Genomic DNA, 57,671 nt, shown 5'->3' with positions numbered 1-57,671 from the left:
TGAAGTATAATAATGACTTTTTTAATATTTTTAGTCGTGAAATTAGAAATGCAACGGGGCAAATTATTCAACCCGGTATAAGTGTTAAGTTTAATACTGACATTAATTTCTTTAAATATGGAGCTTTTGGACAAGTTTCAAGGAAGTTTTTCAACGAAAAACTCAGTCTTTCTGCTGGAATCAGAACCGACATGAACTCGTTTACTGTTGATGGAGGAAAACCGCTCGAAACACTTAGTCCACGAACCTCATTAAGTTATCAATTTGCTGATAAATGGAGAGTAAATGTCTCGGCCGGGCGTTATTTTAAAGTGCCAATCTACACCGTTTTGGGTTATCAAAATGACAACCAGTTTACGAATAAAGCCAATAAATACATTCAGTCAGACCACTTAGTAGCTGGTTTAGAGTTTATTCCAACTCCACAAACTAGAATAACGGTAGAAGCTTTTAATAAAAAGTATAGAAACTATCCAGTTACCGTAAGTAGAGGAATTTCATTGGCTAATGAAGGAGGCGATTTCGGTGCTATCGGCAATGAGCAAGTAGTATCAATTGGTAAAGGCCGAAGCTACGGTGTTGAATTCTTTTTCCAACAAAAATTAACCAAAAATTTCTTTGGGGTATTAAGTTATACGCTTTTTAGAAGCGAATTTTCGGGAGCCGATGGGAAACTAATCTCATCAGCTTGGGATACCCGCCATATACTTTCGGCTCAACTTGGACGTAAATTTAAACATGGCTGGGAAATGGGCTTGAAATGGCTTTCGCAAGGGGGAGCACCATATACGCCATTTGATTTGGCAGCTTCACAAGCAAATTATTCATTAGTTGGTCGTGGTACACTTGATTATACAAGATTAAATCAAGGGAGATTGGGTAATTTTAAAAGATTTGATTTTAGGGTTGATAAAAAATGGAATTTTAGAAAAACCACGTTCGACCTTTATTTAGATGTGCAAAATGCTTTATTATTCAAGACTCCAGCATTTCCACAATATACTTTTGCTCGAAATGCTGATAATACTGGTTTTCAGACAACTGATGGCCTGCCACTACGAAGAGATGGTGCAAATGCTGTTCCGTTGATTTTAGATAATAACGATGTATCAGTAACTCCATCTTTAGGATTTGTTTGGGAGTTTTAAGAAGTAATTTACATCAAAAAAGCCTCATTATTATCTGATAATGAGGCTTTTCTTTTTGTAAAAACTAAATATTATATCATTTCAAAACCACAGTAAGGCACTAATGCTTTTGGTATTTTGATACCTTCTGGTGTTTGAGAATTTTCTAAAATTGATGCCAAAATACGTGGTAATGCTAAGGCCGAACCGTTGAGTGTGTGCAAAAGTTGAGTTTTACCATCTACTTTATAACGAAGTTTCAAACGATTAGCTTGATATGATTCAAAGTTTGAAACTGAACTTACTTCTAACCAGCGTTTTTGAGCCGCAGAATATACTTCAAAATCATAAGTCAAAGCTGAAGTAAAGCCCATATCGCCACCACATAGGCGAAGAATACGGTAAGGTAATTCTAATTTTTCAAGCAATGATTTTACGTGTTCTACCATCTCATCTAGAGCTTGATATGATTCTTCAGGCTTGCGAACTTGTACGATTTCAACTTTATCGAATTGGTGCAAACGATTCAAACCACGCACGTGAGCCCCCCAGCTTCCTGCTTCACGACGGAAACAAGGCGTGTAAGCCACATTTTTAATTGGTAACTCCGCATCTGATAAAATAACATCGCGGTAAATATTTGTTACTGGAACTTCCGCCGTAGGAATCAAATACAAATCATCTACAGTTGCATGGTACATTTGTCCTTCTTTGTCAGGCAACTGACCAGTTCCGAAACCAGAATCTTTATTAATTAAAATTGGTGGTTGAATTTCGAAATACCCCGCTGCTAATGCTTCATCTAAAAAGAAGTTAATCATAGCTCGTTGGATTCTTGCTCCTTTTCCTTTATAAACTGGAAATCCCGCTCCTGTGATTTTATTTCCTAAATCAAAATCAATTATGTCGTATTTCTTAATGAGTTCCCAGTGTGGTAAAGCATCTTCGTGCAAAGTAGGTATTTCTCCAGCTTGAAAGACATTGAGGTTTTCTTCTGGTGTACGGCCGTCTGGTACACTTGCGTGTGGTAAGTTCGGAATCGTAACCATGATGTCATAAAGCTCCGCTTCCGAATTTTTCAAATCTTCCTCCAAACCTTTAGATTTTATCTTCAATTCGGCTGTTTCTGCTTTCGCAGCTTCGGCTTCTTCTTTTTTTCCAGCTTTCATCAAGCCGCCAATTTCTTTGGCAAGGGCATTGGCTCTCGCTAAAGTTGCATCGAGCTCAGCTTGTGTTTCACGACGTTTCTGGTCGATGGCTAAAACAGCTTCAACAGTCTCATCGGCATTTTTAAAATACTTACGTTTGAGGCTATCAATGGTAGCTTGTTTGTTTTCTTTAATAAAATTGAGTTGTAGCATTGCTATTATATTTTTTGAGAAGAGGTTTTGATGCCTCTTCTCGTTGATTTTGCATTAATTATTGATGAAGTAATGGCACTAATAACAATTAATCAAACTTAAACAACCCTTCGTTGAGTGCGTTCAAGGCTGCATTTTTATCTTTTGTATCAACTAAAAGTGAGATATTATGCTCTGAAGCTCCGTAAGAAATCATTCTAATCGGAATATCACGCATGGCTTCCATAACTTTTAGAGCAATACCTGCTTTATCAGCTTTGAAATTACCCACGATACAAATGATTGATTGATTGCGGTCATGCTCTTCTAAATCGGCAAATTGACCTAAAACTGCCGTAATTTTATCTAAATTATCAGCATTATCAATCGTTACGGCTATCGAAACCTCCGAAGTAGTTATCATATCTACTGGAGTTTTGTAGTTTTCGAATACTTCAAATACTCTTCTCATAAAGCCATAAGCATTCAGCATACGAGTTGAGTGAATGTAAATTGCTGTAATGCCATCTTTGGCGGCAATAGCCTTAATCTCAGAGTCGGTAGTTTTATCGGCGATAAGTGTACCGTATGCGTTTGGCTCCATTGTATTTTTCAAGCGAACAGGAACACTACGCATTTTTGCTGGTGTGATTGTACTTGGGTGAAGGATTTTTGCTCCAAAGTATGCCAGTTCTGCCGCTTCTTCAAATGTAAGCTCACGTACTGGGAAAGTACGCTTCACAATACGTGGGTCGTTGTTGTGCATGCCGTCGATGTCAGTCCAGATTTGGATTTCTTCCGAACGAATTGCACCACCAATTAATGAAGCTGTATAATCTGAGCCCCCACGTTTGAGGTTATCTACTTCACCACGTGGATTGCGGCAGATAAAACCTTGCGTGATAAATATTTGTGTATTTGGAAGTTGCCCAAGCATTGCTGTAAGTTTTTCTTCAGTAAAACTTAAAACAGGCTCGTTATCAGCATCAATCAACATGAAATCTAAAGCTGGAAGCAAAGCCGAGTTTACACCTTCTTCTTGTAAATATGCCTCAAACATTTGCGTAGAAAGCAATTCACCTTCTGCAACGATTTCCTTTTCTTGTTTGAGAGAGAATGGTTTAATATTCACCAACGAACGAATAAAGTTAAATTCTTTTTCGATGATGTTTTTACCTTTGGTATAACCTTCTTCGGTTTTGTATAATTCCTTAATAAAAGACTCATAATGAGCATATAGTGCATCAATTTTCTCGATAGCATCTGCATCATTGTTTGCCTTAAGCGACTCGCCAATAGCAATTAGAGCGTTGGTCGTACCCGAAAGAGCTGACAATACTACGATTTTACGTCCACTATCTTCAGTAATTAAATTACGAATAGAGTGCATACGCTCGGGCTTACCTACTGAAGTCCCGCCAAATTTCCAAACTTGCATTTTTTAAATTTAATTTTAAATGAATAAGACGGAACTCCGCCCGTTTAAAAAAGTGAATTGTTTAGCTTGTTGATTATCAGTATTTTTATTTGAGTATTTGCAATGATAATTTTTTATTAAACAAGAGCCAACATTTTGATGGCAGTTATGGCTGCTTCATCGCCCTTATTGCCATGAATACCACCTGCTCGGTCGAGTGCTTGCTGTTGATTATTAGGCGTTAATACCCCAAAAATCACGGGTTTATTATATTTCAGAGAAACGTTAGTCAAACCTTGAGCAACTGCATGATTGATGTAATCATTGTGCTTGGTTTCTCCTTGAATTACACAACCAATAGCAATTATGGCATCAATATCTGCTTTTTGGGCATAAACCTGCGAACCAAAACTTAGTTCATAACTACCGGGCACATTTGCTCTTACGATATTTTCTGGTTTTACACCATTTTCGATGAGTGTTTTATAGGCCCCATCAAAAAGTGCTTCGGTAACTTCAGCATTCCATTCGGCTACAACAATAGCAAATTTCTTCTGACTAACATCGGGTAAATTCGAGGTACTGAACTCGCTTAAATTTTTATTAGCTGACGACATAGTTTTTCTAGATAAATTAAAAAAAAGGGATAAACCTCGTTCGGCTTATCCCTTTGATTATATTTTTTATTGCATAACCAAGTATTACTCGCCGACAGTGCCTTCGAGTTTGGATTTATATTTCTTGGCGTTACCAATTTCAATTGATTCAGGATAATTTGTGATAATATCACTGTAAACCTCTAATGCTTCTTTGTTATTTTTAGCAACTTCATAAGCATTAGCCAATTTCATTAAGTAAATTGGAGTGAAAGTTTTGTTTGGCTTATAATCAGCTGCTTTTTTGTAGTAAGAGATTGCGTCATCTACGCTTTTCTTTTCCATATAAGCATCACCAATCAATGCGTATGATCTTGCTTGTACAAGAAGGTCATCTGAGCTAAAGTCTTTCAAATGCTCAATTGCTTCATCGTATTTACCTTGTTTTACTAATGCTACACCAGCATAAAAGTTAGCTAATTTACCTGCTTTTGTAGAACCATAGTTATCAGCAATTGCCAAAAGACCTTCATTACCGCCTGTACCGTTCAAAGCTTGTTTTAATGAATCTGCTTCGAATGCATATACAGCATTAAACATGGCTGCTTGAGCTTCGTCATCTTGAGAATTTGTGTAATAATTATATCCTACTACACCTAAAACAACCGCTAAAATACCACCACCAATGATAGTTAATAGTTTTTGATTGTTCTTCAAAAAGCCTTCTGCTTTGTTAAATTCTTGTTGTAGAGCTTCTGGGCTTTCAATAATTTCAAGACCTGATTTTTCTTTTTTTGCCATTTTAGATAGTGCGACTACCGCTTTAATTTATCGTTTCGACTTGATTAAGTAATGATAATCAAGTTTTAATTTCAAAAAATATTTGTAAAAATCTATATCAGACTTTTTTCGGACTGCAAAGTTATGAAATTGATTTTGAACTTCTATCAATAGTTTGATAAAAATTATGCTAAATAAACCTTTTTTATTGAAAAATATATAGTTAAAGGGCGTTTTTAAGTTGTACGTAATCTTTACCAATGAAAAGATTACTGATTTACATTGAAAAAACTTTCGATTGAAATTGTAAAAAGGAGCATATTCAGAAAAAGAAAAGGCGTTGGAGAAACCCAACGCCTTTATTATATCTATTTAAATGATTTAGCCACTACTCAATCAAAACAGCTTTACCATTTACCACATCATCTTCTACGTTTTTGTATTTCACATCACGTTTTACTGTACCATCTTTATATTGCACGCTCACACGTTGGTTTCGGTCAGCTATTTTTATATTGCGTAACGGTGTTGTTTTGCTTGCTCCATCGCCACCATCTTCATCGCTCGATTTATTCGTTTGAAGTTTTGGCGTTTCTACCTTTGGTGGTGTCATTTGTTGGAAACGAAGCTCAACCACGTTAGCTTTCATTAAGAAGCTTACAGTATCAGTATTTACTTTGTTTAAGAAGTTTTTGAATAACTCAACTGCTTCAAATTTGTAAATCAACAAAGGATCTTTTTGTTCGTAAGAGGCATTTTGAACCGATTGTTTCAAATCATCCATATCACGAAGATGCTCTTTCCATTCTTGGTCAATTACACTCAACGAAATATGTTTTTCGATTTCTTTAATCAATTCACGGCCATCGCTTTCTACGGCAGATTTAAGATTACAATACAAACCAATATTTTGGTTGCCATCGCCAACAATCGCAATAAATGGTTCATCAATTAGTGCACGACGGTCTTGAAGTACATTTGAAAGTACTGGAACCATATTTTTACGAATTTCATCGTTTTTAGCTTTGTAGGCTTTCTCAGCTTGTAAATATAGTCTTTCCACCAATTTCGGATTTCCCTTTGAAAACTCATTGCGTGCAATTTCTGGCTGAATAGCCAACTTTTGCATACAACGCAGTTCAAATTCATCGTAATTACCTTCGGCATTCATTACGATGTCATTACAAGTATCATAAAGAATATTGGCAATATCGAGTGAAAGACGGTCGCCGAAAAGGGCATTTTTACGACGTTTATAAATGGTATCACGTTGGATATTCATTACATCATCGTATTCAATCAAACGCTTACGAGTTCCGAAGTTATTCTCTTCTACTTTCCTCTGAGCTCTTTCAATGGAGCTTGTAATCATAGAGTGCTGAATTACCTCGCCTTCTTCCATGCCCATGCGATCCATAACAGACGCGATGCGGTCAGAGCCGAATAAACGCATCAATTGGTCTTCAAGCGAAACAAAGAATTGAGAAGTACCCGGGTCTCCTTGACGACCTGCACGACCACGTAACTGACGGTCAACGCGACGTGAATCGTGGCGTTCTGTACCGATAATTGCCAAACCTCCCGCCGCTTTACTTTCGGCAGTAAGCTTAATATCAGTACCACGACCAGCCATGTTGGTAGCAATCGTTACCGTTCCTGGCTTTCCCGCTTCTGCAACAATATCGGCTTCACGAGCGTGTTGCTTGGCGTTCAATACTTGGTGTGGAATCTTACGAAGTGTAAGCATACGGCTCAAAATCTCTGAGTTTTCAACCGATGTTGTACCCACTAAGACTGGACGACCAATATTTACTAACTCTACGATTTCTTCTACAACTGCATTATATTTCTCGCGTACGGTTTTATAAACTTTATCTTCTTGGTCCTTTCTTACAACCGCACGGTTTGTAGGAATCGAAACCACGTCTAATTTATAAATTTTCCAGAATTCACCTGCTTCTGTTTCTGCAGTACCCGTCATACCCGCTAATTTGTGGTACATACGGAAATAGTTTTGAAGCGTAATTGTTGCGTAAGTTTGAGTTGAATCCTCAACTTTTACATTTTCTTTCGCTTCTACTGCTTGGTGTAAACCATCTGACCAGCGACGACCATCCATGATACGACCCGTCTGCTCATCAACAATCATTACTTTATTATCAATCACCACATACTCTACATCTTTTTCAAATAAAGTATAAGCTTTTAATAATTGATTGACAGCGTGAATACGTTCGGCTTTGGTAGAATAATCACGAATAATTTCGTCTTTTTTCAAGATTTTCTCCTGTTCATTCAAGTCTGATTTGGCAATAGCAGCTAAGTCAACACCTAAATCTGGCATTACGAAGAAATTATGGTCTTCACTTTCACCAGTCAAGAAATCAATTCCTTTATCTGTCAACTCAATTGAGTTATTTTTTTCATCAATAGTAAAATAAAGAGGAGCATCTGCTTCTGGCATTAACTTTTGGTTTTCTGCCAAGTAAATTGCTTCTGTTTCTTGAAGAATAGCTTTAATACCTGCTTCCGATAAATACTTAATCAATGGTTTATTTTTGGGTAAACCTCTAAATGCACGGAAAAGAGCTAAGCCACCCTCTTTTTTATTGCCCGCACCAATTAATTTTTTAGCTTCGATTAAATAAGCGTTAGTAAGTACTTTTTGTGCTTCGACCACCCTCTGGATACGTGGTTTCAAAGATAAGAACAATTCTTCGTCACCAGTACGAGCCATTGGCCCACTGATAATCAATGGCGTACGGGCATCATCAATCAAAACTGAGTCAACCTCATCGACCATTGCGTAGTGGTGCTCGCGTTGTACGAGTTCTTCTGGGTCGTTTACCATGTTATCACGTAGGTAATCAAAACCAAACTCGTTGTTTGTACCGTAGCAAATGTCAGCACGATAAGCCGCACGGCGTGCCGCTGAGTTTGCTGGATATTTATCAATGCATTCGCAAGTAATGCCATTAAACTCAAAAATTGGCCCCATCCATTCAGAGTCACGACGAGCCAAGTAGTCGTTTACAGTAACCACGTGAACACCTTTTCCAGCTAAAGCATTTAAGAATGCTGGGAAAGTAGCTACTAATGTTTTACCTTCACCTGTTGCCATTTCGGCAATTTTTCCTTTATGTAAAGCTGCACCTCCAATAATCTGAACATCGTAATGCACCATGTTCCAAGTCATTAGGTTACCAGCGGCTACCCATTGGTTTTTCCAGATGGCTTTATCGCCTTCGATAGTGATGTGCGATTTACGCATAGCTAATTCACGGTCGAGGTGCGAAGCTGTAACCACAATTTCAGAACTTTCGGAGAATCTTCTGGCTGTTTCTTTAACAATCGCAAATGCTTTTGGCAGAATTTCTAATAAAACAACTTCTAACTCTTTATTTCTATCAAGTTTTAAAGCATCTATTTTTTTGAAGTTTGCTTCTTTAGCATCAACCGACATATCAGGGTTTTTCTCGATATTTTCGTTGATGGCTTTTATTTGCTCATCAATGTGTGAAAGTTTCTGAGCGATGTAATCTTGAAGTTCTTTTGTTTTTGCTCTGAATTCATCATTCGAAAGGTTTGCTAATTTTGCGAACTCTTCGTTAGTGAGCTTTACATAGGGCTGTAACTCTTTGTTATCTTTGTCAGATTTAGTACCGAAAATCTGCGTGATTCCTTTTGTTAAAAAATTAAGCATTTTATATTTCTTGTTCGTTAATTCTCGAAATTATGAAGTTTAGTTTTATCAAATATGTAGCCAAAACTTAAAAACTGACAGGTTGACAGAAATTTATAGCCTGATTATCAATAATTTATTTTTTTAAACTACAAATTTAACCTTTTATGGCAGTTTTATAACAAAATTTCTGGCGGAATATTGTTGAAAGGCGATTTTATAAACCCAAACGGCTATTAGGTTGAGAATCAAAAGCTTGTAAAAATTAAACCCATGCTTCTTGAATAGAAGCATGGGTTTTTGAATATTCCTTTTAAAAACCGATTGGCTTTAATTTTAAACCAGTGGTTTCGTCTAATCCAAAAATGAGGTTTAAATTTTGTACTGCTTGCCCCGATGCACCCTTTGTTAGGTTATCAATGATACTCGTAATGAGTAAATTATCATCGTGTTTTTCGAGATGTAAAATACACTTATTGGTATTTACAACTTGCTTTAAATCTATTTCGTTAGCCTCGCTTAAGTGTGTAAAAGGATGCGATGCATAATAGTTTTTATAAAGTTCTTTGGCCTCTTCGATTGTTCCGGCAAATTTGGTGTAAACATTAGCCATGATACCACGACTAAAGTTTCCGCGGTAAGGAATGAAGTTTACAGCTTTGCCAAAATTGGGTTGAAGGGTTTTAAGACTTTGATTGATTTCCTTTAAATGTTGGTGCGTGAAAGCCTTATAAATAGAAATATTATTATTTCTCCAACTAAAATGGGTGGTTGCCGAAAGCGATTGTCCCGCTCCAGTACTACCTGTCACGGCACTTACATGCACATCTTCACTCAATAAACCAGCACTAGCCAATGGTAAAAGTGCTAATTCGATACTCGTGGCAAAACAACCAGGGTTGGCAATACGATTAGCGGTTTTGATTAAATCTTTTTGTAATTCTGGTAAACCATAGATAAAACCATTACTTTGGTCACGGAAATCAGTGCTTAGGTCAATGATTTTCACGTGGTCAGGAACACTATTTTCGGCCAAGAACTTTTTCGATTCGTTGTGCCCCGAACATAAGAAAATAGCTTGAACTTCTTCGAAAGGCATTTGGTCGGTGAAAAGTATGTCTGTTTCGCCAATTAAATCGGTATGAGTAGCATAAATGGGTTTTCCTGCTTGACTCTTCGAGTTAACGAAGCCAATATTTACTGCTGGGTGATTAAGTAAAATACGGAGCAATTCGCCACCTGTGTAGCCAGCTCCACCAATAATACCGATGTTTATTTTCATTTGCATAAAAGCCTCAAATCAAAGAGGATTAATTTAAGGCATTAAAAAGTTAATAATTACATGCTTATTTTCGTTTAGAGCATATCTTTACGAAAAAACTATTTCTAAAAAAATATTGTATTTTAAAGTACAACAACATTTTTGAAGAATCTGTCACAAAATTAAGCAACCTCTCAGAGAAAACTCATATTTTTGAGGAAATTTCAAACCCAATTATACATGACTCTTTTAGAAATTCCGTGGAATGTAAATCCGATTATAGCAAAACTGGGCAGTTTTGAATTACGCTGGTATGGACTTTTGTTTGCTTCGGGCTTTTTGTTGGGCTACCAAATTATGCTCAATGTTTTCAGAAAAGAACACAAATCAGAAAAAGATCTCGATACACTTTTATTTGTGATGATTATCGCAACGGTTATCGGTGCGAGGTTCGGACATTACTTTTTTTATGAATTTGATAGTTTTCTAAAAAATCCGGGCGAATTTCTGATTGATATGATTACGCCACCGTATCAAGGTTTGGCAAGTCATGGAGCCTTAGTGGGTATCATTACCGCATTGGTTATCTACGCTCGCAGCCACAAAGACCAACCATTTTTGTGGGTGGCCGACCGCATTGTAATTACGGTAGCCTTAGCTGGATTTTTTATTCGTATGGGAAATTTGATGAATCACGAGATAGTTGGCAAGGCCACTAATGTACCTTGGGCTTTCAGGTTTAATGCTTTTAGTCAAACACCAACTGGCGATTTAATCATGACCCCTGAGCCTTTTGCACGCCACCCTGCTCAGCTTTACGAAGCATTATCTTGCTTGATACTTTTTGTCATTCTTTATAGCATTTGGAATAAGTTTAAGGAAAAAACACCTCGTGGACTTTTGCTCGGAATTTTCTTGATTTGGGTATTTGGGCTTCGTTTTTGCTATGAGTTTTTGAAAGAAAATCAAGAAGCTTTTGAAGATAAAATGGCATTAAATATGGGTCAGATTCTGAGTATTCCTGCGGTTTTGCTCGGAATTGGTGTTTTGATTTATACTTTCAAAAATAAACAAAACCAAGAAGCAGCATAATTTGCTGAGTGGTTCGTAAAAAATTCGAGGCGATTCAATTTGAACCGCCTCGAATTTTTTATTTATTAATTAGTGGCTACTTCCATTAATTGCCTTACATTATTAATTACATCAGTATTTGGTGGAATATCGAGTCCTTGTCCAATTACTTGATAACCCGTAAGCAAAATATTTATATCTGAAAAAGTCTCTCCTAGCTTATTTACATATTGCTGTATTTCATCTTGTCCCGGTGTAGAGGTAATAACAGTAAATAAATAATCGGGCTTATGATGGTCACAAATAAATTGTAGTTCAGAAAATGGTAAGCTTTGCCCCAAATAAATTACCTTATTATTTCTTGCTCTTAGCACAAAATTGGCAAATAAGAGTGGAATTTCGTGGAACTCGCCTTCTGGTGTAAATAATACGTATTTCTTAGAATTTGCGTCTGGTTTAATGACTTGGCCATCAATTGCCACGATAATTTTCTGACGAATCAGATTCGTAATAAAATGCTCTTGTGCGGGGCCAATAGAACCAGTCACCCACAAAGTACCGATTCGAGTAAGGAATGGATAAATGATGTTAACCATTGTATTCTCGAAACCAAATTGCAAAATATTTGTAGCAATGATTTTTTCGAAACGCTCCTCATCCAAATCAATCATGGCAATGGTAAGAGCATGAATCTGGTCGGGATAATTGAGTTGTTTATCCGAAATAGCCAATACCTCTTTCGAGAGTTCTTCTAAACTAAGTTTAGCAATTTCCGAAATCTTGTAGTCGTGGTCTTTGAGCAATGCAATATTCAGAACCAATTTCAAATCACTATCATCGTAAGTACGGATATTGGTATCAGTTCTTTTTGGATTAATGATATTGTACCGCTGTTCCCATATACGCAAAGTATGGGCTTTGATACCAGATAGTTGTTCTAAATCTTTAATGGAATAATTACTCATTTCTTGACTTTATTGAAAAGTTTAGTTTAGCTCCGCATAGTGTATCAAATAACACGTTCATAGTCGCTTTTCATTTACAAAGCAAAGTAAAGGTTTAACAGAATGTTTGTATTTATGTTTCGAGAAAAATCATTTTTTTTATAAAATTCTTAAAATATTTCGAAAAAAAGTTTGTTTATGAAAAAAAAGGCATTTTGAACAAGTAAAATGAACCGCGGAAAAACTATTATTTTAAGTTTTAGAATAGCAAATTTGTGAAAATAATGCTTAGAGAACATTCTGAAATTTATACAGTAATACATAGCTCCTTATCTTGGCTTTTTTGAAAGAAGGTGCTGTTTCTTATTTTTTATTATGTATTTTCAGATATTTCTGATAGGCCATTGCTACTAAAGCCGTTGTATAGGCATCGGAAGTAAAGTAAAGAATATTGCGTACAACTGTCCCTCCCGAAAAGAACACACCTCCCTTCCAATAGTTTTGGTTGGTTTCCATTTTCTTTTGAGTATCAATATATTTAACTGCTCGATTAATTGTTTCCTGTGAAACTTCAAGCCCTGACTCTTTCAAATAAAGCATAGATAACAGAGCATAAGTGGTAGATTGTAATATATCTCTTTTGTTTACGTGCTTCCAGCTTTGATAGCTTCCATCAGGATTTTGTGTTTGATTCAAATGATTTAAAAGCAACTGAGCAGAAGATTTTAAGGCGGTGTCGCCCGCTGCCAAGGCTCGACTAATAGCAAAATGGAAATGATAACGATTAGGATAATAAATACCCATTCGATTCCAGTGACCACGTTTGGTATGCTTTGCTATAAGTTTGTGTGCTGCTTCGTGACCTTTGCTCTGATTTAGCGTACCTTTTTTTGTTAAATAGGTAAGTACATTGGCATTTACTACCACATCAACATCATTGGTTCCCCATGGAATGTAAGGAATATAGGGGTGTGGATAACAGACACTAAAAGGCAAGAAAAAAACCAAATTGTGTAATACAGTTTTATGGAAACGCCAATTTTCAAAGGTTGATTCTTGGGCAAGCCAAGTCATATACGCTCCCGATTTTTTAAAACCATGATAGAGATAATTATACCAATGCCTGTTTTGCCTATTTTGGTCAAGATAACGGTCAAAAATGCTATGCTTAATGGTTTGATTGCTATCTTTTCCGAAAATCTTTTGGTGATACCAAATTGCTAAATTTCCCAAAGCAGTATCATCGGCATCGTTGGCCACATTCGCTGCATTATTGATAAAACGTTCTCCTAATATAAAGTTTGTTGGTCGTCTGACCAATGGTATAGGATTAGGCTCTTTCCCCCAGCTTAAATCGCGGCGTGGGGGGAGTTTTTTCCAAAAATTGAATTGTAAACCAATGGGAGTGGGGGTGGCGTAACTTAAAACTTCGGGATATACTTTTGCTAACATGGGCAAAATCTGTTTTTGCGTGGTGTCAGCTAAGTACATTTCGGCCAAAATATTATGTATGCCCGCCATTGTGAAGCAATTAGAGTCTCGGTATTGGTTCTTTACGCCCAAGAAGAAAAAGAATCCTTTCATTTGCATAAAGGCCTCCCATTCGCCAGCGTATTGTTTACCTTCGATGGTTTGTGTGGTTTGGTGTTGAGTTAAGTAGTTGAGGCTGCGTTCTATATCTTTTCGAAGCGAATCGGGCGAGGGTTGCTGCGAAAAAGCTGAGATTTTTATTAAAAGAAGTAGAAATAGAGCGTATCTCATGGATTTTATAAAAAAATAGCCTCCCAAAAAGAGGCTATTATATGCTTTATTTTTAGAAAATTAGCTTACCATATTGTGGTAAACATTTTGTACGTCATCGTCTTCTTCGAGTTTTTCGATAAGCTTTTCAATATCTGCCGCTTGCTCATCGGTTAATTGTTTGGTGTCAGTTGGAATTCTTTCGAAATCGGCATGAAGTAGTTCAAAACCTTTCTCTTCGAAATATTTTTGTAAAGCCCCAAATGCCGTAAACTCACCGTAAATATTGATTTGATTAGCTTCTTCGTCTAAGAAAACTTCTTCAGCACCAAAATCAATCAATTCAAGTTCTAATTCTTCGATGTCAGTTTTACCATCATTGGCAATTTTGAAAACCGATTTACGGTCAAAAATGAAATCTAACATGCCAGAAGTTCCTAAACTACCTCCACATTTCGAGAAATAGCTACGAACATTGGCAACTGTACGATTCGTATTATCAGTAGTACATTCTACTAAAATTGCTACTCCGTGCTGGCCATATCCTTCATATACTACCTCTTTGTAATCTTCTTGGTCTTTAGAAGAAGCACGTTTGATTGCATTCTCAACGTTTGCCTTTGGCATATTGGCTGCCTTGGCGTTTTGCATAATCGCACGTAAGCGTGAGTTACTATTTGGGTCTGGTCCACCTGATTTTACTGCAATCGCAATGTCTTTACCAATCCTTGTAAAAGTTTTTGCCATTTGCCCCCAACGCTTCATTTTGCGGGCTTTTCTAAATTCAAACGCTCTTCCCATTTTTTATATGAAAAATCTAATATTTTGTATGTCTTAATTTTGCTGCGAAATTATGAAATTTTATGTAAAAACACACAAATATATTTTAATCAACCGTCTTCGGCTTACAGTTAATAGTTGGCAGTTTTCAATGTAATGAATACTAACGAGAAATTTTTCAATAAAATAAATGCCACTTATGCTCAATTATTTAGTTCGATAAGGCAAATGCTTGGCAATTTGATTCATCAGACTCGAAGTGAGTTGATGAGGTGTGTCCATTCGATTGTTCGGTCGATTACTAAGTTCGGTCGCCCAAACCATTTCGCCACTCTGAGCATCGAAAAGTTTAATATCAGTTGCTACGCCATCGTCAAAGCGAGCATTATTCATTGCCCACGGAGACATAACCATATTTCTATCAGTTGGTCTGCTGATTTTTACCGTCAATTCGCCAAAAATCACGGCGTCAACTTCTAATAATCTTGCTAAATCGGCTTTATTTTGATAACGTATATCTTCTAAACGAATACCGCTGTCGGCGAGTAATTTATTTGTACGGTTAAAATCTTGAATGGCAATTTCATAGCGACCCTTTTCTACTTGTTTGGCGATATTGATAAATAAGTCTTTTTGTGCATCAAGGCTTGCTTCTTGGTCTCGTTTATCGTATTGGCGACGAGTACGAGTATCGTTTTTTTGCTTTGAATAGGCTAGAGGATTCTGAAATTCTACACCAAAAGGTAGAATTGCGATTTTCTTGTGCCTATTTTTTACATTGGCGAAATTTTCAGAAACAAAATCTTTTGAAGAGACACAGCTAGATAAAATCATGGTGATTATTCCGAGTGCAAAAATGCTTTTATTTATGCTGAACGTTTTCATTTTTAAAATTGGTTTTATGGTTAAAAGAAGTCTTCGCTTCAAGCGAAGGCTTCCTTAGTTACATAATGAGATTTAGTAACCATAAGTTGTATAAACATAAAAAATAATTGACAAACACCATTGCACCGAAAAATCATACATATTGATATGGATGCTTTTTTTGCCTCGGTTGAGCAGCGTGATTTTGCTGACTTAAGAGGCAAGCCTGTAGCCGTAGGCGGAAGTAGCGAGCGAGGCGTGGTAGCAGCTGCCAGTTATGAAGCCAGAAAGTTTGGTGTACGTTCGGCCATGTCTTCACGAATTGCGAAGCAAAAATGTCCTAATCTGATTTTTGTTAGACCAAGGTTTGAAGTGTATAAGCAAGTTTCGAGGGAAATCAGAGAAATATTTTTGGAATATACGCCTTTGGTAGAGCCTCTTTCACTCGATGAGGCGTATTTGGATGTAACTGAGAATCTGAAAGGAATTGCCACTGCTACTGAAATTGCACAAGAAATTAAAGTTCGAATCAAGGAGAAAACAACACTTACGGCTTCGGCAGGGGTTTCGGTAAATAAGTTTTTAGCCAAAATTGCCTCCGATTACCGCAAACCCGATGGATTATTTGTTATCAAGCCATCGCAAGCAGAAGCATTTGTTGAAAAACTTGATATTGTAAAGTTTCATGGAATTGGTAGGGTAACTGCCGAGAAAATGCACAAAATGGGCATTTTTACAGGAAAGGAATTACGAGAAAAAAGCTTAGAATTTTTGGTGAATAATTTTGGGAAAGTTGGGCGATATTACCATGATATTGCTCGGGGAATTGACAACCGTTCTGTAAACCCCGATAGTATCAGAAAATCGGTTGGAGTAGAAAATACATTCGACCGTGATTTGACCGAACCCGATGACCTTTATCACGAACTTGATGATATCATCGAGCAGCTTTGGCGAAGAATGCAACGTGCCAATGCCTTCGGAAAAAGTATTACCCTAAAAATAAAATTTGCCGATTTTGGTAACATTACTCGCAGCCGAACTACCCATTTACCAGTTTTTGAGAAAGATTTTTTAGCTAAAGTTTCCTACGAAATGCTTAATAATTTGTTTCCATTGCCTAAAGGAGTGAGATTAATGGGGGTTTCTTTCTCAAATCTCGAATTTGCAGATGAGATGATTGGTCGCCAGCTCACATTAAGTTTCTAAAAAAATAGGAAGTTCTTAATACTTCCCATTTAATTCCCAGTTATAATCCATATATGAGATTTTGGCATCTTTGTTTGCCTTTGTTTTGGCGTATTTATTCGCCCAATCGATTACTGACATTTTATCTTTAAAATCGCCACCGTACCAGTTGAAAATATTTGAAAGTTTGGCTTCTTTGGCTGAAACTTGATTTTTATAAGAATCATTCAAGAAGTCAAAACCTTGGTCGTCGAGTTGTTGGTTTAATTTAGAAGCAATAAAAGCCTCATTTCGCAACGGTGGACAAGATTTTGCGGCACAAACCAAGGCAAAATGAATACGAGGCTCATCAAAATCCTTACGAATAATACCATGCTCGATATTATTTAAATCCAGTTTTTTTCCGCCAATATTAATAAACTTAATATCCCAAGGAGTATTCACAAACGGAATCTTTACCTTGCTGCCAATATCTTTGATGCTCTTGATTTTTTCATCGGTGTGGTCGAGAATCAATTGTACAGTAAACGCATTGTAGGCATTTATCCAATAAGCCAACTTCTCTTCTTTGCTCCAGCGTTCGTTTGGGGCATTATTTTCTAGCAAAGATAGGTACTTTCTTAGCTCTGCTTGGTCTTTCTTAAAACCACCGTAATTCACGAAGCCCTTTGCATCAACGTATTTTTTCAATAGGCCATTCCAAATTTCATGACTAATTGGGTCGGCCGTTGAAGTAGGAGCATTTACAGCAAAACAGCTGCTTACCGCCAAGAGTATAATTACTAATAAGCTCGTGATTTTCATTTTCTGTATCATTTTTTCTTTCAGTATCTCAAACCTTTTATTCATATACGTTTTAGAAGAACAAAAAGTTTGATTAAAACTATACTCGCAAGAAAATCTTATAATGATACATGGCTCTAAGGAATGCCCACTTGATGGCAATAACGGCAAGAGCAATGATTACCTCGTGATAATTTTCGCCAACCAACTGAGCTAACCAACGGAAAAGTCCATTAGCTGCATAATACCAGTTTATTACAAGGCCAGACATATAAATCAAAATTGAGTTTAGTCCGATGATGGTAAAGAAAAACGCCCAACGTTGGTATTGAAGCACATCAATGATAAAATAAAACAAAGAAAGCAGTAAAAGGCTACATCCACCAGCATAAAGCATAAACGAACTTGTCCATAGGTTTTTATTTATCGGGAAAACGATTCCCCAACTCCCACCAATAATCAAACAAACCAAACCTGATATTGCTAAAGTAGCTGCTTTCTGTGTGGGTGTTTTAGTAGTTACATTCTTCAAGTAATTTCCTGCAAAAATTCCCAATAAACCTGTACCTATGGCAGGAATAGTTGAGAAAAGCCCTTCAGGGTCATGAATTTTTAAGTGTAATCGGCCCGGTACCAACATTCTGTCAACCCAAGATGCAAAATTGCCTTGAATTGTCAAATCACCCGCAACAAAACCCGGTGCAGCATTAAATTTCATGATTAAATAATAACCAATCAGTAAACCCGAAAACCACACATATTGCCAACGTTGACTTGCATAAACATAAATAATACAAGCAAACATATAGGCTAAACCAATACGCCCCAAAACACTCGGGAACCGTATTTGTGAGAGTTCTTTTATTTGTAAACCATTATTGTAGATGACGCCAAGTAAAACTAATATTAGTCCACGTTTGATGATTCGGCGTAGTATTGCTTGTTTATCAATACCTTTTTCTATTTCTCGGCCTACCGAATAAGGGGTAGATACACCAGAAATGAATAAAAATAATGGGAAAATGAGGTCATAAAATCGGAAGCCATTCCATGCAACGTGCGAAAGTTGAGTGGCTATCCAAATGGCTGCCGGATGGTGAGTAGCTTCGCTAAGAGCGTGAAAAAAATCTTCTCCGCCCATAATCCAAAACATATCAAAACCACGAAGGGCATCGAGTGAATAAAGTCTTTGTGTAGAACTTGAAGAGCTCATTTTAGGTCGATTAGGGTGATTTTCAAATATACTGAATTTCGATTATGATTCGAAAAGATTTTTGCGTTTTTCAGTTCTTCAAAAAATAATTTTATATCTATGCGTAGAATGTCGAACAAAAATGAGCAAACTTGGTAATACATGTACTTTTGTAACATTAATTTCTAAGCGAATTTGCATAGAATCATTATGATGAATTTCACAATCATGACAGCATTAAAAATACAAACGATAAACAATTCAGATATTGAGGTTTTTTCAGAAGTAGCAACCCGTGCTTATTTCGACCACTACAAACATTTGTGGTTTGACCATGGTCAATGGTATGCCCAAAGGTGTTTTAATACCCAACAATTAAGCGATGAAATGGCTGATGATAAAAATCTATTTTTCTTCGCTATTGTCAATGAAATACCCGTGGGTTTTCTTAAGCTTCGCCCACAAAATCAATTAGCCGACCAAAAGGGTGTAGGCTTTGAAATTGAGCGGATTTATCTAACAAATGAAGCAACAGGACAAGGCATTGGTAGAAAACTCATGGATTTTGCCATTGAAATGGCTCGCCAGCAGCAAAAAGACTATGTTTGGTTGAAGGCGATGGATAGTAGCCAAAATGCAATCAGATTTTATGAAAGCTTAGGTTTTGAAATATGCGGAACTTCTCGACTAACTTTTGAGCAAATGAAAGAAGAATATAAGGGAATGGTGACGATGAAGAAAAACTTGAATTAAAATGAGTCTAATTTTCCTCAAAGGAACTTAATATTGGTAGAAATATATGCTATAATCTCCTCAAAAGCCCCAACGGGTCAAAATATTTCGACCCGTTGGGGCTTTTGAGGCAAGGAAGTCACGGAGTATTTTATGTAATATTAACCCTAACTCACGTTAGATTAAGCTAACAAAGCTTTCACTGTAGCCGAGATTATTTTACCATCGGCAAGGCCAGCCAATTCTTTAGTTGCTACACCCATTACTTTACCCATATCAGAAGGGGCAGAAGCTCCAACACGAGTGATAATTTCTTGTAATTTTGCTTTTAATTCCTCTTCTGAGAGTTGTTTCGGCAAAAATTCTTCAATTACTGCCAATTCAGCTAATTCTTTTTCAAGTAAATCAGCACGATTTTGTTGACGATAGATTTCAGAAGAATCTTTTCTTTGTTTGGCAGCTTTGGTAAGTAATTTCATTTCTTCATCAGCCGTCAATTCTCCAGATTTTCCTTCTTTTGTTTCTTCCAAAAGAATCAATTTTTTTATATCACGAAGAGCTTCTAATCTTACCTTTTCACGAGCCAACATCGCAGCTTTTATTTGTCCGTCGATTTCTGTTTTTAAAGACATTTTTTTAATATTTAATTTTAATGAAAATCGGTGTTTACTTTTTATTTATTTCGTTGATGAATTTTAGCGTACCTTTAACTAAAATCGTATAAATTTTTGGTTCAAGGTCTTAAAAATGTGGTTATAGCTTATTTGTAAAACAATCGAATTGAATTAATCGTTTCTCAAACACACGGAGAGGCTGGAAAAATCAGACATGAGCATTATTTTGGTAAAAGTAGGGAACTGATTTTAGCTACAAATTAGTTATTTCTTTACCACAGTCAGCAAAGTTCCGAGCAATAATTTGGCAAAAGTAAGGGAAAATCCTTACTATTACCAAAAAATCAAACTTGTAAAGGTAATAGATAGGTAAAATGAGGCTTTACTAATTACTCATTTTAATACCTAAAATCGGGGTTGCTACTCGTTTGGAAAATTATGATTTTAAAGAAACAGATTAAAGAGCAGTATGACAAAACTATCAGTCAATATAAATAAAATAGCAACTTTGCGAAACTCTCGGGGTGGAAACCAACCGAATGTGGTGCAGGTTGCGATTGATTGCGAAAAATTTGGAGCGGAAGGGATTACGGTTCACCCTCGCCCCGACGAACGCCACATCAGATACCAAGATGTATATGATTTAAAAGAAGTAATTACGACCGAATTTAATATTGAAGGAAATCCTACCGAAAAGAAATTTGTTGAGCTAGTTTTAGCCAACAAACCCACCCAAGTGACTCTCGTTCCTGACGCCCTCAATGCGATTACTTCAAATGCGGGCTGGGACACAATTACTCACAGAGAACGCTTAAAAGATTTAGTTGCTACTTTTAAAAGTGCGGGTTGTCGAGTGTCGATTTTCGTTGATCCTATCGAAAAAATGGTTGAAGGAGCCGCCGAAACAGGTACCGACCGCATTGAACTTTATACCGAAAGCTATGCTCACCATTATTCTAAAAATCGTGAGGAAGCGGTAAGAGATTATGTGAAGGCAGCACAAATGGCGGCAAATGTAGGTTTAGGTGTGAATGGTGGACATGATTTGAGTCTTGAGAACTTACGTTATTTTAAAGAAAGTATTCCGAATCTATTGGAAGTATCAATCGGGCATGCCTTGATTTGCGATGCACTTTATTTTGGTTTAGAGAATACAATCCAACTTTATCTGCGTGAATTAGAATAATAATATAATGACAAAACCTATCACTGTAGAGCAGTTTCTTGAAAAGTCGAAAACTTTGCCAATTATTGATGTGCGTTCGCCGGGAGAGTTTGAGCGTGGACACATCGTTGAGGCTGTCAATATTCCACTTTTCGAAAATCACGAGCGAGCAGAGGTAGGTACTCGCTACAAGAAAGTTGGCAAAGAATCTGCTTTTTTATTAGGGCTTGATATTGTCGGACCAAAGTTATCGGGTTTTGTAAAAAAGTCGAGAAAAGTTGCTCCAAATGGCGAAGTTTTAGTCCACTGCTGGCGTGGCGGTATGCGAAGTGGAAGTTTTGCTACTTTACTGGCTTCGGCAGGTATGCAAGTATATACTCTCATTGGTGGCTATAAAAGATATCGTACTTACGCACTCGAAAAATTAAGCCAGCCTTTTGACCTCATTGTTTTAGGCGGAAAAACAGGAAGTGGGAAAACTGAAATTTTATACGAATTAGCTAAAAAAGGTGAACAAATCATAGATTTAGAGGGCTTAGCACATCATAAAGGCTCTTCTTTTGGAATGATTGGACAAAAGCCCCAACCTACCACCGAACAGTTTGAGAATGAGCTTTTTACTCACGTGAGCCAGTTAGACCCTTCTCGTCGTATTTGGATTGAAGATGAAAGTCGAAACATTGGTTGTTGTAATGTGCCAGACCCTCTTTGGCAGCTTATGCGTACGAGCAGAGTGGCTTTTATAGATGTTTCGAAAGAAATTAGAATTAAGCGATTAGTTCAAGAATATGCTCAGTTTTCTACTAATGATTTAAAAGCTGCTACCGACCGAATATTGAAACATTTAGGAGGACAAAACCATAAGGCTGCGGTTGATGCCCTCGAAAAGAGTGATTTTGAGCTTGGGGTTGATATTGCTCTAAACTATTACGACAAAACATATCTTCATGGCCTTTCGAAGCGAGAGCCTTCAAAGGTGACTACTATTTCTATCACCGAAAATAACCCATCAGTTGCTGCTCAGCTACTTATAGATAGTTTTTAACATATTTTAAGACTTTTTAACGAGTAATGTAAGCATATAACCTCTATGTTTGTATAACATTTGGTTTATCCGTATGCCATTTAACCATTATTTAACAATATATAAACAGTAAAATTATGAAAGCTATATTTTCACTTATGAAGAAAAGCACAGTTTTGATGTTATGTGCCGCACCCATTATTTCATTTGCACAGGAGAAAAAAGAGAAGATTCGTGTCCGTATCGAACAAGAAGTTGAAGGAAAAACAACCATTAGCGAAAAAGTATTTAATGGCTCGGGTTTATCGAGTAGCCAAAAAGAGGAAATGATTGAGAAATTTAAAGATTCGGTTTTGGCACTTAACAAAGGTAAAGCACAAGGGGTAAAGATTGAAGTAGACAATAATTCAAACTCAAATATCAATATCGAAAGAAATGACGGTAAACGTATTGAGCGACGTTATGAGTTTAAAGGAGAAGGCAATGGCAATGAAGATATTGTAATCAGAAGAGAAGTAGGACCTAAAGTGAGAGTTTATAAGAAAAGTGGTAAAGGAGAAGGTGAGATTTTTGATAGTGAAGAGTTTTCACATGAACTACATGGAAATATGGAAAGTTTGAAAGAAACCATGAAAGATATGGGCAAAGATTTGAAATTTGAGTTCCGTACTATTCCTGATAATATCATGATGTTCGATAGAAATATTAGCTCAGGAAGTAAAACAATTCGTGGTGTAGAAGTTTATCCAAATAACCCTAAGACCGAAATTTTAAATGTTCGTTTCAACGCCCCTCAAAAAGGTGATGTAAGTATTAAGGTTTTAGATATCAAAGGTAATGTAGTTGCTAAGGAAGAAATCAAAGATTTTACAGGCGAATACGTTGGACAAATAAATATTGGTAAGCAAAAAAGCGGAATAGTTTTCGTGATGATTACGCAAGGTGAAGATGGAAATGTTAAACGTGTAGTTTTACCATCGAATGAAAAATAATTTTTTTGTTTTAAATTAGAAAAAGAAACGACGGCATGGTTCAAAACCATGCCGTCGTTATATATAAACAGTGATACTTACTTACTTGCTTCTTCAACCCAATGTGTCATTTCATTGACAATTGCGTCATTTGAGCCTAAATAACCTGTACTTTTGAATTTGATTTTACCTTCTTTATCAATACAGAATTTTGCTGGAATTCCATTCACTCCATAGCTACCAGCCACATCTCCACCAATATCTAGAATCACCGGGAACGAAGTGTAGCCACGTTGTTTAACAAAATTAGCAACTGTAGATTTCCATTGTTCTGTGCTTACACGCTCATACGTATTCACAAACAAGAACTTCACATTTGGATTATCTTTGAATTTATCCATCGACATTTTCATGCCTGGAAACGACATAATACAAGGACCGCACCAAGTTGCCCAAAAATCAAGTACGACTACTTTGCCTCTTAAATCAGAAAGCTTTACGGTTTTTCCATCTAAATCAACCAATGAGAAATCGGGAGCATCTGCACCAACAGAGCCAGCACTTCTACGCTTTACATCTTGAATAAAAAGTTTGGCGAAGAAATGGTTTTTGCCTTCTTTTTCTAATTGATTTGCGGCATTAGCAAAAATTTCAAAATCTTTTTCAGGATTCAAGAAATTGTTGATAGCAATTAAGCCAGCCAATGAAGTCCCTAATTCAGTAATAATTGGCTTGATGGTGGCATTATATTTATCTTCTTCTGCTTGATATTTGAATTGAATATCTTTCTTCTTTTTCTCATCTTTTTTCTGAGTCGCTACATCAAACTGGTTTTGTAAATCCATCTGAATCTGACGAAACTTCTGTGATTCACTCACTACCTGATTAAATTTAGCCATGGTAGGTGAACCATCTACTGAAAAAGTGCCAGGTTTATCGGGCGTATTGAAGCCATCCGCTACAATGTTTAGGGTTTCGCCACCATCTAAAATTAAACCAATAATTTGTTGATTGGCAATGTTTAGCTGATAGATACCCGGTTCGGTCATTTTTCCTTTAAATGAAAAACTATTATCAGGAGAAACTGCAACCGAGTCAATTTTCAAAGCAATATTTCGGTCGTTCATTCTTTCTAAATAAACCTTACCACTTACAACTGATTTTATCTTGCCACTAATGCTATAAGTACTTTCGGTACCAGTAGGCTTATTAGCTTGAGGTTGCGACTGGCAAGCCATTCCGCTGATAATCAAGCACGTAGCGATGATGATGTTTTTCATGAATATAATAATTATATAGTTTTTCATTGATTTATTGTAGGGCTTTCATCAATAATTCATTGGTGCGTTTTGGGTCAGCTGAACCTTTTGATTTCTTCATTACTTCGCCTACAAACATACCCAATAAGCCTTTTTTACCACTTTTATACTCTTTTACTTTAGCTTCATTGGCTGCTAGAACTTCGTTGATTAACGCTTGAAGTGTGTCAGTATTGCTTTCTTGAATCAAATTATTGCTTTCTGCTAAAGCTAATGCTGAAGCCGTTGGGTTTTCGAGCATCAGGGGGAAAAGCTTTTGAGCGGCTGCCGAACTACTAATCTTATTGGCATCTACCAAAGCGATAATTTCCGCTAACTGACTTGGCTTGAGGCTAAATTCAGTAATTTCTATGCCAGTTTCGTTTAGGTATCCTCTGATTGTAGAGGTAAGCCAATTCGATATTGCTTTGTAGTTTTCTGAGTATTTACAAGCTTCTACAAAGTAATCAGCCATTTCCTTGCTATCTGTAATCGTCACGGCATGTTCTTCAAGAATACCAAATTCTTTCGTGAATTTCTCAAATAATTCACTCGGAAGGGCTGGCATTTTTGATTGAATATCGTTCATCCATTCATCCGAGATTCGAATTGGTGCCAAATCGGGCTCTGGGAAATAACGATAATCGTTCATGGTTTCTTTTACACGCATGCTGTAGGTTTGACCTTTATCAGCATCGAACATACGTGTTTCTTGAATAATTTTCCCACCCGACTCTAATAATGCTACTTGGCGTTTATACTCGTATTCGGCGGCGTGTTGAAGATTACGAATCGAATTCATATTCTTAATCTCAACTTTTGTTCCAAATTCTGTTGTACCTTCTTCACGAATCGAAATGTTCAAATCAGCACGCATCGAACCTTCTTCCATATTACCATCGCAGATACCTAAATAACGAACTATCTTACGAATTTCGTTCAGATAAGCACCTGCTTCTTCGGGGCTACGCATACAAGGCTCCGAAACAATTTCCACGAGGGGCGTTCCGGCACGGTTATAATCAAGTAGCGTGAAGGTATCGCTTCCATCGTGAACCGATTTTCCTGCATCTTCTTCAAGATGAATATGGTGAAGTTCTAAGGCTTTTTCTTTGAAAGTTTTGCCGTCTTTTAGACGAATTTTAATTGCACCACCTTTGCAAATCGGATATTTATCTTGAGATACCTGATAACCTTTCGGAAGATCTGGGTAGAAATAATTTTTACGGTCGAAGTAGTTATTTCGGTTGATTTCACAGCCACACGCTAATCCCATTTTTATGGCGTATTCGACGGCTTTCTTATTCAATTTTGGTAAGACACCAGGGTGTCCGAGCGTAATTACACTAATATTAGTATTGGGTTCGCTACCAAACTTATTGGTATCTGAAGCAAATATCTTACTCTCTGTTGCAAGTTGGCAGTGTACTTCTAGGCCAATGACAATTTCGTATTTCATGAAGGATTTTTATCTATGGAATGGCAAATAAATGCCATTTAGAAAACTGTATTCTTTATAATGTACAAATTTATGGTTTTTAGTCGAAAAAACTGTAGGACAGGTTTGTAACCTGTCAATAATTTTGGAAATAAACACATTTTACACATTTGACAGCTTGAAAACTTGCCAATAATATCTTTGGGAATAAATATTTTCTACGTACTTGACAGGTTCCAAACCTGTCCTACATGTGCTTGTCAACTATTTCTTCTACGCGTTTTTTGATAGCATGAGTGACAGACTCTTTGGCAACAATAAAGATGGTAAAGATTAGTGCATAAATGCCAAATATAATAAGAAAACCTAACCATGAACTGTGGAGAAGGTAATTGAGGCCGAGTGCAAGTAAGATACTCAAAAAGATAAGCACGACGATACCTAATATAAAAGTCATGAGGGCATAAGCAGCTTTGACTACTATGCCCTCAATTTTATCTTGAACGTTGAGTTTGGTCAATTCAAACTTTGCTTCGATGAGTTTAATAAGATTTTCTTTTAACTCACCAATTTTCAAAAAATCAGACATCTCGTTTTAGTTATTAGTATTTTGTTATTGGGAAATTAGTCTAATTTTAGTGAATATTAAAAATAAATTCAAAAATTGACCAATTAAAATGGTTAAACTTGATGGTTGAGCGAAGTCGAGACCAACGAGTTTAACCATTTTATTAAAGAATCAAAACTAAAACTTATTCCTCTTCACCGCCGAAGCGTCCGCCGCCTATGAGGTTTCCAAAGAAAAGCGTATTCAAAAACAATTTGTTTGTGCCGTACCAAAATGCTCTAAAATTAGGGTTTTCTGATAATGCAATTACTTTACCCGAACCCACATTTAATGTAATTGCCGCAGGTGAGTTTTTGATTAGTTTTTCGTTTTTCGGATGAACATAACCAGCCAATAGAGGATTCGCCGTAAATACCATTGGTGTATTATAAGGGTTTTTGGTGTCTTCCATGAAGATATTATTATCTTTAAAAAGAGCCAATTTGCCTTGTTGATATCCAAAACAGAGTGGGTGTGTAGGGTCTATTTTAGCTTCAAAGATAGTTCCTGCCGTTTCTAAAGCTCCCGTATATTTTTCTTGGAGGTTATACGGGCGTTTTTCGCCATTACCATTATTGTCTGGTTTTTCTTTAATAGTGATATTAGCTATTTTTTTAGCAGAAACCCACTCAACAGCATCAGTCATGGCTACCAAAACACCACCACCTTGTACAAAACGTTTAATTTTTTCGTCTGAAAGTGCGTTGTAATTTCCACCAGCCAATACGATATGCGTGTATTTCTCTAAGCCAGTACGATTAGCTGTTTCGATATCAGCAATTGTTAAAGGAATATTGATGCGTTGGTCGAGTAAGTGCCAAATTTCACCAGCATCCGTTGATTGTACACCAGCACCACCTAACATTAATACTTTAGGTAATCGCACTTTGCGGAATTTCTCACTACCGAAATCAATACCTTGCGGTGTAAGACCTGTCGGAACAGCGTAGAAATCTACACCATCACGTTCGGCAAGTGTTTGTAGAAGTGCCGATGGGTCAGAGCCATTACTGAAAATTTGAATCGTTCCGTAATCGAACGAACGCTCTTTGCCTTCTACAACTGCCGAAAGAGGTTCGGTTGCTACTTTCAAATTATAACCTTTCTTCAATAATTCGTATGCAGCACGCGGAGCATAATAGCTGTTCCATTCGAAAAGATATGCATACGAGCTTTTTCCGTAGACTTTTCCTTTCGGAAATTCATTCTTTTCTACTTTTTCTCCTAATGAAATCGCAGTTTTTGCTTCAGCAGTTGGCACATTCATACAATATTGAAGCGACCATGCCGAAATATCATAGAATAAACTATCTTCAAATTTCGTACGCTTCTCAAACATCGACTTAATCAAGCGATGTTGTGGTTGATTCATTGGTACAGCGAATGAGTTTCCTTTGCCAAACGTAATACCATCTTGGGTTTCGTCTTTTGCTAAATGATAGACATCAATCTGATTTCGTTTAAGCATATTAACCATCTCCCAAGTTTTTACAGCATCATTTCCTCCACCAAAAACGTAGGCTTTTACAGCATCAGTAGAAGCTTCTTTGTAGAAGTTTCTCATGTGTTCGAGCAATTCTACTCGCATTTCGCGTGCTGCACGAAGCGTTGAAAACGTAGCCGTAACTTGATTACGAACAGTAAATGGGAAGCTCAAAACACCATTGGCAGTTTCCTGTAAATGTCCACGAGAAGAAGCCTGTTCAAACAAAATACCAACCGAACCATTTACATCGGGTAGAGTAGAGCCCTTTCCGTAGTAGAAATCATCGTAGTTTTCTTGCGTGTAGTACGCGGAACCAATTTTGTCGAGTCCAGCAGCTTGAAATTTGCCAAATTTAATAGTCAAATCAATATTTTTCTTTGGCGTAAGTGGGTGCGTACGTGCAGGAATACCGGGTTGGAAGAAAAACGTTGAAGCCGAACCCATTTCGTGGTGGTCGGTCAGAATATTAGGTCTCCAATCATAAAATTTAGTTAAACGGCCCTTACTTTCAGGCATTTGTTGGTAAAGCCAGTCACGATTAAGGTCGAACCAATAGTGATTTGAGCGTCCTCCTGGCCATGTTTCACTAAATTCACGGCTGTTGATATCACTCACTAAATTGGTACTACGATTAATATTAACCCAAGTGGCAAAACGATTTCCACCATCAGCATTTATAACAGGGTCGATAAGAATTACTGCCTCATTGAGCAGAGAATCAACACTTGCTCCTTGTGCAGCGGCTAAATAGTATGCCGACATTAGGTTTGAGTTTGTTCCACTGGCTTCATTGCCGTGTACTGAATAGCCCATCCAAACCACGATTGGCATTTTTTGAATGTCTAAACTACCAGATTGAGCAGGATTAACCAATTTTTGGTGCTCGGCCTTAATTTGGTCGATACGTGCATGATTCTCAGGCGAAGTAACAGTGATTAGGATTAACTCACGGTTTTCGAAAGTACGAGCGTAAGATTCAATTTTAAAGCGGTTGGTTAATCGAGCCAACTCTTTCATGTAGCTTACTGTTTCGTAAGGCGTTACGTGTTGTTCGCCCACCTGATAACCCAAGAATTTTTGTGGTGTTGGAATTTTTGGGTCATAGCTAACATTTTGAGGTAAATAATAGCTATCAGCAACCTGACTAAAGGCTTGATTGACAAGTAATAGAGCGAATAATAGGTAGAGAATATAATTTTTTTTCATGTCGAGAAGTTTATATATTTCAAACAAAGAAATGTAGAAAAACCAATAAAACAAAAAAGCCTCTGACGTAGAGGCTTTTTTTATAGACAAATGAAAATTAGTACTTAGGAAAAATAATGGTTTAGCTTAAAATTTCCATCTTACAAATGCTTCCATGGCTTCATATTCGGCCAAACCGAGCTTATTGTAAAGTTGGGCTGTTCCACTGTTACGTTCTTCAGCACGTTGCCAGAATTCACGGGCATCAGTTCCTTGGAATACCACACCATCTTTTTGAGATTGGTGTTTGAAGATACCCATACGTTTTTGCAATACTTGGTCAGGCGACATCGGAACGGCCATTTCAATTTCGTGGATATCCCACTCAGCCCAAGCTCCACGGTACAACCAAACCCAACAATCTTTCATGAAATTTTTGTGTTTGAGTTGCTCGATGGCTGCAAAGATGGCATCTAAACAAACTTTGTGTGTGCCATGTGGGTCAGCTAAATCGCCAGCGGCATATACTTGGTGTGGTTTGATTGATTCAATCAAATCAGCTACAATCGCAATATCTTCTGCACCTAAAGGTTTTTTCTCAATACGGCCTGTTTCGTAGAATGGCATATCCATGAAGTGAACATTTTCTTCCGGAATTCCAACGAAACGACAAGTTGCTTTCGCTTCACCTCTACGAATTAAGCCTTTTACATATCTTACCGCATCGGTGTCAACATCACTATCTTTTTTGTTTTTCAAGAATTCTTTCGCATCAGCAAAAAGCTTCTGCGTTTCTTTATTATCAATGCCAAATTTTTCGTTGAAATCAACTACGAAATCAATAAAACGGATGGCTTCATCATCGGCTACGGCAATATTACCCGAAGTTTGATAACCGATGTGCACATCATGCCCTTGGTCAACTAAACGTTGGAAAGTTCCTCCCATTGAAATAATATCATCATCTGGGTGTGGACTAAAGATAATGACACGTTTTTGTACGGGCAATGCTCTCTCTGGGCGATTTGTATCATCGGCATTTGGTTTTCCACCCGGCCAACCAGAAATACTGTGTTGTAATTGGTTGAAAACATCAATGTTTAGGTCATAAGCTTGTCCATGACGGGCCAATAAATCGCTTAGGCCGTTATCGTTATAATCTTTGTTAGTAAGTTTTAAGATTGGTTTACCAAGCGATAAGGCTAAATTGGTTACTGCTTTTTTTACCATCTTGCTTGACCACTCCACATCTTCAACGAGCCATGGTGTTTTCATACGAGTAAGCTCATGGGCAGCACGCTCGTCAATGACAAACATTGCATTAGGATGTGTTTGCAGATAAGAAGCAGGTATAGTTTCGGTTACACGTCCTTCAACGGCTTCGGCAATAACAGGTGCTTTTCTTTCGCCCCAAGCTAATAGAACGACTCTTTTAGCACTCAAAATCTTCGAAACGCCCATGGTAATGGCTTTCTTCGGTACTTTTACTAAACTACCCCCGAAGTCAGATGCGGCCGCTACACGAGTAGAGTGGTCGAGCATCATCAAGCGAGTACGTGAGTTTACTAAAGAACCTGGTTCATTAAAGCCGATGTGTCCGTTGGCTCCGATACCTAATAATTGAAAATCTAATCCACCAACAGCATCAATTTTTCTTTCGTATTCTTCACTAAAGTCTTTTACTTTACTGAGTGGTACAGTACCGTCTGGAATGAAATAATTTTCTTTTGGAATATCTACATGGTCAAAAAGTTGCTCTTTCATGAATCGCACGTAGCTCTGCAAAGAATCAGGCTCCATGGGGTAATATTCGTCTAAGTTAAACGAGATTACATTTTTGAAGCTCAAACCTTCTTCACGGTGCATACGAATGAGTTCAGCATAAACTGATTTTGGCGAAGAACCTGTTGCCAAACCTAACACACAGCTGCGGTTTTGGCGTTGACGCTCTCTGATTAGGTCGGCAATTTCAACAGCCACAGCTTTTGAGGCCTCTTTTGAGTCTTTGAAAATTTTGGTCGGAATCTTCTCGTAAGCAATAGGGTCAGTTGTAATAATCTGTTGCTCCATTATTGGTCGTAGTTTTAGGTTTGGTTCGCTAAAATAAATTATTTCACAAAGGTAAAAATTATTTATTTCCGAACATCATATTTTAGGCTGAAAGATATAAAAATTTATTATAATTTAATTTATTAAAAAATATTTTTTTAATTGTGCACAATAAATTTTCGAAACAATAATGGCGAAGATACACAAAAAGCGTATCAAGTCAAGATAAAATAATGCTTTTAGTCTTGATTTGATACGCTTTGCTTATTTTAAAAGAATTGTCTGAAAGGGTTTATGCAAAAACCTCTTCGAGCTGTTCTTTTTTCGGAAAATCGGGTGTAACTAATTCTGCTTCTGGCTTATAGATATAAGGCATTGGGAAACCTCTTTCTTGGAAAGTAGGCTCAGCCATATTGTTATAACGAAGTTGAATAGACCAACGGATATTTCTAGTAATATTATCACCTGAGCGGTGTACTAAGAATGCCGAGAAAACCAATAAATCGCCTACTTCAAATTGTGTTTGTACGTAGTCTTCTTCTGGAATAGCTTCTTGAATACTACCTAAATAGCCAGAAGTATCTGCTTTCAAAAGGCCATCTTTGTGGCTGGCTGGTACGATTTGCAAAGCACCTAAATCTGCTGCACAATCAACCATTGGAAACCACATAACCACACTATCTAGTGAGCCTTGACCTGTACGCCAGTCTTGGTGTGCACCTAATTTCCAGTGGCTACCACCTTTTGATAAATAACGGCTATTAAATTGCATGGCTGGACGAACTCCGATGCTAGGGAATTCATAGCCTAAATCTTTCAGAACATTGATAATCTTAGGGTCTGTGCCTAAGTGGTGCAACGAAATAAGATGTTGGGCTTGTTTTCCAGTATTTACAAAAGTATTGAAATCGGCTTCAAATAAATCGAACATCGCTTGTTCGAAAGTATCACGGTCATTAATATCTACTTTTTTACCCAAAACACGTTCAATTTGCAATGCAAAAAGGCTGCGAGCTTCAGTATAAATTCTGTTGATTTCCTCTTTTGAAAAGAAATTCTTGATAATGATATAACCGTCTTTATTGAATTGTTCTCTCATGATAAATATTGCTTTTTGGTGCTACAAAATTAGCCTTTGATGTTTTCTCGAAAGAATGACATCGGTCAGCTATTTGCATTTATTTTTCTAAAACAGCATAGCCAAAACCAGCCGCTCCGAAACCATTACCATTGTATAACAAATATTTCTTGCCATTATGTTCATAGCAATGAGCATAATTTATCATTTGGTAGTCGAAATCTGCTGGGTTTTCAGATTTATGAATGCCTACCAAGTCATCTTTTCGTTCCCACTTAAATCCATCTACTGATTCAGCATAGCCCAAACGGTAGCTTTGATTACGGTCTGTACGGTAGTCACGGGTATGGCGATAAGAATAATACATTTTGAAAATACCATCTTCGTGGAAAACGCTCGGGCGACCTACCGCATGCAAGAAATCATCGAAAGGAAGTGCTACATCTCCTGTAGATTTCCAGTTAATACCATCATCAGAAATAGCCACTCTACAATCATAGAATGGTTCGGGGTATCCATGAATGTATTCACATTTTTGACCAGAAATATGCCACATCATCCATTGACCATTGACATACATGACTGAAGGTTGTGCTGCCCAAATTGGGTTATGAATAGAACGGTCCATGATTGGGCCACGGAACATTTTTTTGAAATTTAGGCCACCGTCAGTACTTACGGCTAAGCCCATTGAAAGGCGATACGAGTTGTGCGTACGATTCCAACCTGTGTAATACAGCCAAATATCTCCGTTGGCTTGTGGAACAAACCATGAAGGCATGGCTCCTGTTTCATCATATTCGCCGGGGCCACCTAAATCCAATACAAAATTATCGTGGATATAAAGAATTTTGCTTGGGTCATTGTAATCTACATCAATGAAAGTTGGGCGTGAGTAGCCACTATCATCTCTTGAAGAAAAATAAACTCTCAGAAAGTCTTCATGTTTATAGGCGTATGGCACTTGTGCATGCGAACGACTATGCGATAAGCTACCATCTGGTTTATAAACTAGGCCTTTCTTTTGCCAAATGCCTCTAGTATTTACCAATTCATTACTATTTATATTACTCATATTTTTTACTGTGTTGTTTGCTTAAAACTCCCAATAAGATGCGAGCCATCACTTATTCTTACGATTGCGTTCAGCTCTGATTTTCCAGTTATCCTTGAAGTCTTTTCCTGGAATTTGAAGGTTTACATTTACCTTTGGAGCCTTTTTGGTTTTGCGGAAATCAAGTACATAATAGCCATTTCCGAAAATCCATTGGAGTTTTACATCTTTGATATTTTTAGGTAAATCTTGAAGCGGAACTTGGTCGGCAAACATTGGGTTGGCATCCATCAAGATTTGATAAGTTTTTTGGTCACGTAGCCATGCACCAACGCTTTCATCACCTACTACGATTCGTCCGCCAACTTTTACAACACGGTTAAATTCTTCGAAAGCTTTGGCTCTTTCTGAAAAAGTATTGATACCACCAAAATGAAAAAGGGCATCGAAAGTGTTATCTTCAAATGGTAAATACGAACCATTACCAATAAAATAATCAATGGTTACATCTTTTTTATCGGCGAATTTTTCTTTCGCATGGCTTAGCATGGCTGGCGATAAATCTGATAAAACAGCATGACCACCAGGCGTAACTTTATCAATGATATAAGCTGAATCTTTTCCTGTACCTGCACCAACCTCAAGTACTTTCATGCCGGGTTTCAACTTTAGGAGGCTAATCATTTGTTTACGAGTAGCTGCTTCATTAGCGTAAAGTGATTCGAATACCCACGAAACACCACGGTCATAGCGAGCATGAGCATCATTATAAGCTACTTGTTCTTTGCGGTCTTGTTCGAAAAGTTCGCGAGGGTAAACTAAATCAACGATGTCGTTAACATCGTAGCTTACGGGTTCTTCGGTTGAAGTATTATTGAGTGTCTTGCCATCGGCCGATAAAACAAGTTTTGTATGTGTTTTTGGGCAAATCAGTTGGTCAAAAAATTGATTCATTATCTAATGTTTTTCTTAAATGAGAAGTATTTTTTTGAAAAGATTTAACAAGTTTACGAAGTCGTGCCTGAAAAACGTTGTTCGGAATCTATCAAGAATAAGGTAATTATAAATTAATATCTTTGCTCGAAACCTCAGCTTTTACGGCAGGATTTCCCTTCCAAATGCTCCAAGGTTCGGTTTTTGTTTTTGTAAGATTCGCACCCATGGCAATTAATGTGCCTTCGCCAAGTGTACAACCATCTCTAATAGTAGCATTTACACCAAAAAACGAATATTCACCTACCACACATCGGCCCGAAAGTACAACGTGTGACGTAAAGTAAACGTGGTCTTTAATTTCGCCGTGGTGGCCAATGTGGTTGCCACTCCAAAGCACTACATTGTTGCCAATTTTCACGAATGGTTGAATGGTATTATCTTCTAAAATGAAGCAATTTTCTCCAATTTGGTCAGTTAATACTGTTGCTTTCGAGCTGATATATGAAATAAAAGAATATCCTTTCTCTTTAGCTTCGGCATAAACTTTTGCACGAATTTGATTCATTTTTCGTTCGCTCAAAGGAGCAAAAAATTTGTATTCGGTAGGCGGGTAAAGTGTTGTTACGTCTTCAAATGGTACGATTGGTAAACCACAGAAAGTATCTTCTTTGATATATTCTTTATTGACCGTAAACGCCACAATTTCATGTTCTGAATCGTTTGTAAGGTAATAGTGTGCCAATTCTGCCACCAATTCTGTACCGAAAACTATAACTTTTGCCATATTTTGAGGTTTTTATACTAATTCAAATTTATTTAAGTGTTCGTTGATTTCTTCTACCGAGCAAAACATCAATAAATCAATTATCGAAAGCCAGGGCACAAATTCATTTTTGAATTGAGTGTATTGAATGGCATTCGATTTGATAAAATTAAGTAAGATTTTGTTATCCGCAAAAAGTTGTTTGTCGTAGATAGCCATCCCACCAATCGGGTTGATGTAGTGGTTGGCGTTTTCTTGTTTGCAGATATCCAAAATTCGATTTTGGGCTTTTAGCTCTTGATTTTGGTAAATGACCGAGCTTTCTATAATTTCTGTCTCTATTTTTAAATACTTGCAAGTTTCTTTCAAGCTATTTACGGCTAATGCGGAAATATTCTCGGCAGGGGAATTAAAAACTTGTTCTATCAAACCAAAAGCCTCTTTATAAAACGGAGCTTTTTTATAAGATTGTTCAAGGGTTTTGAAAAATTTCTTACTCCAAGCTGCTAAATTGTCAATTTCAATTTCTCTGATGAGTTTATTCTGACTGGCTCCAATGAGCGGAATCGTAAACATTGAGGCTTTTCCGTTCATCAGAATATTATTTCTGTTTATCCAACCCTTGTTGATAAATGCCACATCATCATAAATAACAAATTTATCTACTCGCTTGATAAGCTGGAAATAACCAATATAAGGGAAAACATAAGGCTGCATGATTCCCAATACACGTTTAGGCTCGTTTTCTATCTTTAGTATCTCTTCCATCATTATTACAATCCTTTAGCGATTGGGGGTTAATTTTCTCAAGAAAAACTCACTATCGTGTACAGGCATATTAGGCTTACTTTTGATAGCGTTGAGTTGTATGTCTCCCTCTTGAAACGGAATGACACCTTTCGAATAAAATAGATACTGTGCTTCAGCAGGAATTGGCTTTACAGCACTTCTAAATGGATGAATTGGAATAAGCTTTCGCTTAAAATCTTCTCCCCAAAGTGGATATTCAAAATCTTCGTGTTCTTGCTGAGTTCCGAGAGCAACGATGGCATCTTTAGGTACTATTTCATCAAATTTATGGTAGGCTTCATAGATATTTGGGCGAGCAACTAAGAGCTGCTCTAAGCGAGTCATATTAAATATATTCTTTTCAGCAAAAATAGGGTGTATGCGTATATAAAGTATGGTTGGAATGGCCGAAACTACTATCAATAAACTAACGATTTTTAGATAAATATCTTTGATAAAAAGTTTACGTTTTTGCCAAGAAATGAAAACAATACTTAATAAGGGCATACACCATACAGCCATATTTAGGAAATAACGAGCCTTGATGGGGTCGTAGGGGGCAGAATAGCTGAGTGATAGAAAGTGTAAAATGGCGGCAAGTATCAATATTAGAAAACTATTTTCTGCCATTGAAAGCTTTTTAGGATTTCTAATTAATTGCCATACTAAAAACAATATAATTGGTAGAATCAGTGCAAAGCCAATGACTCCCCAAAATGGGCGTTCTAAATAAAAACGGACTGGGTGTTCGAACGAAAAGTATGAAACAACCGTAAATCTGTTACCTTCGAGTGGTAATGGACTTAAAAGTTTATTAGGTAATACTCTAAATTTTTCATTGATTTTCTTACCCGTTGGCGAGCTACGAAAGCCATCAAGGTTTAGGAAATCGGAAGAATAACGAGCAATATTGAGTAAAAAATTGTCGACTTTATCTTCGCCAGAATAATGCTCAATACCGTGCCAGTTCATTACCATTTCGGGAGCAGAAAGGCTTCCTAAACTAAACTTTTTAGCTTCTTTAATATTTCCAATATAGCCAGTTGGTAAAGCATAAATACCTACTGCTAAAACAAATGCTATTACGAATAACTTAATGTGTGTATAAAACTCTTTCTTTAGAAGAACCGTATGAAATGCCACAGCTACTGCCGCAGGAGCAATAAGTAAGAACGTAACTTTGTGGCCTATCCAAATTCCCGCCACGAGTGCAATAAGGCCAAGATTAAGGCGGGTAGGAGAGGCTTTAAAGGCAAACATAAAGTAAGTAAGAGAACCTAAATAAGCCGAAAGGACAATATCAGTTTCGGTGGTTGTTGCCTGCACTAAAGCTGTTGGTAAAAGTCCTGAAACTAAGAATACAAAAACCGAAGCCGTTTTATTGTTTGTAATTTTTAGGCTAATTCCGTAAGCCGAAATGGAAAACATCCAGTAGCTTAAATAATGAATAATTTTAAAGCCTTGTTCGCCCAATAGATGATAAAAAAACATCTGTAAAGTAGGCAAAGAGTTCGGGTAATAATCAATAGTCCAAGTTGTACCTTGCATTCGGTTCATGTTTCCGTTTTGCAAGTAATAAGCACATTTTACCAAATGTCCTGTCATACTATCCCATTCGTTGGGGTAGGAGAATAAGAAAATAATTAGATTAAGAACAGTTACTATAAAAAGGCCAATGGATAAAATAGATAGTATAACTTTCCCTGTTGAACCTTGTTGGTACCACAAGTTTGATAGTTCTTTTGGTAAGTTTATAAGGCTTCTTTTGAGTGAAAAAGATTGCCTATTAGTAAGTTTTTGGAAAATAAAATACAATATAATTGCAAAAACATTAACGCTAATGCCCCAAAAAACTGCTTGCCCTATTTGGTTGAATTCAGAAAGTAGGTAGCCTGTTGGGATGATACACGAAACTAATCCTAAAAAGAATTTTATAGCATAATCGCTGAGATTTTCAGAGATATACGTAGTATTTCGGTGAATTTGCCAGAAAAAGCCAAGAAATAAAAGTATGAAAAGTAGATGCATTGAGTCAAAAAAAGGCTTTCAAGATGCAAAGATAGTGAAAGCCATTTTAAAAGACATATTTTATGCAAAACTATATCAAAAACTCAAAAAGTTCTGGTTTGTCGTTGATATATTCAAATTGCACATTGTTGGCATTCATTCGCTCGATAAGCGGTTGAAAATCAGACTGTTGTTTGAGCTCGATTCCTACTAATGCAGGCCCTCGTTCACGAGCTGTCTTTTTAGAGTACTCAAAAAATACAATATTGTCGGTAGGGCTTAATACATCGTTTAAAAATGTTTTAAAAGCCCCCGCACGTTGTGGAAAACGAATGATAAAATAATGCTTGAGGCCTTCGTAGAGTAGTGAGCGTTCTTTGATTTCTTCCGTGCGTGTAATATCATTATTACCTCCACCGATAATACAAACGACGTTTTTCCCTTTAATCTCGTCTTTAATAAAATCTAAAGCCGCTACCGATAATGCCCCCGCAGGTTCAGCTACAATGGCTTCTTCGTTGTAGAGTTGTAAGATAGCTGAGCAAACCTTTCCTTCAGGGATTAATAGAATTTCATGATTGAGGTTTTCTCTACAAACTTGAAAGGTTAAATCACCTGCTCGTTTGACAGCCGCCCCATCAACAAACTTATCAATTTCCTCCAGTGTCACAACTTCACCCAATTCGATAGCTGTTTTCATAGTGGGCGAACCTAACGGTTCTACCGCTACGAGTTTGGTTTTGGGTGAAAGCTGCTTAAAGACCGTAGAAACCCCAGAAGCTAATCCACCACCACCGATGGCAAAAATAAGGTAATCAATCTTAAAGTTGGCATCTTTGAATATTTCCAGCCCAACTGTGCCTTGTCCCTCCATTACTTGCAAATCATCAAAAGGATGTACAAAAGTGGCGTTTTGTTCTTCACAATATTTTTTGGCGGCATAATAGGCATCATCATAAGTATCTCCCACCAATTCAATTTTCACGAATTCCTTGCCAAACATCCCTACTTGTTTTATTTTTTGAGCAGGTGTGGTAGTTGGCATAAAGATAGTGCCATTTACCTGCATTTTTCGGCAAGCATAAGCAAGCCCTTGAGCATGATTACCAGCACTTGCACATACAACGCCCTTAGAAAGTTGGTCTTTGGGTAATGTGGCCATTTTATTGTAAGCTCCTCTTATTTTATAAGAGCGGACAACCTGTAAATCTTCTCGTTTAAGATGAATATTGGCACCATAATGCTCAGATAAGTTTAAATTATGCATCAATGGTGTGTGGGTGGCCACACCTTGTAGGCGTTCGGCGGCAAGATAGATATTATCTAAATCTGGGAAGGTCAGTTCAGATTTTGTTTTTGTTGATGCCATAGTTAAATAATTTGCTGATGTTTCACAAACAAATTCAAATATATAAAAAGCACAGAGATTTTGCCTCTGTGCTTCTTCTGTTATATTAAAGAAAGACTTCGCTCAAAGCGAAATCTTCCTCGTAGGAATTAGTTTCTTTCTGGACGTAAGCTACGAACAGTTTTACCTGCTTGCCACATTTCAGATTCACGAAGTTCTGCTAATTCTACCTCTAATTTCTCACGGTAATCAGGTTGTGAGTTACGCTCGATAGATTGAGCAGCTTCTTTTTGTGTTTTTACGCTATTGTAAAGCTTTTTGAAAACTGGCTTAGTAGCATCATGGAAAGGTTTCCACCAGTCTAACGCACCACGTTGAGCAGTTGTAGAACAGTTTGCGTACATCCAATCCATACCGTTTTCAGCAACTAAAGGCATCAACGATTGTGTTAATTCTTCAACTGTTTCGTTGAAAGCTTCTGATGGAGAGTGACCATTTTCACGCAATACTTCATATTGAGCAGCGAAAATACCTTGGATAGCACCCATCAAAGTACCACGCTCACCTGTAAGGTCAGATGTTACTTCGCGGTAGAAATCAGTTTCGAATAAGTAGCCCGAACCTACACCGATACCCATTGCAATTGCTTTTTCGCGAGCTTGTCCTGTAGCATCTTGATAAACAGCAAATGAAGAGTTAAGACCTTTTCCTTCAACGAACAAACGACGAAGAGAAGTACCTGAACCTTTAGGAGCAACCAAGATAACGTCAACATTTTTCGGAGGTTTGATACCAGTTTTTTTGCTGTAAGTGATACCGAATCCGTGAGAGAAATATAAAGTTTTACCTTTTTTAAGGTATTGTTTCACTGTTGGCCATAAGGCAATTTGAGCTGCATCAGATAAAAGGAAACAAATAATTGTACCTTTTTGTAATGCGTCTTCGATGCTGAAAAGAGTTTTTCCTGGAACCCAACCGTCAGCAACAGCTTTATCATAAGTTTTACCAGGTCGTTGGCCAACGATTACGTTGAAACCATTGTCACGCATGTTCATAGCTTGACCAGGGCCTTGTACACCATAGCCAATCACAGCGATTGTTTGACCTTTCAAAAACTCTCTTGCTTTTTCGAGTGGGTACTCTTCGCGGGTTACAACTTCCTCTTCAACACCGCCGAAATTTAATTTTGCCATTTTTATTGATTTGTTTTTGGTTTAATGCGACTAAATAAAAATATGTTGATTACAAATAATACTCCCATTCGGTGATTTCTTCTGGAAGATATTCGATTAATCCTTTTGGAGTTTTGCCTACTGCAACTCGGCCCGAACGAACAAACTCAATAATACCGTGGGGTTTAATGTATTTAAAGAACTCAAAAATTTCAGTTTCGGTACCTGTTTTTTCGATAACTACATAATCAAGCCCCCAATAAACAACCCATGCTTTATAAACTTTATTGACTGTTTCAACATCAATAGATTTACCATTCAAAGGCGTAGAAACTTTAAATAACGCAATTTCATTATAAACAATATCTTCGTTTAGGTAACCGAATACCGCCAAAACTTCGATAATTTTTCGAATCTGACGTACGAGTTTTTCTACTTCTTCACGTCGTTCATGTTTAATTACGATTGTGAATCGAGAAATACCCTTACGCTCAGTTTCCGATACCGTCAAAGATTCAATATTGATTCTTCGGCGGGTAAATATAATTGTGATTTTGTTGAGTAGTCCGATGCTATTTTCGGTAAATACGCAAATAGTGTATGTTGTCATAACAGCCCCTAACCCCCAGTGGGGAATAAAAAATAAATTTATAAAAGCGAGAAATGTACCTCTTTGTACCCCCATCGGGGTTTAGGTGCTACTCCAAGCGAATCTCGCTTACGCTTGTTCCAGCAGGAACCATAGGGAATACGTTTTCTTCTTTTTCTACGATTACCTCTAGTAAATAGGCTTTTTTAGACGCTAATAATGTATCTAATGAATCGCTTAGGTTTTCTCTATCTGAACAAGTATGTCCTGCAATTCCGAATCCCTTAGCAATGGTAATGAAATCAGGGTTTTGAAGTTCTACGAATGAATAGCGATTATCGAAGAATAACTGCTGCCATTGGCGTACCATTCCTAAGAAATTGTTGTTAAGGATAATCATCTTTACCGCCAAACCACTCTGGGCAATTGTACCAAGTTCCTGAATAGTCATTTGGAAACAACCATCACCGATAACACCCACTACTTCACGGTCTGGAGCTCCTACTTTTGCACCAAAAGAGGCGGGAATAGCAAAGCCCATAGTACCCAGTCCACCCGAAGCAATATATGAATTGGGTTTGCGGAATTGATAATAGCGTGCCGTTACCATTTGGTGCTGGCCTACATCTACTACAATACAAGCTTCGCCGTTTGTCTTATCAGAAAGTAAGGCAACCACTTCAGCCATTTTGATTTTACCTTCTTGGCTTAAATCACGTAGTGTTACTTTTTCGTATTCTTTCGCATCAAGCTTACGGAATTCGTTTTTCCAACCAGTAAAGTCTCCTTTTTTTACAAGAGGAAGCAACATTTTAAGTGCTTCTTTGGCGTCGCCAATTACTGGAGCTTCGGTTTTCTTGATTTTCTCTACTTCCGAAGGGTCGATTTCGATATGAATAATTTTTGCTTGTTTGGCAAATTTGGTTGCATCACCCGTTACACGGTCATCAAAACGCATACCTATTGCAATCAAAACATCACATTCATCGGTCATCACATTGGGTGAATACATTCCGTGCATTCCTAACCAGCCCATGTAATTCGGGTGATTATTAGGCATTGCCGAAAGGCCAAGTAAAGTACTCGCACAAGGCATATCGGTTTTCTCGATGAATTCGATTAATTCTTGAACAGCATCAGCAATCAAGACTCCATGACCAAATAGAACATAAGGACGTTTGGCTTTATTGATTAATTCGGCTGCTCGCTCGATTTGTTCTTGTTTGGGCACTACACGTGGGTTGTAGCTAACCATTTTCTCAATTTTTTTGTAAGAGAATGGTTTTGTCATTTTAGCTACTTGAGCATCTCGTGCAAAATCAATAACTACTGGGCCTGGCTTACCAGATTTAGCAATAAAAAATGCTTTGGCCATTACCTCTGGCACTTCGTCTGGGTCGGTAATCTGATAATTCCATTTGCAAACAGGTGTTGTTACACCTATCATATCAGTTTCTTGGAAGGCATCAGTGCCGAGCAAGGTTGATTTCACTTGTCCTACGATACAAACCATTGGCGTGCAATCAATGATAGCATCGGCAATGGGTGTAACCATGTTTGTTCCACCAGGGCCTGAAGTTACCAAACATACACCTGTACGCCCACTTACACGTGCATAGCCTTGAGCAGCATGACCCGCACCTTGTTCATGACGAACCAAAGTATGGTGGAGTCTATCCATGTAGTCATAGAGGGCATCGTAGGTTGGCATAATGGCTCCGCCTGGATATCCAAAGATATTATCTACACCTTCAGCAAGTAAACACTCCATCATGGCTTGTGCACCAGAAAGAATTGTTTTTTCTTCATTCTTTGCAATTGGAGCAGAAGCGGCTTCTTGCTTTAATTCAATTTCTAATAAATTTCCCATATCGTTTAGATATTTTAGGATAAAGTTTTTATTTGGTTTGTTGTACTCCGTCTTATAAGTCAGTTACGCAGCCTTCGCTTGCCGAACTTACGTTTTTGATATATTTACGAAGAACTCCTCTTGTATGCTCTGATGGAATTTGTTTCCAAGCTGCTCGACGAACAGCCAATTCTTCATCTGATACATGAAGGATGAGCTTATTATCTACAGCATCAATCGTAATTTTATCCCCATCTTTCACTAAGGCAATAGTTCCGCCATCAAAAGCTTCTGGAGTAACGTGACCTACCACAAATCCGTGGGTTCCGCCCGAAAAACGGCCATCAGTAATCATGGCTACGCTATTTCCCAAGCCTGCACCCATTACTGCTGAAGTTGGCTTGAGCATTTCTGGCATACCTGGGCCACCTTTAGGGCCTTCATTGCGAATGACAATGACGTGTCCTGGTTTGATTTCGCCTTTTTCTAAGTATTCGATTACTTCCTCTTCTCTTTCACAAACTTTGGCGATTCCTTCAAACTTTTCACCTTCTTTACCTGTAATTTTAGCTACAGCACCACCAGATGCAAGGTTTCCGTAAAGGACTTGTAAGTGTCCCGATGCTTTGATTGGCGATTCGATTGGATGAATGATTTTTTGTTCTTCGAAATCTAAATCTGGAACATCAGCCAAGTTTTCAGCGATTGTTTTTCCTGTAATGGTCATACAATCACCGTGAATTAGGCCTTTTTTAAGTAAATACTTCATTAATGCTGGTACTCCACCAATGGCTAACATATCTTCCATGTAGTATTTGCCAGATGGTTTTAAGTCGCCAATGAGCGGAGTGCGGTCAGAAATATCTTGAATATCTTTGAGTGTAAATTCAACACCCGCCGAACTTGCAATTGCTAAATAGTGTAAAACCGCATTAGTAGAGCCACCCATCGCCATTACAATTGTCATTGCATTTTCAAATGCTTTGCGAGTCATAATATCACGTGGGCAGATATTTTTCTCTAACATATTCTTCATTGCTGCTCCGATAGCCAAACACTCTGCTTTCTTGCCTTCATGAGTAGCTGGATAGCTAGAAGAGTTTGGAAGCGTAAGACCCATTGCTTCCATTGAAGATGCCATTGTATTGGCAGTGTACATACCCCCACAAGCACCTGCTCCTGGAATGGCATTTTTAATAACTCCGTTATAATCTTCGTCAGAAATTGTTCCAGCAAATTTTTGCCCTAATGCTTCGAAGGCAGATACAATATCGAGTTTCTTTCCTTTGTATTGTCCAGTACGGATAGTTCCCCCATAAACCAACATTGCTGGGCGATTGAGGCGAGCAATAGCCATCATAGCACCCGGCATGTTTTTATCACAACCAACAACAGCAATTACACCGTCATACCATTGGGCTTGTACAACATCTTCGATTGAATCGGCAATGATATCGCGGCTTGGTAAAGAAAAACTCATTCCATTATTACCGTTAGTCATGCCATCAGAAACCCCAATTGTGTGGAAGATTAGTCCCACCATTCCGTTTTCTTGAATGCCTTTTTTTACGTGTACTGACAAACCATTTAAGTGCATATTACACGTATTTCCCTCATATCCAGTACTTGCGATACCAATTTGAGGTTTGTTCATGTCTTCATCGGTTAAGCCAACGCCATAAAGCATTGCTTTTGCAGCAGGATTGTGAATCTCTTGTGTAAGGGTGCGGCTGAATTTGTTTAATGATGCCATTGGTTAATCTTTTGTTGTAAACGTAGTTATAAATACTTAGAATATTTACAGAAAAAAACCTTCTTCACTGTGGGTGAAGAAGGTCTTCTATTTTAAAGCATAGCGAGCCCTCTTCTACCCGTTTAGACGAGTAGAATAATAATGATGAGGACAACTAAACTGGTATATATCATATTGATAAAGATTCTCTTATTGCGAATATTCGCTGAATGCGAATCATTTTCATTACAAATGAATCTACTTTCATTTATAAATCCAAATATTTTTTTGAAAAATTTCAAGACTCACTTACTTTGCATAAGTTTTTCTTTAAAAAATATCTTTTTTGTTTCTTTTTGTCTAATATTGAGTATCGCAAACCACATTATTTATCCTAATGAAAATCTACAAGACATTACAAGGATTCGTAATCGAACACGAAGGGTATTATTATATTTCAAGACACACTGATTGGGACACATTCATCAATCGAGAAGACTTGTTTTTCGAGCTACAGCGAGAAATTCAACTTTTGCCAGCCGCTGCCGAATATAAATCCTTAATTGATAATGGTTTACTGGCTCCGATTCAATCGCAGGAGGTTTGGGCGTCGGGGGTTACGTATCTACGTAGCCGTAACGCTCGTATGGAAGAGTCGAAGAGTGCTGGAGGGGATAATTTTTATGATAGAGTTTATGATGCCGAACGCCCAGAGTTATTTTTTAAATCTACTCCACAAAGAGTAGTGGGGTCTGGTCAAGCAGTAAGAATTAGAAAAGACTCAAAATGGAATGTACCCGAACCAGAATTGACTTTATTTATTAATTCGAAAGGACAAATTTCAGGCTATACAGTAGGGAATGATATGAGTTCAAGAGATATTGAGGGTGAAAATCCACTTTATTTACCTCAAGCAAAAACTTACGATAAAAGTGCTGCAATTGGGCCGGGGATTGCCGTTTTTGATTCACCAATTGATGAGAACACTAAAATAAATCTCGAAATTCTTCGATTTGATATTCCAATGTTTAGTGATTCCATCGAAATTAATCGAATGAAACGCAAGCACAGTGATTTGGTTGAGTATTTATTCAGAGAAATGTCCTTTCCTAATGGTTGTTTTTTAATGACAGGTACAGGGATAGTGCCGCACGATGATTTTACACTCGAAGTAGGTGATGTAGTAAAAATTACAATAGATGGTATTGGTACACTCGTCAATACTGTTGAAATGAAATAATTTACCTAAGATTTTATCAAATTTACCATATAAACTACCATTATAAAGAGTAATGCAAATTACAGGAAGAAATATTATTGGCTTCGAAACTTTCTCGGAAGGTACTGTAGCAATTCGGGCCATTAATCCAGCGACGGGCGAAACCCTCGCTCCATTATTCTACAAAGCCACCATTCAAGAATTAAATCTTGCTACCGAAAAGGCAGAGAAGGCTTTTCAAATATATAGAAAGACTTCGGGTAAGAAAAAAGCAGAATTTTTGGAGAAAATTGCAGAAGAAATAGAAAACTTAGGCGACCTTCTCACCGAGCGATACATTGCTGAATCGGGTTTGCCTCAAGGACGTGCAGTAGGGGAAAGAGGCCGTACAACGGGTCAACTTAGATTATTCGCTCAATTATTGAAAGAAGGTTCTTGGGTGAATGCAAGAATTGATACTGCATTGCCAGACCGCCAACCACTTCCTCGACCAGATATTCGTTCGGTTGAGCGTGCTATTGGAGTAGTGGGTGTTTTTGGAGCAAGTAATTTCCCTTTAGCATTTTCTGTGGCAGGCGGCGATACAGCTTCGGCATTAGCTGCTGGTTGCCCCGTTATTTTTAAAGCACACCCTGCACATTTAGGTACTTCAGAACTCGTAGGTAAAGCGATACAAAAAGCCGCTGAAGCTACTGGAATGCCTGATGGCGTATTTTCCTTATTATTTGATGATGGACATGAAATAGGTTTAGCATTAGTTACACACCCAGCTATAAAGGCCGTTGGTTTTACAGGTTCTTATCGTGGAGGAAAAGCCCTTTTCGATGCTGCTGCTGCTAGACCAGAGCCAATTCCTGTTTATGCTGAAATGGGAAGCGTAAACCCAGTATTCGTGCTACCGCGAATACTTGAAGCGAATGGTGCTTCTATTGCCCAAAACTTCATCAATTCAGTGACACTTGGCGTGGGACAGTTTTGTACTAATCCGGGAATGCTTCTGATTGAAAAAAATGACGCATTTATTGAAACGCTCGAACATCATACAAGTAATAGTCAGGGTGGTGTAATGCTTACATCAGGTATTCGTGATGCCTATGTGAGAGGAATAGAACATGCAAAAAATTATACTAAAGTAATAGGTGTTGGAAAGGCTTCTGATGGATTTACTGCCGTTGAGCCTGTATTTTTTCATACTAATATTGAGGAGTTTATACAAAATCCGCATTTAAGTGAAGAAATTTTTGGGCCAACCAGTTTAGTTGTTGAAGCAAATTCAAAGGATGAAATTTTAGCTGCTGCTCAAAGTATGACGGGGCATCTTACAGCCACCGTTCATGGAACACCTGAAGATTTAGAAGAATATGCTGAATTGATTGAAATTTTAGAACAAAAGGTAGGTAGGATTCTAATCAATGGTTTTCCAACAGGAGTTGAGGTTTCTCATGCAATGGTGCATGGTGGGCCATTCCCTGCAACAACAGATTCGAGAAGTACTTCGGTTGGAACAATGGCCATCACAAGATTTACTCGCCCAGTGTGTTATCAGAACTTTCCAGATAGTCTTTTGATTGATGAATTAAAAGAAAGTAATCCTCTAGAAATTTGGAGATTAGTAGATGGAGAGTTGAAAAAATAAAATATTTTGAGAAATACATGGGTCGTTCTGAACTTTAAAAAGACCCTTTTATCTCAGGATTCGGGAAAACTCATTTTTGTCGTAACGCTAGAATAGCTAAAGTATAAGTTAGACCATAAAAAAACGCAAGTGTATTTTCACTTGCGTTTTTTTATGGTCTAAACAAAATATTGCTTATTTCTTAGGTGCTGCTGCTGGAGCTGCTGGTGTTGTTTGAGCCGCTGCTTTTGCAGGAGGAGTTACGCCTAATTTTTTGAATACTAAATCAGAGATATTATCTGCATCTGGAGCAACCAAAAGAATTGGAGTTGTACCAGGGCCAGCATCAGTGTTAAATACATATACATAGCCATTTTCTTTAGCAACATCTTTCACAGTTTTGTCGATTTTCTCTAAAACTGGAGCCAACAATTGTTGTTGTTTTTGTTGTAAAGCTGACTCAGAGTTTTGTTGGAACTCTTGAATAGCTGTTTGAGCACTTTGTAATTCTTTTTCACGGTCAGCTCTGATTACTGCTGACATCGTAGCTCCATTTTTTTGATAATCTTCATACTTTGTTTGGAACGCAGTAATCTTATCTTGCAAAAGTTTATCGTATTGAGCTTTTTCAGTTTTTAATTTATTTTCGATGTCTTTTGCGTCCGGAAGGTTATTAAGGATATAGTCAACATTTGTATATCCGATTTTTGTTGTTTGGGCATTAGCCATGCTTACAAACATAAATGCCGTGATAATTGCGGCGAAAAATTTTGTCTTCATTTGTTTATACTTATTTTTTTGGTTTGGTTACTTGGTTATTTTGAGTTTTCTCTTCTTTGAGTGAAATTCCTAAAGCCTCCATTACATAATCTGTGTAATCGTGGCGTGGGTCGGTGTAAATCATACTCATATCTGAGGCTTTATCGAAAATAAACATCAATTGTTTCTGACGTGCTACTTTCTCACAGGCTTTATTGATATCGTCGAGTATGGGTTTCATGATTTCCTTCTTTTTTGCGAAAATCATTCCGTTCATGCCAAAGACCTTGTTATTGAGTTCTTTCAATTCTGCTTCTTTTTCATCAATTATTTTCTGCCGCTCACGTTTCATTTCAGCAGTTAGCAAAATTTCTTCTTGCTGAAATTGTTGACGCATTTTTTCTATTTCGGCATATTTCCCTTGAATATCATTTACCCATTTTTCAGAATATTTATCCATATCTTCTTGGGCCTTTTTATACGCAGGCATCTTGCTTGTAATAAATTCAGAATCAATGTATCCGAACTTTTGTGCAAAGCTTTGTGCTGAAAGAAGAGCCAAAAATAGTAAAAATATTGTCTTTTTCATTCAAAAATAAATTTTCAATGCGTGAATTGTTGAATGTTTTTATTAAGTGGCTGCATAGATTAAATTTCTGTTTCGATTACTCTGAGCTAAAAACGCACAAAATATATTTAATTATTACATCATTAACAGATTTTAACAAATAACTATTAATGGTGTATTTTTATCGAATTTGCTGACCAATACTAAACGTAAACGATTTCAAACCGCGATTCGTAATACCCGGAATTGGGTCAAAACCTTTACCAAAGTCAAGACCAATCATACCAAATGCTGGCATAAAGATTCTGGCTCCAACCCCTGCTGTACGACGTAATTTGAATGGGTTGAAATCTTTATAACTCCCCCAACTATTACCCGCTTCGGCAAAGCCCAAGATAAAGATAGTTGCTTGTGGATTAAGTGATACTGGGTAACGAAGCTCGGTAGCATACTTGCTATACACAATTCCACCCATACGGCTGAGTGTTACAGTTCCATCGCTTGTACGTAACTTTTCAGCTTCAGCCAATGATAATTCGTGTACAACACCTTCATCATAGCCTCTTAGACCAATCAAATCTGCACCAACGTTATAGGCATTTTGCATACCCATACCCGCACCCCCTAAGATAAAGCGACCAAACGGACTGAAGTCTGATTTAGCACTATATTTACCCAAGAAGCCCATATTTGCTTTCGCATGCAAGACTAGCTTTCCAACAACTGGCACGTACCAGTCGCCATCGAACATCCATTTGTGGCCTTCTACCCATTTAAATTTGTCGACTACTGGAGCGTCTCTAAACAAAGAGTATGGTGGGTTGAAAGTGGCACTCAATGTAAACTGAGAACCCGAACGCGTAAACTGTGGGTTATCTAAGCTATATCTTGATACTACAAAAGCCATTGAGAGGTCGTTAGCTACACCTTTTTGGAAACCTGGGATGAAGTAACTGTTATCAACATTATATCTTTGGTAAGATAATGAAGCATTGAAACTAAAGTTACGGTCAGGCCAATTGAGGCGTTTTCCGTAGGTAATAGAACCCCCAGTGTTTTTGAAATACCCCGAGTAAATACCTGCACTTCCACCATAGAGTGAGGCATAAGCCGAACCATATTGGCGTTCTAAAGCTCTTTGGTAACCTCTATTATCAGATGAAGTATGGAAAATACTTACAGCAAATGAATTTGGTTTTTTACCACCTAACCACGGTTCAGTAAAAGAGAGTGAGTAGGTTTGGTAGAAACGTCCACTAGCTTGCAAACGTAAGGCTAGACGTTGTCCATCGCCCGCAGGAAGTGGTTTCCATTTATCTAAATTTCCAATATTTCTTGCCGAAAAGTTATTAAATACAACCCCAAAAGTACCTACAAAACCTTGTAAACCTCCCCAACCTCCTGAGAGCTCGATATTATCGCTTGGTTTTTCTTCTACATTATATTCAATATCCACTGTACCATCGGCTTGTGGAATTGGTTTTGGTTCGATTTTTTGTGGGTCGAAATATCCTAATCTCGAAAGCGTTTGTTGCGTTTCGATGAGGTCAGTTTTACTGAATTTTTGTCCAGGACGAGTCAATAATTCACGCATTACTACGTGGTCGCTGGTTTTGGTATTTCCGTTTAAGATAATGCGGTTTATGGTAGCTTGTTTACCTTCACGGATACGCATCTCAATATCAATAGAGTCACCATCGACAGCCACTTCTACGGGCTCACATTGGAAGAATAAATAACCATCGTCCATATAGGCAGAGCTTACGTCGCCTTGTGGAATACCATTAATTTTTTTATTTAATTCTTCAGGATTATAGACATCACCTTTTTTGATGGCTAAAATAGTTTCTAAATCCTTGGTTTTACGAAGGTAATTACCTGTCCAAGTGATGTTTCTATAATAAAAACGATTTCCTTCGTTGACATTCAAAACTAATTTGATATTTCCATTAGGTAATGTGATGGTTGAATCAGAAGTAACTTGAGCATCACGATAACCTTTTTTATTATAGTATTCAACAAGCTTTTGCTTATCTTCTTCAAACTTTTTAGGAATAAATTTTGAAGGAGTAAAAATACGAAGTGGTGCTTTGATTTTAGTTGCTTTCATTTTAGAAAGAACTTTGTAATCAGGCATTTCTTTGACACCATTCAACTGAATATCTTCGATTTTTACCTTTTTCTTTTTATCAATATATACCATTAGGGCAGCATTATTGGCTCTGATGGTATCAGAAACCTGCTTAATCTGAACAGTTGTATTCAAAAAGCCCTTTTCTATGTAAATACGCTTAATAGTAAGTTGGATATTCTTGATTAATGCATCAGTAATTACCTTCCCTTTATTGGTTTTTACTTTTTCACTTACTCCATCAATTTCTCCTTTTCGGATACCCTTAAACACAAACTTATTCAAACGAGGGCGTTCTCGTAGATGGATGTCCAATTCAACTTTATCGACTTCGATTTTAGTAACATTGATAGATACATCTTCAATAATACCTTGTTCCATTAATCTGCGAATAGCTGTACTAATCCGTTCGCCAGGAATACTAACCTTGTCATTGACATTTAGACCCGAAACAGAAATAAGGGTATTAGGGTCTAAAAACTTTACACCGCTAACAGTAATTTTTGAGATAACGTACTCTTTCGGACGCTCATAACTTATGGCTGCTTCTTTCGGCTGGTCATATTTACGACCAAGACCCAGTGGAAACTGAGCCATAAGATTTGTAGTAATGAGTGATAAAACAAAAAAGGAAAGTAACTTCAGGATACGCATAATATATTTAGAATATCAAAATAGTCAGTTTAACGAACAAGCCATTTTTGGGGCTTGGGTTAATCGGGTTATGTTAGTTATAGAGTATAATTGTTACTTTATTTGTTCGCTTGTTTTACCAAATCTACGCTCTCTTTGTTGATAAGAGGCAACTGCTTCAAAAAGATGCTGTTTACGGAATTCTGGCCAAAACAAATCGTCGATAAAATATAATTCGGCATAAGCTAATTGCCAAAGTAGATAATTACTAATACGGTGGTCTCCACCAGTACGAATCATTAAATCTACATCGGGGGCATCTTCAGTTGCTAAACATTTGGCAAATGCCTCTTCCGTAATTTGTTCAACGGCTAATTCTCCAGCCTTTACTCTTGCTGCAAGTTGCTTGGTTGCTTGTACAATCTCCCATTTTCCACTGTAGCTTAATGCCAAAATAAGCGTCAGACCAGTATTATTTTTAGTAAGCTCAATCGAATCCTCTAATTTCTTACGTGCTGATTTAGGTAAAGAACTAAATTCACCAATGGTTTTAAGCCTTACATTGTTTTTGTGTAAATCTGGTACTTCTTCACCAATAGTTTTTACTAGAAGTTGCATGATACCATCTACTTCAAGTTTGGGACGATTCCAGTTTTCGGTAGAAAAAGTATAAAGAGTTAAATACTTAATGCCTAATTCTACGCATGCTTCTACGGTATCGCGAACAGATTTTACGCCATGATGATGCCCAAAAATACGTAAAGCACCCTGTTGTTTTGCCCAACGACCGTTGCCATCCATTATAACGGCTATATGAGATGGCAAATTGCCCAAATCAATGTTTTCTTTCACTGGTAAATCAATTATCATTTACAAATATCAACACACACCTGTGTAAAATGTGCAAAAAGGACTGCAAAGGTAGGAAAAAAGTATGTTGTTTGTTAAGATTTTATTGATTTGTAGTTGATTATGAAGATACTAATCTAAAAAACTTTATCTAAGCCCTTGTATTTGTACAAAAAACGCTTATCTGCGAGGTCTTGGACAATAAACTTTGTAAATTATGTAGCTAATTGAAAAATTGGTGTAGTAATAAATGTCTTTTGCCTTAGTGCCTGGAATTTGGTATTTTAGTAAATACTGAAATTTAGGGTTGCTTGGAACGACACCAGCAGGAAGAAGAATTTGAAACTTCCCGTCAGAATAACCAAGATTATCAATATAATCGCTAGTGGTATGTCTTGCTCCAAATTCTACACCCCAATTCCATCTATCTTTCCACTGCTTTTTAAAACCAATACCTAAAATTGCGACTTGTTCAGCTTTTCGAGTGCTATAAGGCGTAAAAACGGTTGGATTAATATCAGTTTTCAAAAAAGCCTTTGATTGAATATAAGTAGCTCCGTAGCCTCCAAATACGTAGGGGGTCCAGTTATTGACAATTCGCGAAGCGTTAGTACGAAAATTCAAGAAATTGTATTCAATTTGTGCACTTCCTTCGGCCAGATCAGCCTTAAAATGGTATTCACGTGCTTGATGATAAGGGTCTGAGCTCATGAATCGGTCATCTCCTATAACACTACCATACATAGCCTGAGCTTTAATTGATACTGCTCGACTGAGATTCATTCTTACAAACCCACTTCCTGCAGGACGAGCAATCAATGGCTTAAATTTAGGTACGACATCTCCTTTATATTGATTTACACCAATACTTCCTCCAACTTCCCATTTTTGTGCCAATAGGTTGAGTGACAATATTAATAGAATTCCCACCCATAAAATTCTACTTATTACCAACTTATAAATAATCATTAAGGATTAGTTTAATACTTAAATTTAAAATATTAAAGTAGTGTTATTTAATAGGCGGGCATTTTATTTGGCTAGTAATAACGTAGCTAAGGGTAATTTGTGTGACAAAATAAGAATCCCAGCGGCCAGTTCCTCTATCATAATTAGGGTATCCAAATGCAGCTATACCATCTGAAGATGGCGTACCTGCTGGCGTACGGAATAGGATATTGGTAGAAACATATTGAAAATCAGCTATACGATTTGCCCCCGTACGGGCAGTAAAGTCCTCGCCTGCTCGGTTCGATAGAATAGCCCCTAGTGGAGATACACCAGCAAGTGTGGTTAGGTCTGGAAAAGGAGCTTTACCCACGTCATCTAAATAATCGAAAGGTGTAATTCTTAGCCCGCCTTCGAAGTTCAAATCAAATTTTTCATTGATTTTTACTTTTAAACCTAAACCAACAGGCACAACGGGCTGAATTAAAGAATATGTTTTTGGAGCATTGGGGCTAACACCCTGCCCTGAAGTTTGTTTGTCTTTTAAGGTAGTCCACTTAACAACCCCAGGATTCGCAGGGTCTTCTACTTTAGCCTTAGGAGCATGCCCATAGAAACCCAAACCTAAAAATGCATAAGGCATAAGGGCACTTCTACCCTGAGGGCCTTTGCTATATTGTGGTAAAAGATTATACACACCCGTAAGCGTAAATTCTTTTATATCATTTCTGAAATGTAGGTTACGCAAAAAAGGCTGATAGAATTTTGCAAGATTATGCTGTGAATAAGTATAATCATCACCTAAGATTCTTACCCATGAGAAAGAGGCACGAACGCCAACTTGTGATGAGAATTGACGTGTATAATTGATGGTAGCATTCCAACGTACGTTGGTGATTAGACCATAATAAAAGTATCCATAGGGCGATAAATCTCCAAAATAGTGCGAAGTTCCTCCTCCGATACCAACAGTAGAATATTGATTAAGTTTATTTTTCTTACTAAAAATACCTGATTGTGCGAAATTTTCTTGTGTGAATAAAATCACTACCGAAAAACACAATAGGATACTATACATTAATCTCTTAGGTTTTAACAATTTCATACGGTATTAGTAAGGTTTGTCAAATTATTTAACGTAATCTTAAAATAAAATATTGTTAGTTTCTGGAGTCTATACCCCATTTTAGTTTATTTCTTAAAGTACTCAGAAAATCATCGCCTTCCATTTTCACCATCTTAGCTTTAAAGTTTTCTTTCTTTATGGTGATGGTGGCTTCATCGTCGGTGCCAATGATTTTTGCTCTGGAATCCATCGAAGCTAAAAAGTTATTACTTCTACTTTCTACTTTTAAAGAAATCACACTATCATCGGAGACAATCATTGGCCGTACAAACAAATTATGCGGACAAATAGGTGTAATAATAAAGTTGGCCGAGTGGGGCATAACCAACGGCCCCCCACAACTGAGCGAATAGCCTGTCGAGCCAGTAGCAGTGGCAACCATCAAGCCATCTGCCCAATAAGTGTTTAAAAACTCACCATTGATGTAGGCGTGAACTACAATCATTGAGGAGGTATCTGTCTTTGAAATAGCTATTTCATTGAGGGCAAAATTCGTGCCTTCCTCAAAAAGTTCTGACTGAGATTCTGCCGAAATCATGGTTCGCTCATCGATACTATAATAGCCATTAATGAGTTGGTAGATTGTTCGTTGAATTTTTTCAGGAGCAATAGAAGCCAAGAAGCCCAATCGGCCAAAATTGAAACCAAGAATTGGAATCTCTCGCTTACCAACATGTGCAAGTGTTTCGAGAAAAGTTCCATCACCGCCAAGACTAAAAGCAAGGTCTGCATCAAAGATTTCATCAGGGCTAGCATAAATAGCCTTGCTATCTACACGAATACCAGACTGTAATAAAATTCGTTTGAAAGTATCTGAAACCTGAATATCTATCTTATGTTGTTGTAGCCCATCAAAGACCTGTTGAATGTAATTAACAGAATCAACGCTAAATTTTCGGCCGTGAATAGCTATTTTCATTTGAAAATCGCTCCCCCGCCCCTAAGAGGGAGTTTTTGAGTAGAATTTGTATTTGAGGCAAATACTTAATTTTGTGGCAAAAATACAAATGGTTTACTCAAAAACTAAATTCTTAAACACTAAACTGTGGTTTCTTTTTAATTTTATATTTTAATAAAGCATCTCTTATAATTCTACACTATCGCCTTGTGCAGGAATTTGGATATTTTCAAAACCAATTTTTTGTAGATGATTTTTAAATATTAACTGCGTATCTATTTCGCCATGTACTAAGAAAAGTTTTTTCACTTTTGAAGTGTCTTGGCAAGAAAGATGTTTCATCATTTCTTTATAATCAGCGTGAGCTGAAAATGAATCCATTATTTGGATATCTGCTCTAACCTTAAAAGTTTCACCGAAAATTCTTACCTCTGGCGGTCGGGTTTTTAAAATAGCACCTAAGCTTCCGGGTGAACAGTACCCGACCATAAGGATTGTGGTTGAGGGTTTCTCAATATTATTTTTGATATGGTGTTTTATTCGTCCAGCTTCTGCCATTCCTGATGCCGAAATAATAATACATGGTTCTTTACTATCATTCAAAGCCTTTGAGTCCATGACATCACTTATGTAGTGTAAGTTTTCAAAGGCAAAGGCATCTCCATCATGCTTAATGTAGGCTAATATTTCTGGATTAAAACACTCCTCATTATTTTTCATAACCATAGTAGCTTTTACCGATAAGGGACTATCTATATACACGGGAATTTTAGGCAAAAGACCTTCGTGAGCCAATTGGTCAAGGGCATAAATTAATTCTTGTGTTCTATCAACCGAAAAAGCAGGAATTAGAAGTTTTCCTCGCTTCTCGATACATGTTTTATAAACAATTTTGAGCAGATGTGATTTCACATCAATCTCTGATTCATGGGTTCTACTACCATAAGTCGATTCACAAATTATATAATCGGCCTGAGGAAAAGGTTCAGGGCTTCGTAGAATCTTATCGTCAGGTCGACCAATATCACCAGTGAAGAAAAGAGTTTTATCATGATGAGGGTCTTCGAATGTTAGATAGATACCTGCACTACCTAATAGGTGCCCAGCATCATAAAACTCTACTCTTAGACCTTCTTCTATATAAAAAGGAGTATGATAATCAACTGTTTTGAATAGTTTTAAGGCTTCTTCAACATCTGCTTCTTCATAGAGCACTTCAAATGGTGCTTGGTCACGTTTGATTCGTCGTTGATTGATGCGTTCAAGGTCTTTCTCTTGAATATGTGCCGAGTCCAATAACATTATCTCGCACAAATCTTTGGTTGCGGGCGTGCAGTAGATAGTGCCTTTGAAGCCTTTTCTGACTAATCTTGGTACGAGGCCAGTATGGTCAATATGTGCATGGCTTAAAATGAGAAAATCTACCTCTTTGGGGTCAAAGCCAAATTGAAGGTTGAGTTCTGTTGTGCCAATACCTTGAAAAAGGCCACAATCTAGTAATACCTTAGTGCCTCTGTTGGTTGTAATAAGGTGTTTGCTGCCAGTTACCCGCTGTGCAGCTCCAAAAAATTGTATTTTCATAGTACCCCAGTTCTTTAGATGGATTGAGTTGACATGCAAGTAAGTGATTTTTTTATAAAAAAAACTGTCAAAATAGTTTTTAAAATTGAAATTGCTTTAAAATATCAAATAGAAAAAAGAGGTGAATAAAATTAATCATATTTGATTTTTCGGTTGAAGTAAAAATGGGTAAAGTGGCTAAGAATTAAAAGGGTTGATTTAAAACGTATCAACAAAAAAGCCGTAGTAACGAAAGTTACTACGGCCTAAGATATATTATCTCTTTCGAGAAATGATAGCTAATTACTCTTCAGAATCTTTCTTCTTAGAAAGTTTCTTTTTCTCACCTTCTACCATTGCATCTTTCAATGCTGAAAGAGCTGAAAGGTCACCAAGAGTTGATTTTTCTTCAGGAGCTGATGCAGCTACTTCTTTTCCACCTTTTTTCTTAGCTTCTTTCACTTCTTCTTTTGGAGCTTCCCAAGTTTTTGAGTGAGAAAGCATGATTTTCTTCTCTTCTTTGTGGAATTCCAATACTTGGAATGTCAATTTCTCACCAACTTCAGCTACTGAACCGTCAGCTTTCGCTAAGTGCTTCAATAAAGCGTATCCTTCGATACCGTATGGAAGCTCAAGCGTAGCTTGTTTGTCGTTTTTAGAGATAATTGTACACTCTTGGTCAGAACCTACAGTGAAGATATGCTCAAATGTATC

At 37.4% G+C, this 57,671-nt stretch carries 46 protein-coding genes and 1 pseudogene (1 of these 47 running past the window's edge); 9 read left to right on the top strand and 38 right to left on the bottom strand.

Going from position 1 to position 57,671, the window contains the following annotated elements:
* Positions 1 to 1,148, top strand: the 3' end of a protein-coding gene (locus A6M55_RS16840) for a TonB-dependent receptor (protein ID WP_064198610.1). 1,288 nt of this gene lie to the left of the window's left edge; only the last 1,148 of its 2,436 coding nucleotides appear in the window; its start codon lies off the left edge, out of view; it ends in the stop codon at positions 1,146 to 1,148.
* A 71-nt stretch (positions 1,149 to 1,219) separates the two neighbouring features.
* Here the strand turns inward: A6M55_RS16840 and serS are convergent, their stop codons facing one another.
* The 6 genes from serS to argC all read right to left on the bottom strand — a co-directional run bounded on the left by serS (position 1,220) and on the right by argC (position 10,224).
* Complete coding sequence (gene serS / locus A6M55_RS16835; RefSeq protein WP_015028672.1) at positions 1,220 to 2,488, bottom strand: serine--tRNA ligase; 1,269 nt, start codon at positions 2,486 to 2,488, stop codon at positions 1,220 to 1,222.
* An 88-nt stretch (positions 2,489 to 2,576) separates the two neighbouring features.
* Complete coding sequence (locus A6M55_RS16830) at positions 2,577 to 3,905, bottom strand: aspartate kinase (protein WP_015028671.1); 1,329 nt, start codon at positions 3,903 to 3,905, stop codon at positions 2,577 to 2,579.
* A gap of 116 nt (positions 3,906 to 4,021) precedes the next feature.
* Complete coding sequence (ribH, locus tag A6M55_RS16825; protein ID WP_015028670.1) at positions 4,022 to 4,501, bottom strand: 6,7-dimethyl-8-ribityllumazine synthase; 480 nt, start codon at positions 4,499 to 4,501, stop codon at positions 4,022 to 4,024.
* An 84-nt stretch (positions 4,502 to 4,585) separates the two neighbouring features.
* The gene (locus tag A6M55_RS16820; protein WP_064198609.1) at positions 4,586 to 5,281 is read right to left on the bottom strand and encodes a tetratricopeptide repeat protein; all 696 of its coding nucleotides are present in this window, start codon (positions 5,279 to 5,281) and stop codon (positions 4,586 to 4,588) included.
* A gap of 367 nt (positions 5,282 to 5,648) precedes the next feature.
* On the bottom strand, positions 5,649 to 8,963 hold the full coding sequence (gene secA / locus A6M55_RS16815; protein WP_064198608.1) for a preprotein translocase subunit SecA: 3,315 nt from the start codon (positions 8,961 to 8,963) through the stop codon (positions 5,649 to 5,651).
* 292 nt (positions 8,964 to 9,255) lie between these two features.
* The gene (argC, locus tag A6M55_RS16810) at positions 9,256 to 10,224 is read right to left on the bottom strand and encodes an N-acetyl-gamma-glutamyl-phosphate reductase (protein ID WP_064198625.1); all 969 of its coding nucleotides are present in this window, start codon (positions 10,222 to 10,224) and stop codon (positions 9,256 to 9,258) included.
* 219 nt (positions 10,225 to 10,443) lie between these two features.
* On the opposite strand from argC, the gene lgt reads away from it, so the two are divergent.
* Positions 10,444 to 11,295, top strand: a complete 852-nt coding sequence (gene lgt / locus A6M55_RS16805; protein ID WP_015028666.1) for a prolipoprotein diacylglyceryl transferase — start codon at positions 10,444 to 10,446, stop codon at positions 11,293 to 11,295.
* A gap of 65 nt (positions 11,296 to 11,360) precedes the next feature.
* Here the strand turns inward: lgt and A6M55_RS16800 are convergent, their stop codons facing one another.
* From A6M55_RS16800 to A6M55_RS16785, 4 genes are all read right to left on the bottom strand, one after another.
* On the bottom strand, positions 11,361 to 12,239 hold the full coding sequence (locus tag A6M55_RS16800) for a MerR family transcriptional regulator (RefSeq protein WP_015028665.1): 879 nt from the start codon (positions 12,237 to 12,239) through the stop codon (positions 11,361 to 11,363).
* Between the two features lie 342 nt (positions 12,240 to 12,581).
* Positions 12,582 to 13,979, bottom strand: a complete 1,398-nt coding sequence (locus tag A6M55_RS16795) for a hypothetical protein (RefSeq protein WP_064198607.1) — start codon at positions 13,977 to 13,979, stop codon at positions 12,582 to 12,584.
* Between the two features lie 60 nt (positions 13,980 to 14,039).
* Entirely contained in the window at positions 14,040 to 14,759 is a 720-nt protein-coding gene (locus A6M55_RS16790) for a YebC/PmpR family DNA-binding transcriptional regulator (RefSeq protein WP_015028663.1), read from the bottom strand.
* Positions 14,760 to 14,945: 186 nt separating this feature from the next.
* Complete coding sequence (locus A6M55_RS16785) at positions 14,946 to 15,623, bottom strand: hypothetical protein (RefSeq protein ID WP_064198606.1); 678 nt, start codon at positions 15,621 to 15,623, stop codon at positions 14,946 to 14,948.
* A gap of 120 nt (positions 15,624 to 15,743) precedes the next feature.
* Here A6M55_RS16785 and dinB point away from each other — a divergent pair, with 120 nt between their 5' ends.
* Entirely contained in the window at positions 15,744 to 16,811 is a 1,068-nt protein-coding gene (gene dinB, locus A6M55_RS16780) for a DNA polymerase IV (RefSeq protein ID WP_064198605.1), read from the top strand.
* Between the two features lie 15 nt (positions 16,812 to 16,826).
* Here the strand turns inward: dinB and A6M55_RS16775 are convergent, their stop codons facing one another.
* Both A6M55_RS16775 and A6M55_RS16770 read right to left on the bottom strand, forming a co-directional pair.
* A complete protein-coding gene (locus A6M55_RS16775; protein ID WP_015028660.1) occupies positions 16,827 to 17,639 on the bottom strand; it encodes a DUF547 domain-containing protein in 813 nt (270 codons plus the stop codon).
* A gap of 34 nt (positions 17,640 to 17,673) precedes the next feature.
* On the bottom strand, positions 17,674 to 18,786 hold the full coding sequence (locus A6M55_RS16770; RefSeq protein ID WP_064198604.1) for an acyltransferase family protein: 1,113 nt from the start codon (positions 18,784 to 18,786) through the stop codon (positions 17,674 to 17,676).
* 207 nt (positions 18,787 to 18,993) lie between these two features.
* On the opposite strand from A6M55_RS16770, the gene A6M55_RS16765 reads away from it, so the two are divergent.
* Positions 18,994 to 19,518 carry a GNAT family N-acetyltransferase gene (locus A6M55_RS16765; protein ID WP_041693985.1) on the top strand — a complete coding sequence of 175 codons (525 nt, stop codon included), beginning with the start codon at positions 18,994 to 18,996 and terminating at the stop codon, positions 19,516 to 19,518.
* Between the two features lie 161 nt (positions 19,519 to 19,679).
* Here A6M55_RS16765 and A6M55_RS16760 read toward each other — a convergent pair whose 3' ends face one another.
* Positions 19,680 to 20,129 (bottom strand): GatB/YqeY domain-containing protein, encoded by a 450-nt coding sequence (locus A6M55_RS16760; protein WP_015028657.1) that lies wholly within the window; start codon positions 20,127 to 20,129, stop codon positions 19,680 to 19,682.
* Between the two features lie 451 nt (positions 20,130 to 20,580).
* Here A6M55_RS16760 and A6M55_RS16755 point away from each other — a divergent pair, with 451 nt between their 5' ends.
* From A6M55_RS16755 to A6M55_RS16745, 3 genes are all read left to right on the top strand, one after another.
* Complete coding sequence (locus A6M55_RS16755; protein ID WP_015028656.1) at positions 20,581 to 21,297, top strand: pyridoxine 5'-phosphate synthase; 717 nt, start codon at positions 20,581 to 20,583, stop codon at positions 21,295 to 21,297.
* 7 nt (positions 21,298 to 21,304) lie between these two features.
* Positions 21,305 to 22,321 carry a tRNA 2-selenouridine(34) synthase MnmH gene (mnmH, locus tag A6M55_RS16750; protein ID WP_064198603.1) on the top strand — a complete coding sequence of 339 codons (1,017 nt, stop codon included), beginning with the start codon at positions 21,305 to 21,307 and terminating at the stop codon, positions 22,319 to 22,321.
* A 116-nt stretch (positions 22,322 to 22,437) separates the two neighbouring features.
* Positions 22,438 to 23,292, top strand: coding sequence for a T9SS type A sorting domain-containing protein (locus A6M55_RS16745; protein WP_015028654.1), 855 nt, complete (start codon positions 22,438 to 22,440; stop codon positions 23,290 to 23,292).
* 77 nt (positions 23,293 to 23,369) lie between these two features.
* On the opposite strand, the gene A6M55_RS16740 is transcribed toward A6M55_RS16745, so the two are convergent.
* The 16 genes from A6M55_RS16740 to ilvD all read right to left on the bottom strand — a co-directional run bounded on the left by A6M55_RS16740 (position 23,370) and on the right by ilvD (position 44,672).
* Positions 23,370 to 24,551: a TlpA disulfide reductase family protein gene (locus A6M55_RS16740; RefSeq protein WP_197491724.1), complete on the bottom strand. Its 1,182-nt coding sequence runs from the start codon at positions 24,549 to 24,551 to the stop codon at positions 23,370 to 23,372.
* A 31-nt stretch (positions 24,552 to 24,582) separates the two neighbouring features.
* Complete coding sequence (gene gatB / locus A6M55_RS16735; RefSeq protein ID WP_064198600.1) at positions 24,583 to 26,028, bottom strand: Asp-tRNA(Asn)/Glu-tRNA(Gln) amidotransferase subunit GatB; 1,446 nt, start codon at positions 26,026 to 26,028, stop codon at positions 24,583 to 24,585.
* 226 nt (positions 26,029 to 26,254) lie between these two features.
* The gene (locus A6M55_RS16730) at positions 26,255 to 26,596 is read right to left on the bottom strand and encodes a phage holin family protein (RefSeq protein ID WP_064198599.1); all 342 of its coding nucleotides are present in this window, start codon (positions 26,594 to 26,596) and stop codon (positions 26,255 to 26,257) included.
* A 163-nt stretch (positions 26,597 to 26,759) separates the two neighbouring features.
* Complete coding sequence (locus A6M55_RS16725; RefSeq protein WP_041693458.1) at positions 26,760 to 29,306, bottom strand: M14 family zinc carboxypeptidase; 2,547 nt, start codon at positions 29,304 to 29,306, stop codon at positions 26,760 to 26,762.
* Between the two features lie 126 nt (positions 29,307 to 29,432).
* Positions 29,433 to 31,355 carry a glucosamine-6-phosphate deaminase gene (gene nagB, locus A6M55_RS16720; RefSeq protein ID WP_015028648.1) on the bottom strand — a complete coding sequence of 641 codons (1,923 nt, stop codon included), beginning with the start codon at positions 31,353 to 31,355 and terminating at the stop codon, positions 29,433 to 29,435.
* Positions 31,356 to 31,626: 271 nt separating this feature from the next.
* Entirely contained in the window at positions 31,627 to 32,433 is an 807-nt protein-coding gene (locus A6M55_RS16715) for a phytanoyl-CoA dioxygenase family protein (RefSeq protein ID WP_015028647.1), read from the bottom strand.
* Positions 32,434 to 32,512: 79 nt separating this feature from the next.
* Positions 32,513 to 33,445 (bottom strand): hypothetical protein, encoded by a 933-nt coding sequence (locus A6M55_RS16710; RefSeq protein ID WP_041693983.1) that lies wholly within the window; start codon positions 33,443 to 33,445, stop codon positions 32,513 to 32,515.
* 90 nt (positions 33,446 to 33,535) lie between these two features.
* Positions 33,536 to 34,420 (bottom strand): class I SAM-dependent methyltransferase, encoded by an 885-nt coding sequence (locus A6M55_RS16705; RefSeq protein ID WP_015028645.1) that lies wholly within the window; start codon positions 34,418 to 34,420, stop codon positions 33,536 to 33,538.
* 106 nt (positions 34,421 to 34,526) lie between these two features.
* Positions 34,527 to 35,186: an acetyltransferase gene (locus A6M55_RS16700; RefSeq protein WP_064198598.1), complete on the bottom strand. Its 660-nt coding sequence runs from the start codon at positions 35,184 to 35,186 to the stop codon at positions 34,527 to 34,529.
* 12 nt (positions 35,187 to 35,198) lie between these two features.
* Positions 35,199 to 35,936, bottom strand: a complete 738-nt coding sequence (locus tag A6M55_RS16695) for a WbqC family protein (RefSeq protein WP_064198597.1) — start codon at positions 35,934 to 35,936, stop codon at positions 35,199 to 35,201.
* Between the two features lie 12 nt (positions 35,937 to 35,948).
* The gene (locus A6M55_RS16690) at positions 35,949 to 37,982 is read right to left on the bottom strand and encodes a hypothetical protein (RefSeq protein ID WP_064198596.1); all 2,034 of its coding nucleotides are present in this window, start codon (positions 37,980 to 37,982) and stop codon (positions 35,949 to 35,951) included.
* Between the two features lie 70 nt (positions 37,983 to 38,052).
* A complete protein-coding gene (ilvA, locus tag A6M55_RS16685; RefSeq protein WP_015028641.1) occupies positions 38,053 to 39,330 on the bottom strand; it encodes a threonine ammonia-lyase in 1,278 nt (425 codons plus the stop codon).
* 128 nt (positions 39,331 to 39,458) lie between these two features.
* Positions 39,459 to 40,502, bottom strand: a complete 1,044-nt coding sequence (gene ilvC, locus A6M55_RS16680) for a ketol-acid reductoisomerase (RefSeq protein WP_015028640.1) — start codon at positions 40,500 to 40,502, stop codon at positions 39,459 to 39,461.
* A 49-nt stretch (positions 40,503 to 40,551) separates the two neighbouring features.
* Positions 40,552 to 41,091: an acetolactate synthase small subunit gene (gene ilvN / locus A6M55_RS16675; RefSeq protein ID WP_041693981.1), complete on the bottom strand. Its 540-nt coding sequence runs from the start codon at positions 41,089 to 41,091 to the stop codon at positions 40,552 to 40,554.
* A gap of 88 nt (positions 41,092 to 41,179) precedes the next feature.
* On the bottom strand, positions 41,180 to 42,940 hold the full coding sequence (gene ilvB, locus A6M55_RS16670) for a biosynthetic-type acetolactate synthase large subunit (RefSeq protein WP_015028638.1): 1,761 nt from the start codon (positions 42,938 to 42,940) through the stop codon (positions 41,180 to 41,182).
* Positions 42,941 to 42,992: 52 nt separating this feature from the next.
* Complete coding sequence (ilvD, locus tag A6M55_RS16665) at positions 42,993 to 44,672, bottom strand: dihydroxy-acid dehydratase (RefSeq protein ID WP_015028637.1); 1,680 nt, start codon at positions 44,670 to 44,672, stop codon at positions 42,993 to 42,995.
* A 376-nt stretch (positions 44,673 to 45,048) separates the two neighbouring features.
* On the opposite strand from ilvD, the gene A6M55_RS16660 reads away from it, so the two are divergent.
* Positions 45,049 to 45,891, top strand: coding sequence for a fumarylacetoacetate hydrolase family protein (locus A6M55_RS16660; protein WP_064198595.1), 843 nt, complete (start codon positions 45,049 to 45,051; stop codon positions 45,889 to 45,891).
* A gap of 52 nt (positions 45,892 to 45,943) precedes the next feature.
* A complete protein-coding gene (locus A6M55_RS16655; RefSeq protein ID WP_064198594.1) occupies positions 45,944 to 47,506 on the top strand; it encodes an aldehyde dehydrogenase (NADP(+)) in 1,563 nt (520 codons plus the stop codon).
* Between the two features lie 174 nt (positions 47,507 to 47,680).
* Here the strand turns inward: A6M55_RS16655 and A6M55_RS16650 are convergent, their stop codons facing one another.
* The 9 genes and pseudogenes from A6M55_RS16650 to A6M55_RS17510 all read right to left on the bottom strand — a co-directional run.
* Positions 47,681 to 48,265 (bottom strand): OmpH family outer membrane protein, encoded by a 585-nt coding sequence (locus A6M55_RS16650; protein WP_015028633.1) that lies wholly within the window; start codon positions 48,263 to 48,265, stop codon positions 47,681 to 47,683.
* 10 nt (positions 48,266 to 48,275) lie between these two features.
* Positions 48,276 to 48,833 (bottom strand): OmpH family outer membrane protein, encoded by a 558-nt coding sequence (locus A6M55_RS16645; protein WP_064198593.1) that lies wholly within the window; start codon positions 48,831 to 48,833, stop codon positions 48,276 to 48,278.
* A 160-nt stretch (positions 48,834 to 48,993) separates the two neighbouring features.
* Positions 48,994 to 51,597 carry an outer membrane protein assembly factor BamA gene (gene bamA, locus A6M55_RS16640; protein ID WP_015028631.1) on the bottom strand — a complete coding sequence of 868 codons (2,604 nt, stop codon included), beginning with the start codon at positions 51,595 to 51,597 and terminating at the stop codon, positions 48,994 to 48,996.
* 93 nt (positions 51,598 to 51,690) lie between these two features.
* Entirely contained in the window at positions 51,691 to 52,428 is a 738-nt protein-coding gene (locus tag A6M55_RS16635) for an isoprenyl transferase (RefSeq protein ID WP_041693979.1), read from the bottom strand.
* 177 nt (positions 52,429 to 52,605) lie between these two features.
* Entirely contained in the window at positions 52,606 to 53,394 is a 789-nt protein-coding gene (locus A6M55_RS16630) for a DUF6089 family protein (RefSeq protein WP_015028629.1), read from the bottom strand.
* A gap of 43 nt (positions 53,395 to 53,437) precedes the next feature.
* A complete protein-coding gene (locus tag A6M55_RS16625) occupies positions 53,438 to 54,451 on the bottom strand; it encodes a hypothetical protein (RefSeq protein ID WP_041693457.1) in 1,014 nt (337 codons plus the stop codon).
* Positions 54,452 to 54,533: 82 nt separating this feature from the next.
* Positions 54,534 to 55,418: an NAD kinase gene (locus tag A6M55_RS16620; protein WP_015028627.1), complete on the bottom strand. Its 885-nt coding sequence runs from the start codon at positions 55,416 to 55,418 to the stop codon at positions 54,534 to 54,536.
* A 165-nt stretch (positions 55,419 to 55,583) separates the two neighbouring features.
* Positions 55,584 to 56,978, bottom strand: coding sequence for an MBL fold metallo-hydrolase (locus A6M55_RS16615; protein WP_064198592.1), 1,395 nt, complete (start codon positions 56,976 to 56,978; stop codon positions 55,584 to 55,586).
* Positions 56,979 to 57,260: 282 nt separating this feature from the next.
* Positions 57,261 to 57,671, bottom strand: a pseudogene (locus tag A6M55_RS17510) (30S ribosomal protein S1); the annotation flags it as partial.

Source organism: Emticicia sp. MM (assembly GCF_001649495.1).
Note: the sequence above shows the minus strand (reverse complement) of the source record. Positions and strands in the feature narration are given on the sequence as shown.

What these genes read in the sequence shown, in the direction of transcription:
- serS (WP_015028672.1), bottom strand. Translation starts at nt 2,488, where the DNA reads ATGCTACAACTCAATTTTATTAAAGAAAACAAACAAGCTACCATTGAT.
- A6M55_RS16830 (WP_015028671.1), bottom strand. Translation starts at nt 3,905, where the DNA reads ATGCAAGTTTGGAAATTTGGCGGGACTTCAGTAGGTAAGCCCGAGCGT.
- ribH (WP_015028670.1), bottom strand. Translation starts at nt 4,501, where the DNA reads ATGTCGTCAGCTAATAAAAATTTAAGCGAGTTCAGTACCTCGAATTTA.
- A6M55_RS16820 (WP_064198609.1), bottom strand. Translation starts at nt 5,281, where the DNA reads ATGGCAAAAAAAGAAAAATCAGGTCTTGAAATTATTGAAAGCCCAGAA.
- secA (WP_064198608.1), bottom strand. Translation starts at nt 8,963, where the DNA reads ATGCTTAATTTTTTAACAAAAGGAATCACGCAGATTTTCGGTACTAAA.
- argC (WP_064198625.1), bottom strand. Translation starts at nt 10,224, where the DNA reads ATGAAAATAAACATCGGTATTATTGGTGGAGCTGGCTACACAGGTGGC.
- lgt (WP_015028666.1), top strand. Translation starts at nt 10,444, where the DNA reads ATGACTCTTTTAGAAATTCCGTGGAATGTAAATCCGATTATAGCAAAA.
- A6M55_RS16800 (WP_015028665.1), bottom strand. Translation starts at nt 12,239, where the DNA reads ATGAGTAATTATTCCATTAAAGATTTAGAACAACTATCTGGTATCAAA.
- A6M55_RS16795 (WP_064198607.1), bottom strand. Translation starts at nt 13,979, where the DNA reads ATGAGATACGCTCTATTTCTACTTCTTTTAATAAAAATCTCAGCTTTT.
- A6M55_RS16790 (WP_015028663.1), bottom strand. Translation starts at nt 14,759, where the DNA reads ATGGGAAGAGCGTTTGAATTTAGAAAAGCCCGCAAAATGAAGCGTTGG.
- A6M55_RS16785 (WP_064198606.1), bottom strand. Translation starts at nt 15,623, where the DNA reads ATGAAAACGTTCAGCATAAATAAAAGCATTTTTGCACTCGGAATAATC.
- A6M55_RS16775 (WP_015028660.1), bottom strand. Translation starts at nt 17,639, where the DNA reads ATGAATAAAAGGTTTGAGATACTGAAAGAAAAAATGATACAGAAAATG.
- A6M55_RS16770 (WP_064198604.1), bottom strand. Translation starts at nt 18,786, where the DNA reads ATGAGCTCTTCAAGTTCTACACAAAGACTTTATTCACTCGATGCCCTT.
- A6M55_RS16765 (WP_041693985.1), top strand. Translation starts at nt 18,994, where the DNA reads ATGACAGCATTAAAAATACAAACGATAAACAATTCAGATATTGAGGTT.
- A6M55_RS16760 (WP_015028657.1), bottom strand. Translation starts at nt 20,129, where the DNA reads ATGTCTTTAAAAACAGAAATCGACGGACAAATAAAAGCTGCGATGTTG.
- A6M55_RS16755 (WP_015028656.1), top strand. Translation starts at nt 20,581, where the DNA reads ATGACAAAACTATCAGTCAATATAAATAAAATAGCAACTTTGCGAAAC.
- mnmH (WP_064198603.1), top strand. Translation starts at nt 21,305, where the DNA reads ATGACAAAACCTATCACTGTAGAGCAGTTTCTTGAAAAGTCGAAAACT.
- A6M55_RS16745 (WP_015028654.1), top strand. Translation starts at nt 22,438, where the DNA reads ATGAAAGCTATATTTTCACTTATGAAGAAAAGCACAGTTTTGATGTTA.
- A6M55_RS16740 (WP_197491724.1), bottom strand. Translation starts at nt 24,551, where the DNA reads ATGAAAAACATCATCATCGCTACGTGCTTGATTATCAGCGGAATGGCT.
- gatB (WP_064198600.1), bottom strand. Translation starts at nt 26,028, where the DNA reads ATGAAATACGAAATTGTCATTGGCCTAGAAGTACACTGCCAACTTGCA.
- A6M55_RS16730 (WP_064198599.1), bottom strand. Translation starts at nt 26,596, where the DNA reads ATGTCTGATTTTTTGAAAATTGGTGAGTTAAAAGAAAATCTTATTAAA.
- A6M55_RS16725 (WP_041693458.1), bottom strand. Translation starts at nt 29,306, where the DNA reads ATGAAAAAAAATTATATTCTCTACCTATTATTCGCTCTATTACTTGTC.
- nagB (WP_015028648.1), bottom strand. Translation starts at nt 31,355, where the DNA reads ATGGAGCAACAGATTATTACAACTGACCCTATTGCTTACGAGAAGATT.
- A6M55_RS16715 (WP_015028647.1), bottom strand. Translation starts at nt 32,433, where the DNA reads ATGAGAGAACAATTCAATAAAGACGGTTATATCATTATCAAGAATTTC.
- A6M55_RS16705 (WP_015028645.1), bottom strand. Translation starts at nt 34,420, where the DNA reads ATGAATCAATTTTTTGACCAACTGATTTGCCCAAAAACACATACAAAA.
- A6M55_RS16700 (WP_064198598.1), bottom strand. Translation starts at nt 35,186, where the DNA reads ATGGCAAAAGTTATAGTTTTCGGTACAGAATTGGTGGCAGAATTGGCA.
- A6M55_RS16695 (WP_064198597.1), bottom strand. Translation starts at nt 35,936, where the DNA reads ATGATGGAAGAGATACTAAAGATAGAAAACGAGCCTAAACGTGTATTG.
- A6M55_RS16690 (WP_064198596.1), bottom strand. Translation starts at nt 37,982, where the DNA reads ATGCATCTACTTTTCATACTTTTATTTCTTGGCTTTTTCTGGCAAATT.
- ilvA (WP_015028641.1), bottom strand. Translation starts at nt 39,330, where the DNA reads ATGGCATCAACAAAAACAAAATCTGAACTGACCTTCCCAGATTTAGAT.
- ilvC (WP_015028640.1), bottom strand. Translation starts at nt 40,502, where the DNA reads ATGGCAAAATTAAATTTCGGCGGTGTTGAAGAGGAAGTTGTAACCCGC.
- ilvN (WP_041693981.1), bottom strand. Translation starts at nt 41,091, where the DNA reads ATGACAACATACACTATTTGCGTATTTACCGAAAATAGCATCGGACTA.
- ilvB (WP_015028638.1), bottom strand. Translation starts at nt 42,940, where the DNA reads ATGGGAAATTTATTAGAAATTGAATTAAAGCAAGAAGCCGCTTCTGCT.
- ilvD (WP_015028637.1), bottom strand. Translation starts at nt 44,672, where the DNA reads ATGGCATCATTAAACAAATTCAGCCGCACCCTTACACAAGAGATTCAC.
- A6M55_RS16660 (WP_064198595.1), top strand. Translation starts at nt 45,049, where the DNA reads ATGAAAATCTACAAGACATTACAAGGATTCGTAATCGAACACGAAGGG.
- A6M55_RS16655 (WP_064198594.1), top strand. Translation starts at nt 45,944, where the DNA reads ATGCAAATTACAGGAAGAAATATTATTGGCTTCGAAACTTTCTCGGAA.
- A6M55_RS16650 (WP_015028633.1), bottom strand. Translation starts at nt 48,265, where the DNA reads ATGAAGACAAAATTTTTCGCCGCAATTATCACGGCATTTATGTTTGTA.
- A6M55_RS16645 (WP_064198593.1), bottom strand. Translation starts at nt 48,833, where the DNA reads ATGAAAAAGACAATATTTTTACTATTTTTGGCTCTTCTTTCAGCACAA.
- bamA (WP_015028631.1), bottom strand. Translation starts at nt 51,597, where the DNA reads ATGCGTATCCTGAAGTTACTTTCCTTTTTTGTTTTATCACTCATTACT.
- A6M55_RS16630 (WP_015028629.1), bottom strand. Translation starts at nt 53,394, where the DNA reads ATGATTATTTATAAGTTGGTAATAAGTAGAATTTTATGGGTGGGAATT.
- A6M55_RS16625 (WP_041693457.1), bottom strand. Translation starts at nt 54,451, where the DNA reads ATGTATAGTATCCTATTGTGTTTTTCGGTAGTGATTTTATTCACACAA.
- A6M55_RS16620 (WP_015028627.1), bottom strand. Translation starts at nt 55,418, where the DNA reads ATGAAAATAGCTATTCACGGCCGAAAATTTAGCGTTGATTCTGTTAAT.
- A6M55_RS16615 (WP_064198592.1), bottom strand. Translation starts at nt 56,978, where the DNA reads ATGAAAATACAATTTTTTGGAGCTGCACAGCGGGTAACTGGCAGCAAA.